This window comes from Pseudohalocynthiibacter sp. F2068 (assembly GCF_023015645.1).
Taxonomy (GTDB): domain Bacteria; phylum Pseudomonadota; class Alphaproteobacteria; order Rhodobacterales; family Rhodobacteraceae; genus Pseudohalocynthiibacter; species Pseudohalocynthiibacter aestuariivivens.
In genome coordinates, this window is the sequence record NZ_JALKAK010000020.1 from 1 (window position 1) to 57,671 (window position 57,671).

52 protein-coding genes and 1 pseudogene (1 of these 53 running past the window's edge) are annotated in these 57,671 nt (G+C 52.0%); 26 read left to right on the forward strand and 27 right to left on the reverse strand.

What is annotated here, in order from left to right; translation table 11 throughout:
* The 5 genes and pseudogenes from MWU63_RS17980 to MWU63_RS18000 all read right to left on the reverse strand — a co-directional run.
* Positions 1-535, reverse strand: a pseudogene (locus MWU63_RS17980) (ammonium transporter); the annotation flags it as partial.
* Positions 536-578: 43 nt separating this feature from the next.
* Positions 579-944, reverse strand: a complete 366-nt coding sequence (locus MWU63_RS17985; protein WP_247079154.1) for a response regulator — start codon at positions 942-944, stop codon at positions 579-581.
* A gap of 48 nt (positions 945-992) precedes the next feature.
* A complete protein-coding gene (locus MWU63_RS17990) occupies positions 993-2,477 on the reverse strand; it encodes a response regulator (RefSeq protein WP_247079157.1) in 1,485 nt (494 codons plus the stop codon).
* A gap of 8 nt (positions 2,478-2,485) precedes the next feature.
* The gene (locus tag MWU63_RS17995; protein WP_247079162.1) at positions 2,486-4,222 is read right to left on the reverse strand and encodes a hypothetical protein; all 1,737 of its coding nucleotides are present in this window, start codon (positions 4,220-4,222) and stop codon (positions 2,486-2,488) included.
* Positions 4,215-6,203, reverse strand: a complete 1,989-nt coding sequence (locus MWU63_RS18000) for a mechanosensitive ion channel family protein (protein WP_247079165.1) — start codon at positions 6,201-6,203, stop codon at positions 4,215-4,217. The genes MWU63_RS17995 and MWU63_RS18000 overlap by 8 nt, the downstream gene beginning before the upstream one ends.
* A gap of 80 nt (positions 6,204-6,283) precedes the next feature.
* Here MWU63_RS18000 and MWU63_RS18005 point away from each other — a divergent pair, with 80 nt between their 5' ends.
* Positions 6,284-6,541 carry a hypothetical protein gene (locus tag MWU63_RS18005; RefSeq protein ID WP_247079168.1) on the forward strand — a complete coding sequence of 86 codons (258 nt, stop codon included), beginning with the start codon at positions 6,284-6,286 and terminating at the stop codon, positions 6,539-6,541.
* A 155-nt stretch (positions 6,542-6,696) separates the two neighbouring features.
* Here the strand turns inward: MWU63_RS18005 and MWU63_RS18010 are convergent, their stop codons facing one another.
* From MWU63_RS18010 to MWU63_RS18050, 9 genes are all read right to left on the reverse strand, one after another.
* A complete protein-coding gene (locus MWU63_RS18010; RefSeq protein ID WP_247079171.1) occupies positions 6,697-7,692 on the reverse strand; it encodes a type II secretion system F family protein in 996 nt (331 codons plus the stop codon).
* Between the two features lie 16 nt (positions 7,693-7,708).
* Entirely contained in the window at positions 7,709-8,674 is a 966-nt protein-coding gene (locus MWU63_RS18015) for a type II secretion system F family protein (protein ID WP_247079174.1), read from the reverse strand.
* Between the two features lie 2 nt (positions 8,675-8,676).
* Positions 8,677-10,062 carry a CpaF family protein gene (locus tag MWU63_RS18020; RefSeq protein WP_247079176.1) on the reverse strand — a complete coding sequence of 462 codons (1,386 nt, stop codon included), beginning with the start codon at positions 10,060-10,062 and terminating at the stop codon, positions 8,677-8,679.
* 2 nt (positions 10,063-10,064) lie between these two features.
* Positions 10,065-11,282 carry an AAA family ATPase gene (locus MWU63_RS18025; protein WP_247079179.1) on the reverse strand — a complete coding sequence of 406 codons (1,218 nt, stop codon included), beginning with the start codon at positions 11,280-11,282 and terminating at the stop codon, positions 10,065-10,067.
* A 20-nt stretch (positions 11,283-11,302) separates the two neighbouring features.
* Positions 11,303-11,950, reverse strand: a complete 648-nt coding sequence (locus MWU63_RS18030) for a TadE/TadG family type IV pilus assembly protein (RefSeq protein WP_247079181.1) — start codon at positions 11,948-11,950, stop codon at positions 11,303-11,305.
* Positions 11,947-12,456, reverse strand: a complete 510-nt coding sequence (locus MWU63_RS18035) for a TadE/TadG family type IV pilus assembly protein (RefSeq protein ID WP_247079183.1) — start codon at positions 12,454-12,456, stop codon at positions 11,947-11,949. Before MWU63_RS18035 ends, MWU63_RS18030 begins: the two co-directional genes overlap by 4 nt.
* Before the next feature lie 6 nt (positions 12,457-12,462).
* Positions 12,463-13,992, reverse strand: coding sequence for a TadE/TadG family type IV pilus assembly protein (locus tag MWU63_RS18040; protein ID WP_247079185.1), 1,530 nt, complete (start codon positions 13,990-13,992; stop codon positions 12,463-12,465).
* Between the two features lie 54 nt (positions 13,993-14,046).
* On the reverse strand, positions 14,047-14,850 hold the full coding sequence (cpaB, locus tag MWU63_RS18045) for a Flp pilus assembly protein CpaB (protein WP_247079187.1): 804 nt from the start codon (positions 14,848-14,850) through the stop codon (positions 14,047-14,049).
* A gap of 97 nt (positions 14,851-14,947) precedes the next feature.
* Complete coding sequence (locus MWU63_RS18050; RefSeq protein ID WP_247079189.1) at positions 14,948-15,133, reverse strand: Flp family type IVb pilin; 186 nt, start codon at positions 15,131-15,133, stop codon at positions 14,948-14,950.
* A 1,168-nt stretch (positions 15,134-16,301) separates the two neighbouring features.
* Here MWU63_RS18050 and MWU63_RS18055 point away from each other — a divergent pair.
* The 3 genes from MWU63_RS18055 (at position 16,302) to MWU63_RS18065 (ending at position 18,049) form a co-directional block, all read left to right on the forward strand.
* Complete coding sequence (locus tag MWU63_RS18055; RefSeq protein WP_213889071.1) at positions 16,302-17,066, forward strand: helix-turn-helix domain-containing protein; 765 nt, start codon at positions 16,302-16,304, stop codon at positions 17,064-17,066.
* 199 nt (positions 17,067-17,265) lie between these two features.
* A complete protein-coding gene (locus MWU63_RS18060) occupies positions 17,266-17,709 on the forward strand; it encodes a DUF4440 domain-containing protein (RefSeq protein WP_213889067.1) in 444 nt (147 codons plus the stop codon).
* A gap of 67 nt (positions 17,710-17,776) precedes the next feature.
* On the forward strand, positions 17,777-18,049 hold the full coding sequence (locus tag MWU63_RS18065; RefSeq protein WP_213889065.1) for a hypothetical protein: 273 nt from the start codon (positions 17,777-17,779) through the stop codon (positions 18,047-18,049).
* 478 nt (positions 18,050-18,527) lie between these two features.
* Here MWU63_RS18065 and MWU63_RS18070 read toward each other — a convergent pair whose 3' ends face one another.
* Together MWU63_RS18070 and MWU63_RS18075 are read right to left on the reverse strand one after the other, a co-directional pair.
* Positions 18,528-18,794, reverse strand: a complete 267-nt coding sequence (locus MWU63_RS18070; RefSeq protein ID WP_213889064.1) for a hypothetical protein — start codon at positions 18,792-18,794, stop codon at positions 18,528-18,530.
* A 222-nt stretch (positions 18,795-19,016) separates the two neighbouring features.
* Positions 19,017-19,910, reverse strand: coding sequence for a LysR family transcriptional regulator (locus MWU63_RS18075; RefSeq protein WP_247079192.1), 894 nt, complete (start codon positions 19,908-19,910; stop codon positions 19,017-19,019).
* An 89-nt stretch (positions 19,911-19,999) separates the two neighbouring features.
* Here MWU63_RS18075 and MWU63_RS18080 point away from each other — a divergent pair, with 89 nt between their 5' ends.
* Together MWU63_RS18080 and MWU63_RS18085 are read left to right on the forward strand one after the other, a co-directional pair.
* Complete coding sequence (locus MWU63_RS18080) at positions 20,000-20,794, forward strand: 2OG-Fe(II) oxygenase (protein ID WP_246531690.1); 795 nt, start codon at positions 20,000-20,002, stop codon at positions 20,792-20,794.
* Between the two features lie 180 nt (positions 20,795-20,974).
* On the forward strand, positions 20,975-22,108 hold the full coding sequence (locus MWU63_RS18085) for a M24 family metallopeptidase (protein ID WP_247079200.1): 1,134 nt from the start codon (positions 20,975-20,977) through the stop codon (positions 22,106-22,108).
* Positions 22,109-22,165: 57 nt separating this feature from the next.
* On the opposite strand, the gene MWU63_RS18090 is transcribed toward MWU63_RS18085, so the two are convergent.
* The 6 genes from MWU63_RS18090 to MWU63_RS18115 form a co-directional block, all read right to left on the reverse strand.
* Positions 22,166-24,790, reverse strand: coding sequence for a TRAP transporter permease (locus MWU63_RS18090; protein WP_213889059.1), 2,625 nt, complete (start codon positions 24,788-24,790; stop codon positions 22,166-22,168).
* Positions 24,791-24,889: 99 nt separating this feature from the next.
* Positions 24,890-25,861, reverse strand: coding sequence for a TAXI family TRAP transporter solute-binding subunit (locus tag MWU63_RS18095; RefSeq protein WP_213889058.1), 972 nt, complete (start codon positions 25,859-25,861; stop codon positions 24,890-24,892).
* Positions 25,862-25,945: 84 nt separating this feature from the next.
* On the reverse strand, positions 25,946-26,833 hold the full coding sequence (locus MWU63_RS18100) for a MurR/RpiR family transcriptional regulator (protein WP_213889057.1): 888 nt from the start codon (positions 26,831-26,833) through the stop codon (positions 25,946-25,948).
* A gap of 283 nt (positions 26,834-27,116) precedes the next feature.
* Entirely contained in the window at positions 27,117-27,530 is a 414-nt protein-coding gene (locus MWU63_RS18105; protein WP_247079202.1) for a hypothetical protein, read from the reverse strand.
* 117 nt (positions 27,531-27,647) lie between these two features.
* Positions 27,648-27,983 (reverse strand): hypothetical protein, encoded by a 336-nt coding sequence (locus tag MWU63_RS18110; protein ID WP_247079204.1) that lies wholly within the window; start codon positions 27,981-27,983, stop codon positions 27,648-27,650.
* A gap of 852 nt (positions 27,984-28,835) precedes the next feature.
* On the reverse strand, positions 28,836-29,378 hold the full coding sequence (locus tag MWU63_RS18115; protein ID WP_246531689.1) for a CBS domain-containing protein: 543 nt from the start codon (positions 29,376-29,378) through the stop codon (positions 28,836-28,838).
* 111 nt (positions 29,379-29,489) lie between these two features.
* Between MWU63_RS18115 and acsA the strand changes: the two genes are divergently transcribed.
* The 6 genes from acsA to MWU63_RS18145 all read left to right on the forward strand — a co-directional run bounded on the left by acsA (position 29,490) and on the right by MWU63_RS18145 (position 36,468).
* Positions 29,490-31,235: an acetate--CoA ligase gene (gene acsA, locus MWU63_RS18120; protein WP_247079205.1), complete on the forward strand. Its 1,746-nt coding sequence runs from the start codon at positions 29,490-29,492 to the stop codon at positions 31,233-31,235.
* Entirely contained in the window at positions 31,232-33,235 is a 2,004-nt protein-coding gene (gene pdhA, locus MWU63_RS18125; protein WP_247079208.1) for a pyruvate dehydrogenase (acetyl-transferring) E1 component subunit alpha, read from the forward strand. Before acsA ends, pdhA begins: the two co-directional genes overlap by 4 nt.
* A complete protein-coding gene (locus MWU63_RS18130; RefSeq protein ID WP_213889048.1) occupies positions 33,232-34,413 on the forward strand; it encodes a dihydrolipoamide acetyltransferase family protein in 1,182 nt (393 codons plus the stop codon). Before pdhA ends, MWU63_RS18130 begins: the two co-directional genes overlap by 4 nt.
* Positions 34,410-34,658, forward strand: a complete 249-nt coding sequence (locus MWU63_RS18135; protein WP_213889046.1) for an acyl carrier protein — start codon at positions 34,410-34,412, stop codon at positions 34,656-34,658. The genes MWU63_RS18130 and MWU63_RS18135 overlap by 4 nt, the downstream gene beginning before the upstream one ends.
* A 253-nt stretch (positions 34,659-34,911) precedes the next feature.
* The gene (locus tag MWU63_RS18140) at positions 34,912-35,349 is read left to right on the forward strand and encodes a host attachment protein (protein WP_247079210.1); all 438 of its coding nucleotides are present in this window, start codon (positions 34,912-34,914) and stop codon (positions 35,347-35,349) included.
* Between the two features lie 462 nt (positions 35,350-35,811).
* Positions 35,812-36,468, forward strand: a complete 657-nt coding sequence (locus tag MWU63_RS18145; protein WP_213889042.1) for an alpha/beta family hydrolase — start codon at positions 35,812-35,814, stop codon at positions 36,466-36,468.
* A 32-nt stretch (positions 36,469-36,500) separates the two neighbouring features.
* Here the strand turns inward: MWU63_RS18145 and MWU63_RS18150 are convergent, their stop codons facing one another.
* Positions 36,501-37,496, reverse strand: coding sequence for a zinc-dependent alcohol dehydrogenase family protein (locus MWU63_RS18150; RefSeq protein ID WP_213889041.1), 996 nt, complete (start codon positions 37,494-37,496; stop codon positions 36,501-36,503).
* 253 nt (positions 37,497-37,749) lie between these two features.
* The gene (locus tag MWU63_RS18155; protein WP_247079211.1) at positions 37,750-38,820 is read right to left on the reverse strand and encodes a phosphotransferase; all 1,071 of its coding nucleotides are present in this window, start codon (positions 38,818-38,820) and stop codon (positions 37,750-37,752) included.
* A 341-nt stretch (positions 38,821-39,161) separates the two neighbouring features.
* Between MWU63_RS18155 and MWU63_RS18160 the strand changes: the two genes are divergently transcribed.
* The 5 genes from MWU63_RS18160 (at position 39,162) to MWU63_RS18175 (ending at position 44,263) form a co-directional block, all read left to right on the forward strand.
* Complete coding sequence (locus tag MWU63_RS18160; RefSeq protein ID WP_213889034.1) at positions 39,162-41,567, forward strand: FAD-dependent oxidoreductase; 2,406 nt, start codon at positions 39,162-39,164, stop codon at positions 41,565-41,567.
* Positions 41,564-43,111 carry a trimethylamine methyltransferase family protein gene (locus MWU63_RS18165; RefSeq protein ID WP_213889029.1) on the forward strand — a complete coding sequence of 516 codons (1,548 nt, stop codon included), beginning with the start codon at positions 41,564-41,566 and terminating at the stop codon, positions 43,109-43,111. The genes MWU63_RS18160 and MWU63_RS18165 overlap by 4 nt, the downstream gene beginning before the upstream one ends.
* Positions 43,112-43,114: 3 nt before the next feature.
* A complete protein-coding gene (locus MWU63_RS18170; RefSeq protein ID WP_247079213.1) occupies positions 43,115-43,798 on the forward strand; it encodes a TetR/AcrR family transcriptional regulator in 684 nt (227 codons plus the stop codon).
* A gap of 152 nt (positions 43,799-43,950) precedes the next feature.
* Positions 43,951-44,076: a hypothetical protein gene (locus MWU63_RS20410; RefSeq protein ID WP_281496596.1), complete on the forward strand. Its 126-nt coding sequence runs from the start codon at positions 43,951-43,953 to the stop codon at positions 44,074-44,076.
* On the forward strand, positions 44,039-44,263 hold the full coding sequence (locus MWU63_RS18175; protein ID WP_247079215.1) for a hypothetical protein: 225 nt from the start codon (positions 44,039-44,041) through the stop codon (positions 44,261-44,263). The genes MWU63_RS20410 and MWU63_RS18175 overlap by 38 nt, the downstream gene beginning before the upstream one ends.
* Positions 44,264-44,610: 347 nt before the next feature.
* Here MWU63_RS18175 and MWU63_RS18180 read toward each other — a convergent pair whose 3' ends face one another.
* Together MWU63_RS18180 and MWU63_RS18185 are read right to left on the reverse strand one after the other, a co-directional pair.
* A complete protein-coding gene (locus tag MWU63_RS18180; protein ID WP_247079217.1) occupies positions 44,611-45,036 on the reverse strand; it encodes a recombinase family protein in 426 nt (141 codons plus the stop codon).
* A gap of 363 nt (positions 45,037-45,399) precedes the next feature.
* Positions 45,400-46,269 carry a MurR/RpiR family transcriptional regulator gene (locus MWU63_RS18185; RefSeq protein WP_247079219.1) on the reverse strand — a complete coding sequence of 290 codons (870 nt, stop codon included), beginning with the start codon at positions 46,267-46,269 and terminating at the stop codon, positions 45,400-45,402.
* 109 nt (positions 46,270-46,378) lie between these two features.
* Here MWU63_RS18185 and MWU63_RS18190 point away from each other — a divergent pair, with 109 nt between their 5' ends.
* The 9 genes from MWU63_RS18190 to MWU63_RS18230 all read left to right on the forward strand — a co-directional run bounded on the left by MWU63_RS18190 (position 46,379) and on the right by MWU63_RS18230 (position 57,074).
* Complete coding sequence (locus MWU63_RS18190; RefSeq protein ID WP_247079221.1) at positions 46,379-46,909, forward strand: TRAP transporter small permease; 531 nt, start codon at positions 46,379-46,381, stop codon at positions 46,907-46,909.
* Positions 46,910-46,911: 2 nt separating this feature from the next.
* Positions 46,912-48,195 carry a TRAP transporter large permease gene (locus tag MWU63_RS18195; RefSeq protein ID WP_247079222.1) on the forward strand — a complete coding sequence of 428 codons (1,284 nt, stop codon included), beginning with the start codon at positions 46,912-46,914 and terminating at the stop codon, positions 48,193-48,195.
* A gap of 32 nt (positions 48,196-48,227) precedes the next feature.
* A complete protein-coding gene (locus MWU63_RS18200) occupies positions 48,228-49,265 on the forward strand; it encodes a DctP family TRAP transporter solute-binding subunit (protein ID WP_247079224.1) in 1,038 nt (345 codons plus the stop codon).
* Positions 49,266-49,342: 77 nt separating this feature from the next.
* Entirely contained in the window at positions 49,343-50,587 is a 1,245-nt protein-coding gene (locus MWU63_RS18205; protein WP_247079226.1) for a diaminopropionate ammonia-lyase, read from the forward strand.
* The gene (locus MWU63_RS18210) at positions 50,584-51,813 is read left to right on the forward strand and encodes a Zn-dependent hydrolase (protein WP_247079228.1); all 1,230 of its coding nucleotides are present in this window, start codon (positions 50,584-50,586) and stop codon (positions 51,811-51,813) included. The genes MWU63_RS18205 and MWU63_RS18210 overlap by 4 nt, the downstream gene beginning before the upstream one ends.
* A gap of 2 nt (positions 51,814-51,815) precedes the next feature.
* Positions 51,816-52,727, forward strand: a complete 912-nt coding sequence (locus MWU63_RS18215) for an N-carbamoyl-D-amino-acid hydrolase (protein ID WP_247079230.1) — start codon at positions 51,816-51,818, stop codon at positions 52,725-52,727.
* A gap of 420 nt (positions 52,728-53,147) precedes the next feature.
* Positions 53,148-53,780: a tyrosine-type recombinase/integrase gene (locus MWU63_RS18220; RefSeq protein ID WP_247079232.1), complete on the forward strand. Its 633-nt coding sequence runs from the start codon at positions 53,148-53,150 to the stop codon at positions 53,778-53,780.
* An 818-nt stretch (positions 53,781-54,598) separates the two neighbouring features.
* Positions 54,599-56,212: a hypothetical protein gene (locus tag MWU63_RS18225; protein WP_247079234.1), complete on the forward strand. Its 1,614-nt coding sequence runs from the start codon at positions 54,599-54,601 to the stop codon at positions 56,210-56,212.
* A 286-nt stretch (positions 56,213-56,498) separates the two neighbouring features.
* Complete coding sequence (locus MWU63_RS18230) at positions 56,499-57,074, forward strand: hypothetical protein (protein WP_247079236.1); 576 nt, start codon at positions 56,499-56,501, stop codon at positions 57,072-57,074.
* Positions 57,075-57,294: 220 nt separating this feature from the next.
* On the opposite strand, the gene MWU63_RS18235 is transcribed toward MWU63_RS18230, so the two are convergent.
* Positions 57,295-57,671, reverse strand: the end of a protein-coding gene (locus MWU63_RS18235; protein ID WP_247079238.1) for an IclR family transcriptional regulator C-terminal domain-containing protein. It continues 385 nt past the right edge of the window; 377 of the gene's 762 nt are visible here — the last part of the coding sequence; the start codon falls outside the window, past its right edge; it ends in the stop codon at positions 57,295-57,297.

Here is a 57,671-nt window from a genome sequence, read left to right on the forward strand (position 1 = left end):
TAATCAAGACAAGGGCGAGGCCTGCCCAGCCACCGACACTATGAACCACCGTCGATCCCGCAAAATCCACAAACCCCAACTCAGCAAGCCAGCCCGACCCACCAGAGCCGTCTATGCTGGCCCAACTCCAGTGACCCGCGATGGGGTAGAGGCCGCCCGCAACGACGAGGGCAACAAAGAGGTAGGCGCCAAACTTCATCCGCTCCGCGACGATCCCTGAGAGGATCGTCACCGCGGCTCCACAAAACATGACTTGGAACAAGAAGAAGACGGCGAGAAAGGGGGGGGCCTTCGCAAAGTCGAGAGCAAAGAGATCCAATCCGATCCAACCCTGAAAGCTCAGCCCGAACATGAGCCCAAATCCGAGCGCCCAGAACACCAGCGAAGACAGACAAAAGTCCGCGAGATTCTTGATCGCGACGTTGATGCTGTTTTTTGAGCGTGTCATTCCGCTCTCAAGGCACAAAAAGCCACCCTGCATCAGGAAGACGAGCGCACTGGCAAAGATGACCCATAGTAGATCAACCTCTGCCATCAAGCGAACCGCCGGAGATTGCCAATATCAGGGCATGTACTCATCAAACGTTCAGCCGCCCTTCAATCTTTTTTAGCAGTCGCTTAAGATCGACCGGTTTTGTGTCATAGTCGTCGCAGCCAGCGCCAAGGGCCTTTTCACGATCACCAGCCATTGCATGTGCGGTCAGCGCGATAACTGGAATGCTTTTTGTTTCGTCGCTAGCTTTGAGGTGCCGGGCTGCGTCCCAGCCATCCATGACCGGAAGGCTCATGTCCAGCAATATTATGTCGGGGCTTTCCTCTGACGCCATCTCGACACCGCGCTGGCCGTCAAACGCCATCACGACTTCGTAGCCCTTCTTCTTGAGCCTGCGAGACAACATATCCCGGTTCATTTCATTGTCTTCCACCAGAAGTATTTTCGCCATCTTGTCTTTCCTTCTATACCTTCTTTACCTGATCTTCGGCTCGAAGCTTCAGGCTTCGTCTGTTTCCACCGTTGTATCTTCAGTCAGCCGAGCCTCGACGAGTTTGCGCAAATGCATCTCGAGCATCGTATCGAGCTGTTCCTCGGCTTCAAACATATGAAAAGCTCCGATATAGGAGCCGTCTTCGCCAATCAGCCAGCGATCAAGATACCGGGTGAGTTTTTCTATCTGGTCTAGCCTGTCGAGAACAACGTCACGATCCTCGAGCGACAATGTCGGCGCCCCCTGCTTTCGGTAAAGAAGCATCTCCGGAGAGCCTTGTTGTTTAAAACCGTCTAGTGCGTCCTCGAATTCGAATGCCGTGCCAGACTCGTATCGGGTCCCGTCGGGTCTCAGGATCGTATCGGGTAGAGGCGAGCCGATGCGAGACCAAAGAATACCAACGTAGATTTCGGTTTCATGCGGTGGGTGGATCTGAGCTTGGAATGTCTCGGAAGCCAGCATTGGCTCTTCTTCCCAGAGGATGGGGATTAAATAGGCGCGGCCAAAGAATTCTTCGTTGAGGCGTCCAATAACGGTTTTAGCCACCCTACGCTCAGGGATGACGTCACCTGGTGAAGAGATGAATATTCTGAATTGCTTCGAGATGTTCTGACGAAGGCGCACCTTTTCGAGGCATGCGCTGATCCGCGCTTGAAGCAGAACGGGATTGTAAGGCTTGAAGATGTAGTCTTCGGCACCTTGCAGGATACAGTCGACCATCATTCCGATATCGTCAGAAGCAGATAACATGATGACTGGGATGGTACGCAGGCGAGAAGACGCCTTGAGTCGTTGTAGGGTCTCAAGGCCAGACAGGCCCGGCATCATGTAGTCAAGCAGGACGAGGTCAAATCGCTCGGTTTGAAGTAGAACAAGGGCCTCCTCACCACTGGAGACCACCCGTACAGAATAGCCCATGCGTTTAACGCGCCGCCTTAGCAATTCCCGATTTGATGGGTCATCGTCGACCACAAGAAGTTCGCCTCCTTGGCCGATTTGACTCGTGATAATCGAAGTGTTCCGTTCAGTAGAGGATTTGCCTTCTTTCTTTGGAGTAGGTTCTTTTTCGGCGTTTTTTGCGAGCAAACGCTGCGGGATTGCATCTACCAGTCTCAGAGCCCTTCGACCTGCTTCGGAAATGTTTTCCAAGTCAGAGATGAACTCGGCTTTATCGAGATCGGTCGCCTCCTCAAAGATCATCTCCGAGTAACCGGTTATGTGGTTGAGTTGCATCCGAAACTGAAACTGCGCCTCGCTAACATTGATTTCATCGGGCGATGCCGTCGTCGCGCCCAAGAAGTCCTCGATAAGAGCCAGCATTTTGTGGCCTGCATTCTGGATTGCCTGCAGGTCTCCGGAAAATGCCTTTAGAAGATCGGGGGACAGATCTTCCTCGACCATCTCGGCGTAGCCGATGATGTGTCCGACAGGTGTGCGAAGGTCGTGGCGCAACTTTGAAAGTTGTGCCTTGAAATCGCTGCTATCTTCCACTTTCTTCATCATCCGGCTGAAGGCGGTTCATGTTCGCGGTGGTAGCGGTGCGTGCTCCACTGGACCACGTCCATCAGCGAACGTTCGGCCAAATCTGAAATCACATCCTGGGCGTGGATAGGATCGGAAATCGCTCCGAGACGTCGCTCGGCAAGTTCGAACAGCTCTCCCTGATTTGCGTACTGCCAGAGCAACTCACGCGTCGCCATTTTCGTTTGGTAGATTTCCCATATTGCAAGCCAAAGCGGCAAAAGCCCCATGAGGAAGACGACCAGCGTTTTCCCATCAAGATCGCCGATATGGAAATCGTAGAGAGACTTCTTGAAAAAAAGTAGCGACACGGCACCGAGAAACGCAGCAAGAAACAGGAATTTTTTTACTGTTTCGAGACGCTCGTGCTCACCGTGTAACTGGTGATGTTTTCGTGAAAAATAAGCCGCTTGATCCTTGACCCACCTTTCCGATACCGACGCCACTCTTTCTTTTGCGGGCACAGTGCTTTCGTAGGTCAAGGGTTCTGTGCATCGGATTGCATCGCCAATCCATCCAAAGCCTTTAAAACGCTCAATACTGGTCAGCCGAAAAAGACGCCGCGTCTGGCCTGTTGCACCAGTTCCAGACAAAACAAGGAAGAATCGGATGCGGAGTGCCTCGGCCAGCGCGCGGAAAGCTAGGTGACGTCCAAACCATCCGCGCCTTGAGCCGATGCCGAAAAGTATGAAACCTCCCGCGAACAGAGCGACATAAGCGATGAGAAACAGTTTCAGTGCAGCAATCTTCGCATAAAGCAGAAATGTCAGCCCCATCAGGGCTGCCATAAGCCCGAAGAGCTTAAAGAGGCGATTCGATTGACGTTGATTTGCGAGGGCAAGTTGATCCGCACGTATGAAATCCACGTCGATCGTGGGAGCGACTTCTGAGATCTTGATATCATCGGGGGTGGCGATCGGATAAGCGGTCAGATCGGTGCCGGTTGCGGTGTCCCGTTCGAGGGCAAACTGGTCAAACTCGCGCCAGCGCTCCAGTACGAAATCAGGGATATGTGGCAGGCGGCAGATAAGGCCGGTAGCACCAGCTTGTACCAGATAGCTTGTCTGCACTTTGCCCCGCTCAACTTCGCCTGCCCGTCTAGGCGCTTCGATCCAAATCGCGAGGTCGGATCGATCATCGGCTAATCCTGCGTCACCAACTGCTTCGAGTTCGCGAGCCTGCCGTGCTTGTGGTTCTGAACCGGAGAGGTAGCGAACGACGACGTCGGATGATCCACCTGTAAGACCCGTCACCTCTCCATCCCAAAGCGCGACAAGGACATTTGAACGCCTGACCAGGTAATCCATGAGCCGCGCGTAGAGGGCATCACGAGACGTGCCAACTTTGTAATCACTATCCACAGTTCCGGATGGGAGAGGCAACTCCTGAACCGTGACTCGATCGTCATCCAAAAGTCGAATGAGGTCCGAATGTGCTTCGCCGTCGAAGTCAGCCTCGTACATTTCCCTTGGCATCGGAAGAACAGCTCGAACAGACATACCAATCTCAAGGGCAATCTCGGTGGCCAGCGTATCCGCTCCCTCAGCAAGTCCCGTTACGAGTTCGACCGGAAGCGATTTGAATCGTGCGCGAAGTGCTTCGAGTTCTTTGCGGAGGGCGGCGCGTACATCCACCTCGGCGTCCCGATGAATGTCCCTATGCCCTGTCAGGCCAATGGAGAATACAAACCCAGACTTCGTCTTTTCGTCACTCATTGTACTCTGCCTTCTTTTTGACAGCCCAAGCCGGGGCATCCAGTCCGAGTCGCGACGATATGTCGACAAGCGCCTCGCATTCTTTTTCCGATGGGACCCCATGCACGCCCGTCATTCCAGCCGAAATTGCATGGACGATTTGTGGACCTCCCCTAATCTCGCTTGCCCGGTCGAGCATCACGAAGACCGAACCGTTCTTGTCCAGAACGTCATCCGAGGTCGCAAACTCGCGAAAAAGTTCCAGCCCGTGATCAATATTCATATGTCTGAGCAAGTCCGCCTCTGCCATCGTTCGCCGGAGAAACAGTTCTTCATCTTCATCAATATCGCCTCGGCAAGCCGCAATGATTCCGGCACCTGCCATTGTTGCCTTCAAAATATCCTCGTGGCGAACTTTGGATGACATTAGGCTCATGAAATGGTGCAAAGTTGGACGTTCCAATAATTCGTCTACGTTTTGGCGCAGTTCTTCCGAAAGCTTTCGACGCTCTTCAGCATGGTGGGCCGCCAAGAGTTCTTTGCGAGCAACATGCGCATCCTTTTCGCGTTGCTGAGCCCGCGCTGCGAGTGCGTCTTGAAGTTTGCCCCAGATTTCAGGGTGTTCGGATATCAAGCTTCGTAACGCCTCATCGGGCAGGTGTGCGACCGCGGAATATTGTTCCGCCTGCGCCAGGTATTTCCGAGGCGTCGCATCCAAGAAACTTTGTAGACCAAAGATCTCGCCGCTTGTGCAGTCCTCGACCTTTATTTCGTTCATCCCTTCTTTGTTAATGGGCAGATAAAGAGCGACATTTCCGCTAAGGACGAAATAGAGCCCATCCGAGGGCTCACCTGGCTCATAGAAGCACGCCGGTGGGTTTAGCGATTCAACACTAGCCACCGAGGCCAAACCAGATAGTTCTTCTTCAGAGCATTCCGAAAAGATTTCTGATTTCCTGAGTTGTTCAGCGATCTTTTTGTGTCCAAAGTCGGTTTTCCGCCTTTCATCGACTTCCCGCCACTCTTCGCCTGCACCCAGCCAATGACGGTTGATCGCGATGCGCAGCCGGTGCTTCTTCATTGCGCTCCAGATTGCCATGATGACTTCGTTCTGGGCATCCCACCAAGGGTCGTCGCCATCAAAGAAATAGCGTATGCGAATATCAATACCTTCCTTGCTGTACCCAAGCATGTTGAAATCCGGCTTGGGATCGCGGCGCACATACCTGGAATGCTTGAGCTCCTCGGCGATTGCTCGGATCGCAAGCTCCGGAGGCGCAGAAATCTCCAAGGTGAAATGGACAAAGTATTTGAAACGCCCTGTGGGCTCGCTGAAATTAAGGATGGTTCGATCAGCAACGCCACTATTGGGAAAGATATAGAGCGAGTCAGTGTGTGGGTTCTTCACCGAGATCGAACGCCAATTGATCTCGTAGACTTGACCATACACGCCGTCGATCTCAACGTAGTCCCCAATCCGCAACGCCTGTGTGGCGTTGAGTGCCACGCCGGAGAAGACTTCCTTGAGCGTCGATTGCGCTGCGAACCCAAGGACTAGGGCGGCCACACCAGACGTGGCAAGTAGACCCCCAATAGATTCATCGTACACGAAGTGCATCACGAGAAGGATGGCGATCAGATAAATCGTGAGGCCGACTCCTTCCGTGACAATGACAGGAACTTTCCTTTGCCCGTGATCGGAGAGCAGCCCGCCCCAAAGGACGACGCGAACTACGCCGTTCAGAAGGAACGCGACGGAGATAGCAATGGCCGTAAGAGCCATTCTCTCAGTCGGCTCTACGAGGGTTTCAGCTCCGGCAAAGCGAAGCGCAGGGCCGGTCGAAATGTAGAGGACTGTCAGAAATCCGATGATTTCTGCCGATGCCCGGACACGATGAACCCGCCCGGATACGTAAGCCGTCGCGGTTCTCACCAGCAAGAAAGCCGCGCATGCGAGGATGGCAAACATGCCTAGCGCAGGTATGATACTCTGGATTTCCAAAATTTCTCGCCCCCCCCCACCGGCCTGTGCGTCTATTCTTTTTGTTGCATATATAGTGCTTCCCGAGCGAGGGTGAGTCAATGGAAGGCGGATGGATCCATGCCGGTACGCTTTTCGCTCTTGCTGAGATAACTGGTGCCGCTGGCCTTTCGCACCCTTCAGAGTTTCTACCTCACCACCTGATCATGCGCGAAAGCGACCGCGATATGGTAACTGGCGAAGAGGTTTATCCTTATTTGCCGGAAGGATTCCTTTTACGCGACGAGGAAGATAAATTTGGTTATCTTGATCGATGGAAACGATCACGCGCCAACGACTTTGCGCCCTTTGACGTGTGAATTGATCAATCTCGACAGCGCACCATCAACCGCCGGACGTTCTGAAATTTGTGCTATTAGAGACTGGTTCGCATTGGTCTCCCAGCACCGCCACCCACCCCAGTCTCATTCCCTAGAGTATGTATCGCCTCGATTTTCTCCCGTTGTTCCGGGGGTTACCCTTCAGTCATCACACGCAACCAGCGGATCAAAACCGGGCTGAGGCAAATCATCAACAGCACCGGCATCATCAGAGCAGCCATTACAGCTGACATCTTAACCGGCAATTTGTTCGCCTTTTCCTGTGCACGCAGTTCCCGATTCAATCGCATATCCAGAGCGTAACCGGATAAAGCTTCAGAAACGCTCGTGCCGAACCGCATAGATTGCAGAACCACATTTGCAAAAGAAGTCATTTCCTCGACGCCGCTGCGTTCTGCCATATCCATGAAGGCGCGATCTCTGTCCTTACCTGCCTGAATTTCTAGCTGGAGAATTGAGAACTCTTCTGAAATAGGTGTCGATGCATTTTTTAATTCATATGCGACACGCGTCATTGCAGCGTCAAACCCGAGACCGGCTTCTATGGAAACCTGCAGCAGATCGAGCGCATTTGGCATGCCGTGCTCAACGCTTCTCCTGCGTTTTGTGATGCTTGTTTTAACGTAAGCTGTCGGGCCAAAAAAACCTACTAAGCTAAGGCCTGTTAGAATCTGAAAGGACTGCGCCCAGGACAGGTTTGATACGCTGGTCAGAAAGCGATTTGAGATATCAAATTGGTCTGGCACGAAAAGCAATGCGATAAAAAATGACGGCAATAGCAACCCCAGGAGGGTTCGCAGAATGTAGAAATTAAAAACCGCATTCTCACCGTGAATACCTGCCTGACGCAGCCGTTTTGCGACAACTGATCGTTCCTTTTCCGTTTTAGGAACAAGCGCCTTAAGTATCCCTTTTGGGTCATTGTCCTGAACCCGAATGACATTAAAATTCCCACTTTCTGAAGCCGAATTGCCAGCAACGCGCATGCGCCTGCTCTCGGCGCTGGGGGACGCAAGGGCACCGTTAAGCCCCCAGACAACAATCATGATCCCAAGTCCGACCCCGGTCAGCGAAAGCAGCTCGAACGAAACGCCAAAGTTTTCTGATAACTCTATAAAATTGGTGTACATAAGTTCACCCCTTTCGTCAGAACTTGAAATTTACAAGGCGAATAAGAATGATCGCCTGTAAAACAACGAGTGATACAATTGCGATCATGAACGGTGCAAAGAGAGGGTCAGACTGCACATCTCCATAGAACGATGGGGTCGTCACGCTGATGATCCCGAAAATAGCGAAGGGAAGCACAGACAGGATAAAGGCGCTCAATCTGCCTTCTGCTGAGATTGCGTGGATTTTCTTTCGCATTGTTGCACGGTCCCTGATTACCTTTGAGAGAACCTTGAGCACTCGGGCAAGATTTCCGCCCGTTCCGTGCTGGATGCTGACACTAACTGCCAGGTAATTCAGGTCTTCGATTTCATATCGATTTGCCAGATCCTGAAAAGCAGTGGCAACTTCATCGCCGTAACTGACCTGGTCCTGGATCAAGCCAAACTCGGTCCCTATCGGATCGGGCATTTCGCTCGCGACACTGCCGACCGTTACATTGATCGGGTGCCCCACCTGCAAACCGCGTGCCATCAGATCCAGCGCGTCGGGCAATTGTGTCGTAAGTTTTTCAATGCGTTTGGTTCGGATGTGAGAAACGACCATTGCTGGAAACACCAATGCCGAAAATATGGATGTCCCTAGCGCAAACACCGGTGCAAAAAATAGCGTCGTGAAAAAGAAAATCACGGCGCCTAAAGCGAAAAAGGCCAGTCCGAATTTGAGTAGAGAGATTTGAATTCCTGCTTGCCGCAAAAAACGTGAAAAATCTGGAAGTATTTTTAACGTGTGATTGCCACGTGATCGGTCGTCGAGAAACAGATTGAGGACATCACCGCTAGAGGCGCCAGCCTGAAGCATGCGCATACGCCGGTTTCGTGCTTGGGCGCCTTGTTCTTCTCTTGAGAGGAGTTGGCGCAAACCGTCAAAAACAAGAAGCGCCCCAATGAAAATGGCGACATAGGTGAAAAACATTATTTCGGTGGACTCGAAACTAAACATAACTACACCTCATCCCGATGAAAAGTATTGGCATCAAGATCAACACCTGCCGCAACAAGTAACTCTGCGTTTTTTGGACGGAGTCCGGTTGATACAAAATCGCCGAGGATTTCGCCTTCCTCGCCTTTTCCAAGTCGACGGAAAACAAACAGATCCTGCATGGTAATAATATCATTCTCCATTCCGGTGATCTCCGAAATGCTCATAACCCGGCGACGCCCGTCACTCATGCGGCTTAGCTGCACAACGACATGAATCCCGGCGGCAATCTGAGATCTGATCGTCCGGATTGGCAGATCGCTTCCCAGCATCGTGACCATTTGTTCAAGGCGCCCCAAAGCGTCGCGGGCTGTGTTGGCGTGCACTGTGGTCATCGACCCGTCGTGGCCTGTGTTCATCGCCTGCAACATGTCAAAGCATTCGGGGCCACGCACCTCACCAACAATAATCCGGTCTGGACGCATTCGCAGCGCATTTCTAACCAAGTCGCGTTGTGAAATCGCACCCGTGCCTTCGGTGTTGGAAGGCCGTGTTTCAAGCCTCACAACATGGTCCTGCTGCAACTGAAGTTCAGCGGCGTCTTCAATTGTTACAATGCGCTGACTTTCATCGATAAAGGATGACATAGCGTTTAAGAGCGTTGTCTTACCCGACCCGGTCCCACCGGAAATAAGTACGTTAAGCCGTGCCTCTACCAAACCACGTAATACACTCGCGGCCTTTTCGGTAAGCGACCCTTGATCAACCAGACGCTCAAGTGTAAGCGCGTTGCGTGAAAACTTGCGGATAGACAGCGCAGGTCCATCGACAGAGCATGGTCGAATAATCGCATTAACACGGCTGCCGTCTTCAAGGCGCGCATCTACCCATGGCTGAGATTCATCAATTCGCCGTCCGACGTTTGAAACAATTTTGTCAATAATTCTGAGCAGGTGGCGTTCGTTCCGAAACCGTACTGCGGTTTTTTCCAGTATGCCAAAACGCTCAACAAAAACCTGTTCATGCGAATTTACAAGAATATCATTGATGGTTGGATCTGCCAACAAAGGCTCCAACGGGCCAAGCCCCATCACTTCGTAAATCAATTCGTCAACAAGTTCCGTAAATGCCTCTGACCGAATGGGAACACCTTCGTCCTCGAGCAGCCGTGTCACCAGACCGGCAATTTGTCTGCGCAACTCTGATTTTTCGATTTTGTCGATCGCTGAAAGGTTCAACCGCTCAAGTAGCTCATCGTGAAGCCGGCTTTTCAGTTCAAGATGTGCCTGAAGTTTCTCATCAATTTCTGGCATCGAAGCGTTGCCGAAACTTGGCGTATTTGCGCTTGTTTCCAGCTTGATAACGTTTGCGGCGGAGCTTTTTGTACGGGCCTTGAATTCTTTAAACATTATTATTTTGCTCCCCTAACGAATATTGCTTTTGCGACAGGCATTTCGGTCCGCACAGATCGTGCGATCATCTCAAAACCTTTGCCAAGATTGGAACTCGGAGCGATTTCAGAAACCGGTTTTCCGAGGTCGATTGCGCGGCGTGCCAGTTTTGGATTGTACGGCAGCCAGTGTGCGAATTTGCTGTCTAAGGCTGCTTCAGCATCTTTGTGATGAGCTGATTTAACCATTGGTTTCTTTTCGCGGTTTACGACCAGTTCAACAGGAAGCCCGATGTGAATCTCACTGTAAAAGTCTTTCATCCGCCGCGCCTGACGCACACAAGGAACTGATGTATCAGTGACCAGCAGCAACTGATTTGATCGTTGCAGCACAGGTTCAACCCAGTCCACCATAGCGCGAGGAAGGTCGATTATAACGTAATCAAAGTCAGCCTTAAGATGACCAATGATCTTTGTAACAAGAAGTGGGGTTAACGAGTTCAGAGGAACTAAAGCGGCAGGCGCGTTAAGAACTTCCAAACCCGACGGATGCTTTTGCAGCATTCCGTGAATGTAGTTAGCGTCAGGGGTATCGCCGGTTTCAAGCAAGTGCTGAAAACTGCCATTGTCTTCGAGGTCCAGATAGACGTGCGCGTTTCCAAACTGGAGATCAAAATCAATCAGGGCAACACGGTTTCCCTTTGCCTTTTTCAAAAAGCTTTTCTTTCCGGTCAAACAAAGTGCAAGATTTACCGCGAGCGTTGTTGCGCCCACGCCTCCGCGCGTTTGTGATATCGCGATTACATGACCTTCTTCTACCCGATCGGCCTGATCTAGGTTGAGCACCCCATTTTTCCTAAGAGATCCGGTAACAATTTCATTCAAGTCGCTGCCAGTAATCGATTTAGGAAGAACTTCATCAATGCCGATGTTTTGCAACTTACGAGCCTTGACAAGAGAGATGTCATCTTCCGTCAATGCAAGAAAAACCGCTTTTTTCTTATCTCCTGAAAGAATGTGAGAAATTGCTTTGGTTTCTTCCGCGTCGTCTGGATCAGCGTCAAAAATGACGACATCATTCTCTGATGCAAGACGTGTCCCTTTCCCATTCATTTTTGAAAATGTTGCAGCCTCTGTTGTAACATTCATGTTCAGATCAGCGCGAAAGATGTCCGCGATTGATCGCGAAAAATCCGTATTTTCTGATACGACTAGAATGGATTTTTTTTCTTGTTCCATTGGTATCTCCATTGATCTGTTCATCCGGAATCCCCCAAGGCAAGATCTTCGCCTGGCAGGGAAACACCAAAATTCTGATAGGTAATATTCGCACCAAGTTGGCCTGCACTTGCAGCGCCTGCGGCAGTCGCAAGTGTGCCGAGCGGGGACGCAAACTGGAATTGCGGTAAATTTAGATCGACGCTCACCATCGGTGTGTAGGGGCCGCCAAGAAATCCAAGATTAGAATCAAAGCTGTATGAGAACTGAAGGCTCGCGATCGTTGCGTTCGCGGGCAGCAGATTCTGAACCCGGTTCCAGATTTCCAAAGCAGTTGGGTTGGCTGCGTCGCCTTGGCACGTGATTGTCGCGACTGCTTCGCATGTTCCCGATACTGCCTTGCAGGATGTCCCAAAACGCGGTGTTGGCGTGGCTGTCCCGCGTGCGTGCCGTTCAGGAACACCTGGGCAGGCAGGTGGGCGAACAACTGCGGTACGAATAGCGATACCTGCTGCGTTTTCCGCCAATACGACTGAAAAGGCGAGCCGGCCTATGTCAACCACAGTGAAAAACAGGAAGAAGAAGACGGTGACGACCACCGCAAATTCAACCATCACACCGCCGTGCTCGTCACGTACGAGTTGTCCGAGTTGGTTGCGAGAACCGAATATGTTGCTACGGATTCTCATTGCCCGAAAATCCGTGATTGGTCGGTGATCGTCGTGGTCGTTGACGTCAGGCCGCTACCAAAGAGACCAAGAATGCTTCCAAATGGAAACTGGATCGTCATGTTTGCAGTGACAGTGGCTATAGGAGCCGGATTTACCCGGTAGCTTCCTGTGACGCAGGTCAGGCTTGGGGTGACTGAATTTATCGTGATTGTTGATGGGAGAAGGGTTGTTCCACCAATATCCTTTTCCACGATTTGCTTCAGGCTGCCGGCATAGCCAGCTAGTGATCCGCCGGATAGGCAGATATCGACCGGTGCTACGCGTGCAAGGTAACGTCCGGCATCTCTGACGCCCGATATTGCTGTCTGATAACTCCAGAACATACGCGTTGATTCAACGGCAACGGCAAAGAAGAGCAACATAACCGGTAGCACGAGCGAAAACTCTACCAGAATTGCCCCGGTTTCAGCATCGAGAAAGCGCCGAAGCCGACTTGGGAAAATGATAAGTGTGCGTTTACTCATGCCATATCACCTGTAAAGCTGCACAACATCGCGGAAGATTCCGCCCGTACCAGCCGAGCCATAACCGTCACCGCCGGCAGAGCCGAGGATTTCAACCCAAAGATCAAGCGTTGGAGGAGAGGCGCCATCGTCACCAACGGGTTCTGTCAGGAAGAGCTCAAAATACTCTTCAACCGGAACATTTGTTTCTTTGCCGTTGATTGGATTTCCTGCAGCAGCAAGGGCGGCGCAATCGATACCTGCGGCAATAATCACCCGTCGCTCCGGACGCGAAGACATGTTGCTTGAGCATTGTGGGCGGCCGGTTTCTGACAATCCGCTTAGAATGTCGCCTCCAGGCAAGGCGCCTGAATTTCCATAGGCAATTTCGCGCAGGTACAACTCATAACGGGTACCCGAGCCTGCAAACCGGGACCCTACCGGCAGTTGTGGCAGATGGCTATCGCTGCCAACGCCGTCGCCGTCTAAGTCATGATTAACGTCCAAATAACTTTGCTGGTCCCAGACACTGTCACCGACACGCGCATAGGGGCAAGTGCCAGAAGCAAAGCATGTGTCACGTGGGATGGCGATTGTATCAGGAGATGGATTTTCATTTTGACCGATACAGGACCCGCCTTGCGGTACAAGTCCGGAAATAACATTCGGTGCTGGTGGGTAATCCGGATCGTTCTTTTCGCCGTTCATGATTGATTTGTAGATGTCGAAACGCACGTTAAAGATCGCGTCTTCGATGCCCACTTTTTGACCCGGTTCGGTATCTACACCCCGTTGCGTGAAACATTGGGTAACGCCGAGTTCTGCACCAACAAGGCAGGCCAGCAGGTTTACCCCAGACAGGTTTTTACAGGTTGCGCCAAGGTCACTTTTTGTTGGGTCAAGAAAACCAAAGTCACCGGGCCCCCACGCAGCGCCTTGCCCACCACTACGCAGTTGGATCATGGTACCAATGTTGTTGTTCGCCTTGAACCCAGATGATGGCAGGCAGAACATCAGCGGGGTAATGTCACAAGCTTCCTGAGTAAACCCGGCAACGGCTTCGGCTTCTACCAGAGCGTTAACCGCGTTTGTATTGGTGCCAAGAAGGCTGTTCACCACGCGCAGGAAAGTCATCGAAACCGTACTTGGTTGTGCTTCTACTCTGGCGAAAACAGCCAATGCAGGATCAGTCGTAACGTCAGCACCAAGTGCTGCGGTGTCTGATGAAGGGAGATCAGAGTGAAACGTCAAAGTGTAATCCGCTGAACCGGAAAGCACGGTTCCACCACTCCCGAAGGTGCGAGTATCGCTGATAAGTGCGTTTGCTGCACCAGTAGCGCGGGTTATCGCGTCATTCTTCCCATCAAGTTCGCCCGCAGCAGCCAATGCCACGTTATCTGCATAAGACTGTAATTCGCTTTGCGTCGTACCGATACGACCGATGTCGAAAGAAACCGCTACCAATCCGAAAAAGACGACCAGGCCCATCGCCCACAGGATGGCGACCGTTCCGTCTTCCTGCCGAAGAAAGCAAAATATGCTGAAAGGTTTGCGCACTTTGTTTCTCCTCTTTTGTGGGTTTCAGGTCCGTCAAATTTCTGCAGGCGGGTCTTACTTGACTTCTACTTCTTCAGTAGTCGTCCCACGGCGCACCGTTATCGTTGGCGCCCGTTCTCTTTCCTCGACCGGAGATTCCCCGGTGAAAAGATCGCGCAGTTCTATCTGCGCGAGCGGTTCGTCAACAACACCATCAAGCGTCCTGAGCGTTAAGCTCAGAGTTCCGGCTTGCTGCGCCAGTGCCAGTCGCTGACCTTGGTCGGGCGTAACTTCAACAGTGATGGTACGCGCGATTTCAGGTTGGTCGTTTGTTTCTTCGGACTGCTGGTCAATGCCAATCACACGGATATTCTGAAGAACAGTAACAGCACGTAGATCTAGCGCCCTGCCTTGTGTCAGCAAAATATCAACGAAGTCTCCTGGAGTGACAAAACCACCAACTGCGGTCGCGGCATCAACTTCAACCGCCATTGCGCGGGTGTTTTCGCCAAGTTTCTGGACAATCGTTACACGTTCTCCGAACCCGGCAAGTTTTGCGTCGAGCAAAATCTCTCCTTGATACAAATGCCCGGTTGCACGCCGCGGAGAGATACCATCACGTGCAACTACTTTGTCTGCATCCAGAAAAGCGCCACTTGGCACAGCATCGCGCGGCCAGGATTGCGTTGTAATAAGATGCGTTTCAATTGCCTGACCAAAGGCGATATCTGTTCGGGCGACAATGACTTCAACCATATCCGATGGCGCAGCGGCAATCGCCGCACCATTTGAATCTCGCAGGTATTCCTTTGCCATGAACACCGACCCACCAGCGATGGTGACCCCGACAAGCGTGACGATAAGAGATTTGATACGCATAGTTGTCTCCTTTGGATGGGGAACAAATGTTCAGTATTCGATGATAGAACCCGCACCGCTGATCACTGCTAGCGGTGCAGATTGATGGTGTGTTGTCTTAGCAAGTCACGCCAATTGCAGTGCATGCTGTGGTGACGTTCGCTGAAACACCGCCACCCAGGGTGGTCATAGCGGTTACGCCGATAGCGGATACAACAAGCAGGGCTACGCCATACTCGACCATGGATGCGCCTGACTCGTCTTTGCAGAAGCTCTTTACTGTTTCGATAAACTTGATCTTCATAATATAACCCTCCGTTAGGGATTTGTTTTGAGATCAGCCTTGGGCGTCATGCCTCGACTGGATTCGGAAAAGACATCCCCCGAAATCAATTTTAGGTTACTTTGGGAAATTAATGCGGCGCATCCGTCAAAAGACTGAGTAATGCAACATAGAGTAGTTTAGATTTATTTATTAGACACGCTAAGGGAGTGGATTACATCAAACCTAGACGGGAACACATAAGAAAATCGAATCACTTATCCACAGGGTAGATTTACCGTTTGAGGTAAAAATACGGCACGGATTTGGCCATTACTTTAATAAGGCGGAAAAATACGAGTCTCCAGAAAAAGTTAGAATCTGAGTAATCGCGTAATTTTTATTTGTTTTGTTTTAATTACTTAAGGGTCTTTCGGGCTCTGTTTGCTATTCTTGCTGCTTAACAAAGGCGGCAAATTCAGCGTTGGCAAAACCAAACCCCTGCCAAGAGAGTTGGGTCTTAGCAACAATGCTTGGAACAACAAGCTGACTAAAAAAGAAAAGCCCGCACACGATCGGAAGTGATCTTGCAAGGTGAGCCCCTGCCTTTCTGCGCTTGCTTCACGGCCCTCTCCAAAAGAGAGGGCAAATCCCGGGCCTTGCCTGCATTTGCCGCAAACGTTTTGGGCTCTAAGCGGTGATCTGACAGTCGGTCGAGCGCCAAAAGATGCCAACGCCCTTGATTGGCCACTTGGCGAACGGGGCAAACCAGACCCAGCCTACCAATTTCCTGATCTGATCTGAGCTCTAATGCCGAGATCCGTAACCGCTTCTTGCGAAAGAGATGCAGAGTTGGCTGCATTGACGTCGTCCGGAATGAGGCCAATATCACGCAAATGTCGCGAGGAGAGATTTCCAAGCGACTTATTGATGTTTCTGCGCGTACGCATTTCTGCTACTGCCGCTCGGCAACTGCCAATGAGGCGAACAAAGAGTATCCGAAGATACACGCGGCTGGGTTGGTCGAATTGAGTTTGTGTCATTTTGAACCTCCAGTTTACAGAGTTCTGGTTGCTTCTATTTGTGCAGATAGGTTCGCAGAATGTGACTATGGCTGGGTAGTGTAGGGACTGAATTAACTCCGGTACTGTTTCTGAACTAGATCGATTTGCAAAGAAACGTTACCTTGTCCTTAGGAGGAGGGAGGCTGATGCCTAGTAAACGATACGGTGCTATTTGCCCGATTTCGCATGCCTGTAAAGTTGTGGAGCCGCGATGGACAATCCATGTACTGACCGAAATGTGGGCAGGTTCGACGCGGTTTAACGACATCCGCCGAGGAGTCGGCAACATCTCTCCGGGGCTACTGTCAAAACGACTGAAGGAGTTGGAAGTTGCTGGTATGGTGGATCGCGTCGAGAACAAGGCGACCGGAACAGTAGATTATTTTCGCACACAAAAAGCGATTGATCTGGAACCCGCGCTGAATGCGTTAGGGGTCTGGGCACAACAAAATATCGCTGCCGAAATCGCCCTTTGTGACACAGACGTATCTGCGCTGATGTGGAAGCTACGCCGAGAAATTCATACAGAGAAATTTCCGGCACAGCGTGTCATTTTTCAGTTTCACTTTAATGATGAGAACTTGGCACGCGATACATTTTGGATAGTGTTCTATCCCGGCGGAGAGCGTGATCTTTGCGTCACAAAACCAAGTTATGACATCAATCTTTATATAGAAACCGACCTTGTCTCCTTGGGAGGTATACTGACGGGGCGGACGAACATCGGACGCGAACTTGAAAATGGCTCTTTGTTTCTCAGCGGAGACACAAGGTTGGCGCAGACGATGAACCAATGGCTCCCATTTTCTTACTATATTGACGTTGAAGGGATAGTGCCGCTTCGCGCTAATAATGGGCCCCATGCAGAACGCTTCAGCGATAAACAAGAAAACGTCTGTATGACCGAGTGAATGTCACTTCGGGCCTGCTTATTTACGTCTATTCACGGTTTGGAGTGGAGCGTGAATTTATCAAATGTGCAGCTGAGCAACGGAGAGCTTCCGCGCGCGGAAGCCGAATTTTCTGGGGCAAAGTACCTCCGGGTACATTCTCAATCAGGCAAATTCTAGAGAGCAGTCGTGATTGGCACCTAATAAGGAAGGAAGATTTATGGGACATTTTGTCAAAACCATATTTGCGGTAATCGCAACATCGACAGTTTCTTTTGCATATGCAGGAACGGCCGAAGACATTGCTGCGCGCGTTGAAACATTTGAAGCGGCGTTCAACAGCGGTGATGCTGCTGCTGTTGCGTCGCACTATACGACCGACTCCGCACTTCTTGCTCCTGATACAGCCCGCATCGATGGGCGCGAAGCCATTCAAGGATTGTGGCAAGCTTATGTAGATGCCGGAGTGGTTGACCTGAAGTTGACGACAGTTGATCTTGATGATTTAGGCGGTATTGCAAATGAAATAGGCACATACACCCTCACAGCGCCCGATGGTAACGGTGGAATGGTCCAAGCAGGAGGAAAATACATTGTTGTCTGGAAAGCGGATGACAGCGGTGTTTGGCATCTGCATTGGGATATCTGGAACAGCACTCCTTAAGCTTAGCATATAAGGCGTTTTTAGTTGGCAATTTCAACCGTTTGGTCACGGTCGGCCATTGGTTGAAATGTCAGACGGCAAAGGGGACGTTCTTTGCCATCAAGTGAATGGCGGCTTTAGGCGTGCGTTCTGGATTTCTGAGGGTCGTAAACCAGGCTTTGAACAACGACCGCTGTGGTGTCGACCCCCTCGCCAGAAATTTGGAGAACAGTTACCTGCTCAAACTCGCAAGGACACTTTGATCATCCCTGATCCGAATGTCAGGGTGCAGGCCGTTGTTGATGGCCAGGGCATTGCATTAAATGATGCGATGGTTGTGCGTGAACTCGAGGACGGGTAACTGGTCCGCCTCTCGGATGTCGAACTTACTTCTACGGCTGTTTTCTGGCCAGACCGCGCTCTGTAAATCGCACCAAAAGAGTTGATGCCCTTATCAATTGGCTGCAGCATTTGTGAGGCTTTTGCTTTCACGTCTGATTGGCCCCAGACGCCGAAAGCCTACATACGTTGCAAAGAAGAATTCGGTCAACTTGGCTCAGAGCAGAAATTCGCTGCAATCTGATCAAACGACCGCCATGCGGAACGAACCCGCCGTTTCATTGCGGCCAGGCAGCGACAGAGTTTAGTTCAATGATCAAAACCCACGCACGTGGAAACGACAACCAAGTGGTTTCTCAACATGGCCGTAGGCGAAGTGGTTCAAGAATGAAGAAAACTGAATGGTCTGCCGTCCCAGCCAACTCTAAGCCAGCCCCGTTTTGCCAGATTCTTCCAATGCAGACGAGGCCAAGTGTATGCCCAAAACTGGCGTACTGCGCTCAGCCTCCGGGACCACGCCTAATCGAATACCAGAAGTACCCGCCAACGAATACAACGATAGCAAACCCAACTAGGATAGGAACAGGATAGTGTATACGTATGCCCCACAGGATTACGTAGACGCCACCGCCAAAGACACACAGAAAAACGACATTTCCGAACAGCCAACCCAGCCATTCACTAGCTTCGTAGCCAGCCCTCTTCGAAATAAGGCTACCGATCAAAGCGGCAACTAACAATACAGCAATCGCTGCTAGCGCGATCAACAAAGCTTCCATAATTCGAAACTACATACAATTGACGGTCAAGGAAACAGTGTTCGACACGTATGTATGCGGCGCAGAATTGGTAAGATTGGGCTCACAACAGTCGTTCTCTGCGTGATCATCCAATGACTGTAGCGCGGGACAAGGTTACCACTCACTAGCGACGGACGGTCGGCTGGATTTTTTTCTTATAGCGGAAAAGGATACACCAAGTTTTCTTAGTCAGTTCAGGCCCAAGAAATTCAGGAACATCTTGAATGTCGGGCTTTCTGCCCGAGCATTTGGAAAAACGCAGGCATAATCCTTTTTCATTGGAAGGTTTATTGCGGAAGGTGAGACCAATGAACCGGAGCTGATGTCAGAACTGACAAGAATGGAGGGGATAAGGGCGACCCCGGCTTCTTGTCTTGCTGCTGATACTGCAAGTGACAAATCGCTGACGATTAAACCCGGGTCGGAAGGATCTGAAGTCCTGTTTCCGGCCTTAAGTCGCCAATCCGACCAGTGAGGTTCGCTCGAAAAACTTGGACCCCATTTATTATGAATTAATTTAGCATCGGGAACGTTGACCAGCAATCCCTCTGGGTCCGAATACTGTTCCCAGAAGGCCGGTGCGCAGACCGGAATTGCGATACCACTGAACAAGGGAATTTGGCGGTATTCCGTGTAAAATGTTGAGCCATATGTAAGACGCAAATCGACAGCTTCCCGCTCGAAATCAATAGGATCTTCCTGAACCCGGATATCCAGAGAGACCCCAGTTTGCTCACTGAAGCGCAGCGCTTTTGGAAGCAACCATAACTCTGACAATGCTGGAAGTGTACTGACGACCAGTTGCCGGGTACGCTTGTTTCTGCGCACGATCTGGGCGGCTTCTGAAAGCTCACCAAAAGCGCGCGCAAGCTTTGGATAAATCTCCTCTCCAGCATCTGTCAGGGAAATACGGTTCCCCTTGCGAACAAAAAGTTTCTTGCCCAGATGGTCTTCGAGACTTTTTACCTGAAGGCTTACGGCAGCAGAACTGACGCCCAGTTCCTGTCCAGCCAACACGAAACTTCCGCAACGCGCAGCGACCTCGAAAGCTCTTAGTCCATTCAGAGAAGGGAGAATATGCATGGAGATCCTAGTTTTTCTTATGCTACCTAATAATTGAACTGGTTGTGATCGTCCAGCATTTGCGTTCAATTAGGGGCAATGGAGGACCCATGATGAATCATCTGCTTGATCTCGAAAAATACCCGCTGGACCGCCCGGACAGCCCAGAATACGTCGCAATGGTTAAAAAATGCCGGGCCGATCTTGCTTCCAAAGGCATGTTCAACTTGCCGGGTTTTTTCAAACCGGGTGTGGCTCAGGCCGCCGCGGACATGGCAAAACCCGCAATGAATACGGCCTCGTTTAGACATGCGCGGCGCCATAATGTCTACTTTAAGGATGCAATGCCCGGAGTTGATGACAACCACCCCGCAATGGTCAAGTCCGACACCATCAATCACACACTCTGTGCAGATCAACTGAACGGCAATCCGGTGATTGATGTTTACGAGTGGGAACCCCTTGCCGATTTCTTGGCCGCAACGATGGGCAAGGGCAAGTTGTACCCGATGGATGACAAAATGGCATGCGTGAACATGCAGGCGACACGTGCAGGCGAAGGGTTGAATTGGCACTTCGACCGTTCAGAGTTCACCACGACAATCCTGCTGCAGGCCCCTGAAACGGGTGGCCAGCTTGAATATCGCAAAGACCTGCGAACTGCAGATGACCAGAATTACGACGGGGTTGCCGCTGTGCTGGCTGGGAAAGATCCGGAAATCAAGCAAATCATGCCCGAACCGGGTGCCTTGAACGTGTTTCGCGGTGTCAACACTCCACATCGCGTTGTTCCGGTAGAAGGACGGAAGGATCGTGTGATTGCCATCTTTTGCTACTATGAACAGCCCGGTGTTGCTTTCACAGCTGATGAGCAGATGGGATTTTACGGGCGAACCGTAGCCTAGAGTAACCATGCTTTTTCCGAAGGCACCTCTGGAATGATTCCCTTCTAAACTTTCGGCGCTTTCGCAATCGTTTGCTTATGACATGCATTTCCATATCGGGGCGCAGAATGACCCAGACGCAGAACGCCTTTAAAGACGACCGAAAACTGACCTATCTGAATAGTGAAGGGTCGGAAGCCTTTGATCAGCCCGGTCAGTCAGATCACATTGGACAAAGCCAGGGCCTATCGTCTGGGGCGGTTTCGCGAACAGATTGAATTGCACGATGTGGCGGGCCTTCTGCTCTACGATCCGATTAACATCCGCTATGCGTTCGACAGTTCTAACATGCAGGTCTGGACCAGCCACAACCCGGTACGCTACGCGATGATCCTGGCCAATGGCCCGGCGATCCTGTGGGAATTTAAAGGGTGTGAGCACCTGAATGGCGGGCTTCCTGGCATTGATGAAATCCGCACGGCCGTATCCTGGATGTTCATGACGAAGGGCGACAAGGCCGTTGAAGGGGTTGAAACCTGGGCCGATGAAATTGCCGATCTTATGCTCCAGCACGGTGGCGGTAATAAACGCATTGCCGTCGACAAACTGGGCGGCCCGGGCCTGCATGCATTGGAAACACGCGGTTTCACCTATGTTGAAGGAACCGAGCTGACCGAACGCGCCAGATCGATCAAGTCACCCGAAGAAATTGAGCTGATGCGCTGGACGATCCAGGTCTGCGAGGCGGGGATGGCGAGGATCTATGAACACTCAGTCCCCGGTGCGACCGAGCGTGAGCTTTGGGCGCATCTTCATTTCGAAAATGCACGGTCTGGCGGAGACTGGCTGGAGACCAAGTTGCTGACTTGCGGGCCAAACACCAACCCATGGTACATGGAATGCTCGAATCGAGCGTGTCGCGAAGGCGAGATGATCTCATTTGATACGGATATGACAGGCCCTTACGGTTATTGCGCCGACCTCTCCCGCAGTTGGATCTGTGGCTATAGGCCGATGACCAACAATCAGCGGCGGGTTTACGGCACTGCGCTTGACCAGATCAATCACAATCTTGATATTCTGAAACCAAGCTTGAGCTTTGCTGAGTTCAACGAAAAGAGCTGGCGCATCCCGATCAGCACGTCGACTATCGCTATTCAGTGGCCGCCCACGGCGTCGGCATGGCGGATGAATGGCCTGTCATTCCGCTTCACGTTGATTTCGATGAGAGTGCAATGTCGGGCCGGGTTGAACAAGGCATGGTCATCTGTGTCGAAAGCCTTGTCGCGGAACAAGGCTCTGAAAGCGTCAAGCTTGAAACGCAGGTTCTGGTAACGGAAACCGGCACCGAGCGGCTGGACAATTTTCCTTGGGAAGACGTTTGATCTCTCCTCAAAACGCTGGTTGAGTGGCACGTGGTCGCTGAATGGTAACGATCATCAGCAACAACAACAACGCTGGAATGAAAAATATCTCTTTTGCCATTCGGTCATTTTCTATCGCTACCGCTTCGATCTGGGCTGGTTCTTCACCGTAAAAATCATAGTCATTCGCCAGGATGTCATAGTAGGGCGTTCCGGGGAAGGGTTCGTCCAGCGTCAAAATACCGTTGTCTTCGACTACGGAGAGTCCAACCGCTTCCAACCGCTCAGCTCCAGTCCCCTCTGCGTCGGGGGTAAAGCTGACCGTTGTAGATCCAACAACGCTGGTGTCAAAGTCAGGAGCCGAAATTCGCAAACGTGCCGAAGAGCCCACAGGCAATGCTTCTAGCGCAGTGAGTGCTTCTGAACCCGTCTTTTCAGTATACTTGTCTTGCCATTGATCAAGGAAGAAATCGGGGCGGAACAGCATAAATACGACCAATAGCATGACCGCACCTTCCCACTTTCGGGATTTGGCGATGAAGTAGCCTTGGGTCACTGCCGCGAATACCAGCATCGCGACGAGTGAGACAAAGAAAACCATGACCGCTTTTGCCGGTCCAACATTGATTAACAAAAGGTCAGTGTTGAAAATGAACATGAATGGCAGAAGGGCCGTACGAATGTCATAGCTGAATCCAACAAGACCTGTCTTGATCGGATCCCCGCGCGATATCGCTGCTGCAGCGTAAGCGGCAAGACCAACAGGTGGCGTATCATCTGCAAGAATGCCGAAGTAGAAGACGAACATATGCACAGCGATAAGTGGTACAATCAAACCTGATTGTGCGCCCACGGATACGATCACTGGTGCCATTAGTGACGACACAACGATGTAGTTGGCAGTAGTGGGAAGTCCCATTCCAAGGATCAAAGACAAGACTGCAACCAGTACCAAGAGAATAATCAGGTTCCCGCCCGAGATGACCTCGATCACTTGTCCGATGATCTGATGTGCACCAGTGAGCGAGATCGTCCCAACAATGATGCCGGCTGCGCCTGTTGCGACGCCTATTCCGATCATATTCCTTGCGCCGCCTTCGAGACCCGCCACAAATTCGCGGAAGCCTTCCATAAATTGGTTTACCAAATCAGACTCACCTCGAAATACCGCCTTTATGGGGCGGTGCGTCAAAGCGACAATGATCATGGTAACAGTCGCCCAGAATGCTGACAGGGCAGGCGAAAGCCGATCAAGGTATTCGGTGCGAACCATCAAGTTCCAAACCAGAACGAAGATCGGGAGCGCAAAATAGGCACCACCCAGAAATGTAGGCGTCAGACGTGGTGCTGACACAGCTTTCGCATTTGGATCATCGACCTCAATGTCTGGAAATTTGGAAGCAACGTAAAGCAGACCCAGATAGGCAAGAGCGAGCAACGCAAGCGCGGGGTACACGGTGGCTCCGGGCATCATGGGTTCCAACATGGCACGGAAACCAACAACCAGAAATGTGATCGCGGCCATGCCAAGGAATCCCGTTATGAACAATATCAGAATCATCAGAACGCCAATTTGACGTCCTGGTTTCTTTAAACCTTCAAGGCCCATCTTTAGGCTTTCCAGATGCACGATGTATAACAGTGCGATGTAGGAAATTATTGCTGGCAGGAAGGCGTGCTTGACGACTTCGATGTAGGGAATATTCACGTACTCGACCATCAAGAACGCTGCTGCACCCATAACAGGCGGTGTTAATTGCCCGTTGGTCGATGATGCGACCTCGACAGCGCCGGCCTTTTCAGGCGAGAATCCGATCCGCTTCATCAGAGGGATCGTGAACGTCCCGGTCGTTACGGTATTTGCGATGGATGAGCCAGATATCATTCCGGTCATCATAGAAGACAATACAGCAGCCTTTGCCGGACCGCCGCGAAGCGCACCAAGCAATGATATGGCAACCTTGATGAACCAGTTGCCGCCGCCGGCTTTTTCCAAAAACGCACCGAACAACACGAAAAGGAAGATCATCGATGTTGAGACGCCTAAGGCGACACCAAAGACGCCCTCGGTTTGCATCCAATAGTGCCCCATCGCTTTACTGAATGACGAACCGCCATAGTTTGTAATGCTTCCTATCCATTCAGAATAACCACCAAAGAAAGCTAGCGCGAGGAACAGAGAGCCAATGATGACAAGTGGCAACCCAAGCGAACGAAAAACAGCAACCATCAGGGCAGCCATCCCGATACCAGACATTACAATGTCAGAGGTCGACCAAAGACCAGGTCGGTCAGCGATCTGAAACCGAAAAACAACAAGGTACAGGCACGCCGCAGAACCAAGCGCCACTAAAACCCAATCATACCAAGGCACCTTGTTTCGATGGCCAAAAATCGGAAATGCCAAAGTCGCCAGTACAAGAGCAAAAGCAAGGTGCACGTAGCGCGCTTGTGCTACGATATTTGCCATCATGCTGATGCCTGTTGCTTGGGCCAGAACACCCGGCAATTTCGACGCGATGTAGAGCTGAAACAACGACCATATGATGCAAAGACTAAAGATCAATTTTGTTACGAAGGGACCTGCGTTACGCGCGCCGGTGTCGGCTTCGGCCACCATATCTTCTGCGGTTCTGGTTGCACTATCGGTCATTCACTAACCCCCGTCGAATTACGTTTACATTATGCAAAACGCCAGCGCACCGAGGCGATGCGCTGGCGTTAGGTTTTACAAGACATCAACAGTTGTCCGCTACTGCATCAGGCCCAGTTCTCTATAGGCGCGTTCAGCCCCTGGGTGCAGAGGTGCGGACAAGCCATCACTAATCATCTGTGCAGCATCAAGGTTTGCGAAAGCAGGATGAAGACCGCGAAAATCGTCCAGATTCGAAAGAACCGCCATTGCTACAACGTATGCAACATCGTCAGAAACATTGGCAGAGGTCACGAACGTCGCACCAACGCCGAATGTTGTGGTGTCGTCATCTGTGCCAGCATACATGCCGCCTGGAATAGTCGCCGTACGGTAATATGGGTTGTCAGCGATCAGCGCATCAATTGGCGCTCCCGATACAGACAACAAATTTACATCGCAAGTTGTCGTTGCTTCCTTGATCGCGGCAGCTGGGTGACCGATGGTGTAGATCATCGCGTCGATGTTACCGTCGCAGATCTCTTTGGCCATCTCTGATCCTTTGTATTCCGTTGCAAGCGCGAAATCATCCATGCCGATACCGAACGCCGCCATGACAGCTTCCATTGTTGCACGTTGTCCGGAACCTGGGTTGCCGACATTCACGCGCTTACCAGCGAGTTCCTCAAAAGAAGTAATACCGCTATCAGCTCGTACGATCAAAGTGAACGGCTCTGGGTGAACAGAAAACATTGCCCGGATTTCAGGAAAGGGATTGTCCTCGAACTTGGATGTGCCGTTATATGCGTGATATTGCCAGTCTGACTGAGCAACGCCGAACTCAAGCTCGCCTGCTTTGATGGTGTTGATATTGTAAACCGAACCACCTGTGGATTCCACTGCACAGCGGATTCCGTGCTCTTTGCGGTCGCGGTTCACCAGACGGCAAATTGCTCCACCAGTTGGGTAGTAAACGCCAGTAACGCCACCTGTTCCGATTGAGATGAATTGCTGGTCTTGTGCAGACACGGCACCACCAAATGCAATCGAAGCTGCGGCCACAAGACCGCAAAATAATTTGCTGTGTATCATGAAATTCTCCCTGAGTGAGACGTTGAAACGCACGTCTTTTACACGGGGAGGGTCCTAAATGTGTTCGAGGATGTCACGAAAAAACTAATGTTTTTTTTGTGCGAACCAATAGGCGTTATTCTCTAATCGAAGTTTTTCATAAGATTTGATCCTGTCGTTGGCCCCAAGACCACCGCGATGCATCAGCAGGGCTAACAGTATCTCTACCACTGCGATCATACCCGAAAAACATCCGAAGTTATGCGTGCTCAGCATTGATGCGATCAATGTGTGGTCAGGATTCAGCTGAGGCGAAACAAACTCAGAATCTGTGATTAACAGGAGTTTTACGCCTTTTTTCTTGGCGAAAGCACAGGCCTCGATCGTTTCCCTGGAATAGGGAGTTACCGTGATTGCAATTAAAACATCCCCTGACTTGGCTTCATTCAAATCGTCGATAGCGCTGTTGCGATGTTGTGGAATGAGTTGCAGAGATGGCAGCGCCATCCGACCAACATAGTGTAAGTAATAGGCGACCGCATAACTTGACCTAACGGCAGTTAAATACACCGTTTTTGCAGAGAAAAGTGTATCTGCAATCAATTCTAGCTCATCTAATTGCTGACGTTCCAATGAATGTGTGACAATTGAAAGCGCATTTTTTGCGGCGTCTGCAAAGACTGGTCCCAATTCCGACTGCACACGAATATCGGTGAGCCAATCAGGGTTATTTCGCAGAGTTGCGCCAGCCACAAGCGCGTGACGAAACGGTTGACGAAATGTATCATAGCTTCGAAACCCGAGTGTTTTAGCCATATTTACAAGGGTGTATGTGCTGACGCGTGCTTTGCGCGCGGTGTCGCGAATTGGATCCAAACCGAAATCCGAGGGATGATCCAGGACATATTTTGCCGCAATTTTCATCTGAGGTGAAAACTGCATAATCCCCTCTTTCAATGCTGCAATAGTCTTGATTCTTAACGTCGGATCCATGCGATTCGTCTTGCTGCTTAGAATATAACATATGTTATATTAGTTAGGGATTGATCAGCAACGTAATTCCTAATTCCAGTGATGTCGCTGGATGTTACTGCTTTCCAACTCAGGAATAACAAAACGCGCGTCCATCGTGCCAGTTCCTAACCACATGTAAAGACGTCCCAAAGCAGCCTTTTACACCCCTCTTAGGGCCGCTGCAGCGCGGTCACGTCATCTCGGTAAATCTGGTAAAACCTCGTTCATACGGCGTGATAGGAAAGCTGTTGCATGTAGGTGTTCATTTGAGTTGCGCGTCGCGCACAAGCGAGGTGGGGCGATAAAACCCGTGCACCATCTTGGAAAATGGCATTAGCAGGAAGAAGGCCAGAATAGCACCAAGATGCAGCGTCAGGAGTGCGGGCATCAAAACTGAGCCTCCAACAGCGTAGAGCATTAGCCCGGTCACCGCGACGGCCAGCAGCAACAGGATGAAGACCATTTCACCCCCCCAGACCCGAACATCGCCAAGGGTCTTGTCTCCTTTGGGTTTGAGCCAAGCAAGCTTAGCTGCTCCAAAAGTCAACAGAACTCCACCCGAGACTCCAAGAAGTTTGGGCAGCGTCAACAGGCCATAAGGCGCGGGCATGTCAAAGGCATAGTGCAGGATCGTGCCTGAAGCAGTGGCTGCAAAGCACAGCAGAAACCCCCACATGGTCAACTGGTGACTGATACGGCGCAGTTGCGTAAAGCGGTCTTCGGCCTCGAAATTGCAGCCCTTGTCTAGCCCCCAATTTCAGTACCAGTAATTTTCGTTTTCTCTAATAAGGTTTCAAGCACTGGCGGGCGCAGGTTTTGATGTTTGCGGGATAAGCATGCGCTCCAGTTCGCCTGCAGCCAGCCTGTCGCCAAACAAGAAATACTGAATGAGTGCGCGCGGACGAGTCACACCAATTCTCAGCAGGATCAGGGCCAGATGAAAAATTGCACGCAGCCATTCAGGTCTGCCAATCGTTGATAGTTGAGCTACTTCTTTCCATCGACCGGCCGAAAAGTACTGAACTTCCAACTCTGGCCCAAAAGGCATGTCAACTGTAAAGCCTGCCGCCTGAAAATTGTGATGTTCTGGTATATCTTTTAGATCTCCACGATGTAGATCAGGTGTCACGATTCTCTGCAGCCCGGCACACCTGAAACGCAAAGTTTTCGTGTTTGCCCAACCCTCGATCTGGATGCGGCTATTGCAGACCTTAACCACTTCCAAGAAACCTTTGGCGCTAACCAAATCACTCTTAAAAGGGATCATTTCTTTCCGTTTGTGAAGTTGGTTTACCAGAGCAGCAAAAATTGTCTTTCGCGCGGCATGAATGGATTTTTTCAGCTTTGTTGCTACCATTTAACTTTCCTATCGGAAGGTAGTTTCTTTAGTGCGGATTTTGATGTTTAGCCTTTACTGATTTTCTTCAGTAAATTCGATATTTTGGCACGAAATGTTAGGATGTCGGCCAACTGCATCCAGGGCATAGGTAGTTGAAATGAAATAACAACCTTCGATAGAAAAAAGAAACATGAAAACCCCCAGGTAGATTTTCGGAGTTGGTATCCGATTGGGTTGAGCGTGTCACCCTTATAAATACAATTTTAAAGAAACTATAAACCAGTAATTCTATCTAAAATAGAATTTAGTATTTGTCTTGGTGCGCTGTCTGAAGGAAATACAATTTAACATGATCGCCTGGTTAAAGGGTTCACATAATTTCGATAATCGCCGGCTTTGAATGGGCGTTACGAAGCACAAGTAAGAAAAGATTACGAGAATTGGCATCGCCAAAAAGTGCCGCATGATTTTGAATCGATACCAGTGCTATAGTGCATTTATCAACCTCGCGCGTGACAAGGACAGTCCTGGTGACCCTCGGCAAAATCATCGTCTAAAGCTCGCGTAAGATCATCCTGATAGTACTAAGTTTTTTTACTTTCCAGAGCGTAGTATTGCAGAACCTCGATCAAATCCCAGGCTTCACGAGTGGTGATCAGAAACAGCGTGCATCAATTCCCCAACCAGTTCACGGCTTACCGAATGTGAAATGTCGCCCACAGAAAGCATTCCAACAACTTGTTTTTTTTCATCCAAAACAGGTAGGCGGCGGATCTTTTTCTGGTCCATCAGATGAATTGCATCTTCTACAGTCTGGTGCGTTTCGCAGTAGATGACATTCTGGCTCATCACCTCTTTGGCACTTGTCTTCTCCGGGTCACGACCCTCAGCAGTTACGCGAAGAACCAAGTCCCGGTCAGTGATTATTCCAACCAACTTATCATTTTCCTGCACCGGAACTGCACCTATGTCGTTCTTCTTTAGTAATTTAGCGATATCGGCTACTGAAGTTTCGGTGCTGACCCAATCAGCATTTCTGTGCATAGCTTTTGAGATTTCCACGACAATTCTCCATCGAAAAACTGCTGCATTATGAACGACAGCAGGGGTTTTGTTATTGACGATGGTCAATTCGTCACTGCGTTCTTTGCCAAATTGATACCTGATTGCAGTGCCAATAGGCATTGGATTCAAAATCTTAGAAATAACGATTTGGCCCGAAATTGACTGATATCATTCACGAAGCTTTCCGATCACGTACACTTCTGCTGACTTGGTAAATTCGAGCCTTCAGCAATGGATAAAAACAAAATCATAAAATCGGAAAATATTCGCCGCTCAGCAAACTTGCCTGACTATGAAACCGCGCTCGCGACATTTTCCTGGTCGGCAGCACACGACGTGTTGGATTTTATGCCGGGTGGCGCGCTGAATATAGCGCATGAAGCGATCGACAAACATCTCATATTGGGCCAAGGCGAGAAAATTGCTTTAAGGTGGATCGCCAAAACCGGAGAGCGGACAGAGTTTACTTATGAAGAACTCGCACACCTGACAAACAAATTTGCCAATGTGCTTCAAGCGCAAGGCATAAAGAAAGGTGATCGCGTCTATTCGCTTCTCGGGCGAAAACCAGAGCTTTTTATCGCAGCCCTAGGAACACTCAAGGCTGGTTGTGTTTTCTGCCCACTGTTTTCAGCTTTTGGGCCAGAACCTATCAAAGCACGTATGGAGATTGGTGGTGCGAACGCTTTGATAACTTCAGCCAGCCTTTACAGACGAAAGGTAAAGGGGATCAGGGCCGAATTGCCAAGCCTCCGCAATGTCTTTCTGATTGACGGGGAAGCGGAAGGCACGAACCTGCTGACCGACCTGATGGACACCGCATCTGATGAGTTTTCCACTGTGCCGATGAAGCCAGAGGATATGGCGCTTTTGCATTTTACATCGGGCACCACGGGTCGGCCGAAAGGCGTTGTGCATGTGCACGAGGCGGTCGTGGCGCACCACGTGACCGGGCGGTTCGCGCTCGATCTGAGGCCGACAGACACATATTGGTGCACGGCAGATCCCGGATGGGTGACCGGTACGTCTTACGGGATCATCGCGCCCCTCGTGATCGGGGTCACGATGATTGTTGACGAAGCCGATTTTGATCCCGCGCGTTGGTATAGCATTCTGGAAACAGAGGGGGTCAATGTCTGGTACACGGCGCCCACAGCAATCAGGATGCTGATGAAGGCTGGGCGTGATATGCCAACGGGACATGAGTTCCCGCATCTGCGGTTTATGGCAAGTGTAGGAGAGCCGCTCAACCCCGAGGCAGTCGTCTGGGGTAACGAGGTTTTTGGACAGCCCTTCCACGACAATTGGTGGCAAACAGAAACCGGCGGAATCATGATTGCCAACTACGCTTCCATGGATGTGAAGCCAGGTTCCATGGGAAAACCACTACCCGGAATTACGGCTGGAATTCTGAATGTGACACCTACGGACGTGCAGGAACTTACAGAACCGCTTGCGATCGGCGAACTCGCGTTGCGCCCAGGGTGGCCTTCGATGATGCGGGCCTATCTGCACGAGGAAGCACGCTACAACAAATGCTTCCGCGGCGGGTGGTATCTGAGCGGTGATCTCGCGATGCGTGACAGTGATGGCTACTACTGGTTCGTTGGACGTAGTGACGATGTTATTAAAAGCGCCGGGCACTTGATTGGACCATTTGAGGTCGAAAGCGCGCTTTTGGAACACCCGGCCGTCGCGGAAGTTGCGGTGATAGGTTTGCCTGATGAAACTGCGGGCGAAATCGTCAAAGCCTATGTTGCGTTAAAGCCGGGCTATCAAGCGAAGGATGGCTTGCGGCTTGATCTGCTGGGGCACGCTAGAAAAAGGCTTGGCCCCGCTGTCGCACCCAAAGAGATCGTATTTCGGAAAAACCTGCCAAAGACCCGCAGTGGCAAGATCATGCGGCGCCTTTTGAAAGCCCGCGAGCTTGGCCTGCCGGAAGGTGACATTTCAACACTTGAAAGCGATGAACAATGACTGTGACAGATGTTAAGCCACGCCTTGATCACGCACATGTTCGCGGCTTGTTAAAGGGTATGATCCGTATTCGGCGTTTTGAGGATAAGTGTGCCGAGTTGTATACGCAGCAGAAAATCCGCGGATTTCTGCACCTTTATGATGGTGAAGAGGCAATCGCCGCTGGCATCATTCCGTTACTCGAAACGAAGGATCGGGTGGTAGCAACCTACCGCGAACATGGTCATGCACTCGCACGGGGTGTTTCGATGGCAGAGATCTTGGCTGAAATGTATGGCAAGTCTGAAGGTTGTGCAGGGGGGCGAGGCGGCTCGATGCACCTGTTCAGTCGTGACACCAATTTCTGCGGAGGTAACGCGATTGTTGGCGGCGGTTTGCCGTTGGCCGTTGGTTTGGGTTTGGCCGACAAGATGCAAGAGAGCGGCGCGGTCACCGCGTGTTTCTTCGGCGAAGGTGCTGTGGCCGAAGGCGAATTTCATGAAAGCATGAACCTTGCAGCCCTTTGGAAGTTGCCGGTCTTGTTTGTTTGCGAAAACAATGGCTACGCAATGGGGACAGCGCTGGGAAGATCTGAAGCAACAACTGATATCAGCGCTAAGGCAAGAAGCTACGATGTCACAGTAGAAGCTGTTGACGGCATGGATGTCGTCGCTGTTGAGGTGGCTGCCCGCCGCGCACTCAAATCAATCTTGGAAACTGGGGAACCTTATTTTCTCGAATGTCGCACCTATCGATTCCGGGCGCATTCAATGTTTGATGCGCAGCTTTACAGACCGAAGGAGGAAGTCGCTGAATGGCGCGCAAAGGGACCTATTGTTCGATTCCAGGGATGGTTAGAACAAAACGGGCTTATCAAAGCTGAAGAGGTCAAAACAATAGAGGCGGAGATTGATGCCGAGATAGAAGAGGCGGTAAATTTTGCCGAAGCGGGCACCGATGAACCGCTCTCGTCTTTGACAAAATATGTCATGGCTGAAGAACGGCCCGCACCACCCGTCGGCGTCGTGCCTGACGAGACCGCGGAAACGACCTATCGGGACGCTGTAAAGGCCGGAATTGTGGATGCAATGACCCGCGATGATCGTGTGTTTTTGATGGGTGAAGACGTCGGTGAATACGGTGGATGCTACGCGGTTAGCAAAGGTTTGCTGGATCAATTCGGGCCAGAAAGGATTCGTGATACACCCTTGTCGGAATCGGGTTTTACGGGTGCAGGGATAGGCGCTGCGATTGCCGGAATGCGACCGATTGTCGAATTGATGACCGTCAACTTCTCGCTATTGGCGCTTGACCAAATCCTCAACACCGCCGCGACACTGCGCCATATGTCAAACAACCAGTTTGGTGTTCCGGTCGTGATCCGCATGGCGACCGGTGCGGGCAAGCAATTGGCGGCACAGCATTCGCACAGTCTTGAGGGTTGGTACGCCCATATTCCTGGCCTGCGTGTTCTGGCTCCGGCAACGTTGGAAGATGCACGCGGAATGCTTTGGACAGCCCTGGAAGACCCTGACCCTGTTCTGATCTTTGAAAATGTCATGCTCTACAACCGAACGGGTCAGCTCGCGGCAAATGCCGGCCCGGTAGACATTGACCGGGCAATGGTCAGGCGTGAGGGAACGGACATCACTCTGATCACCTATGGTGGATCGCTTTTTAAAACGCTTGATGCAGCCGAAGAACTCGCAAAAGGCGGCATCGCTGCCGAGGTTGTTGACCTTCGCAGTCTTCGTCCGCTGGATATGAAAACAATTTTTGCTTCGGTTGCCAAAACTCACCGGGCATTGGTGGTTGACGAAGGCTGGAAAACCGGCAGCCTTGCCGCCGAAATCGGGATGCGATTGGCCGAAGAAGCATTCTTTGATCTTGATGCGCCCCTCGCGCGGGTCTGCAGCGAAGAAGTTCCGATCCCTTATGCAGAACATCTGGAAAGGGCCGCGATCCCGCAATCCGAAAAAATTGTTACGGCTGTTAAAGCACTAATCCGGATAACCCCATGAGCGATTTCCTCATGCCCTCTCTCGGCGCCGATATGGAGGCCGGCACGCTGGTGGAATGGCTTAAGGAACCGGGTGAAACGGTCAAACGCGGCGATATCGTTGCTGTGGTGGAAACCCAAAAAGGCGCGATAGAAATTGAAATTTTTGAGAATGGAGTGCTTGAGTCTTATCTGGTTGAGATTGGCAATAAAGTGCCCGTGGGAACGCCGCTTGCAATAATCCGAGGCAAAGACGCAACGATTGAAGAAGCGAAGCCAGAACGAAAAGCTGAGGCGGCTAAAACCGCTGAAGCAGCCGCACCACAGCCGCCGGAATGCGTTGAAAAAGCTCCAGACGCGCCAGCCAAGTCTTCTAAAACTCCTCGTATAGAAGGCGAAAGGCTACGTATTACGCCCGCAGCGCGACGTCTGGCGGCACAGTCCGGTATCTCTCTGGAGATGCTCTCGAACGCGTCGAATGATATTATCTCGCTCTCCGATGTCGAGGAACGGATTGGTGGCACAGTGGCTTCTGAAAAATTCTCGATGCGCGATGCGATTGCGGCAGCAATGTCCCGATCAAAGCGTGAAATCCCACATTACTATCTCTCACATACGACCGATATATCGGTCGCAGTAAATTTCGTTGCAGAAACAAACAAGAACCGGGCGCCTGAAGAGCGTTTACTGCTGGGTGCCTTATATCTGAAGGCGGTTGCAAAGGCCCTGTCGAAGTACCCGGAATTCAACGGCCATTTCACTGATAATGTGTATCATGAAAGCTCTGCGGTTCATGCTGGCATGGCGATCAATATTCGTGGTGGTGGCCTTGTTGCACCGGCAATCCATGACACAGAAAGCCGTGATCTGAATGAACTGATGACCGCGATGCGTGACTTGATCATCCGTGTACGCGCTGGGCGATTTCGCGCGCGAGAGCTTTCGGATGCGACGATTACGATAACCAGCCTGGGCGACCGAGGCGTCGACCAACTGTTTGGTATCATATACCCGCCCCAAGTCGCGATAATTGGAATTGGGACGCCCGCTCGCCGACCATGGGTGCACGACGGGATATTGGTACCGCGCGAGGTTGCAACACTCACACTTGCTGCCGACCACCGGGTCAGCGACGGACACCGAGGTGCTCTGTTCCTCAGGGCTATTGATAAACAACTTCAATCTCCGGAGGCGCTATGAAACCCGCAGAAATTCAAATTGCTTTGAAAGAAGAACTGCACCGTATCGCGCCAGACATTGAGGTGACAGAGATCGACCCTGCTGCTGATTTGCGAGAGGAATTTGATATTGATTCAATCGATTTCCTGACACTCGTTACCGCACTTGGAAAACGTTTTGATCTTGCAATGCCGGAAGCAGATTATGCGCATATGGGTACATTCAATGATTTACTGACCTATCTTGTCGGCAGTCTGCACAAGTGAATCCGGCGCACAAAACATCTACGAGAAAACAAAAAAACCGCCATTTGTGTCTTCTGTCCCGGCCCACAGGTTCAGTTTGCGACTGTATTACACTTTAGAACACCTCCTGCACTGTATAGAATTTGAATGGCTCAAATCGCTGGTTCAATACTGGGGGTGCAGCAAGTTTTTCGAGGACAATTGATCTAAATCAGCACCGCCTTCGTTGAGTTGGCGCATTTTGTAGCTGCGAGACAACGTTAGGAGAAAGACTATGAAACCGACTGTGACGTGGGTCATTCTTGCAAATGCGGGCGTTGCACGAGTGGTTGTGAACGAAGGGCCGGGCAAGGGGTTTGCAGCACTCGAAGGCATGACTTTTGAAAGCGAACCTCCCGCCGAGTACTCTGATGAACCCGGCATGGGACACAGCCGTTTTGGGCACGGAAAGTCAGCTGTTGCTCAGCCAGACCCGAAACGACAGGCGGAAGCCAGTTTTGCTGCGACGCTCATCGGGCGACTGGAAGATGGCTTGCGCAAGTCCGCGTTTGATCGGCTGATACTCGTTGCTGCACCGCATATGCTCGGAACGTTGCGTGCAGCCATCAAAGGTTCTCTAAAAGACAAAGTGTTTGCTGAAGTCGCCAAAGACTTGACGCATATCCCGATTGAGGACCTCTCGGATCATCTTGAAGACGTTATTGCTGCCTGAACATCAAACAGGAGAACCATAAGAGGGTGGTGAAATGGAAAGGCAATTTGCGAACATGTTAGAATTTGGACAAGATCAAACGGTGGCGTTTGTCGTTGCGCCATCTCGAATAGCTGATGCACACCACATCCTTTTAGAAGCCCAGGAAACGCCGGAGCCTCCTACACCTGAGGCCCCCCAACCGGTAGACCCTGTTCCCGAACCTCAACCTAATGAAGATCCTTCACCTACGGAGCCTTACCCGCAGCCACCAACGCCGGAGATCCCGCAACCAGTGGATCCTCCGCCTGAATTTCGAGAGGTTTGATAAAAGTCAGACCTTGATCGGACGCAGCCAGTAACTTTGTATGCGATTAATTTTTGGCAGGGCGCTGTTCTGAACGCCAATAATTCGCCCGCCGTATCGGAGTAAGCAGAAATAAGTTTCGCAGCTTCATCTGGCCGAGTTAGGAGTAAATCACCTTGAACAATGTAAAAATTGAAAAACGTAATGTTATCCTTGGGAGTAAATCACAGGAAGGCATTCTTAGATTGCCCGATGACGCACTCGGTCTTGTTGTTTTTGCACATGGTGCTGGCAGCAGCCGCCTGAGTCCGCGCAACAATTATGTTGCGGATCGTTTGGCCGAACGCAACATTGCGACTTTGCTTTTCGATTTACTGACTGAAGCGGAGGCGGCTGATCGAGAGAAGGTATTCGATATCCCGCTGCTCAGCGGACGCTTGTTAGAAGCAATTGAATGGGTCCGCGATCAACCCGAGCTTTCACAGTTAAAGATGGGTTTGTTTGGCGCGAGCACTGGTGCTGCAGCCGCGCTTGTCGCGGCGTCTTGGCAAAAGGAGTTGATTGTCACTGTTGTCTCGCGCGGAGGTCGTCCTGATCTTGCTGGTGCGGAGCTTTCTAAAGTCACGGCACCCACATTTCTTATAGTCGGGGGGGCGGACTATCAGGTGATAAAGCTGAATGAAGATGCTGCGCATCAGTTTACTTGTGACCACAAGATGACCCTCGTCCCGCACGCGACTCATTTATTCGAAGAACCGGGAACTCTGGACTCAGTGGTAGATTTGGCTGCCGATTGGTTTGTAAGAAGTTTTGCAAAATCTACGGCAGAATAGTGATTGTTCGTCGTCTGGCAGAATGCATGGATTCATGTGCCAAAGTTCGGGACTAGTACCGCTGCTCCCTGTAATCGACCGTGCTTCAGATCATCGAGTGCACGATTTGCGTCTTCCAGCGGATACGCTTGTGTCACTGTTTGCACACATGCCTTTTCAGCCAGGGGAAAGAACTCTTCACCGTCCTGCCGCGTTAGATTCGCAACAGACATTATATGCCTCTCGTTCCACAAGTCCGTATAGGGAAACGCAGGAATATCGCTCATGTGAATGCCACCACAGACGACGCGCCCGCCCTTGCACAGCGCTTTAAGCGCTTTGGGCACAAGCGCCCCGACCGGGGCGAAGATCAGTGCAGCATCGAGCAATGTGGGCGGTGCTTCGTCTGAGCCTCCAGCCCAGACAGCGCCGATCTGTCTAGCAAAATCCTGCGCAGCAATGTCACCTGGCCGTGTCAGCGCATAGATTTCACGCCCCTGCCAAACAGCTACCTGCGCTATTATGTGCGCTGCTGCCCCAAAGCCATAAATCCCGAGCCGCTTCGCATCGCCTGCCAGCCTGAGGCTGCGATATCCAATCAAGCCCGCACAAAGCAATGGTGCCAGCGCTACAGGGTCCGCATTTTCCGGCAGCGGGAAAACAAACCGCGCATCTGCTATGCATTCTTCGGCGAACCCTCCGTTTAATGTGTACCCCGTAAAACCCGGGTTATCGCAGAGGTTTTCCTTATCGCTAATGCAATAGTTGCAGGTTCCGCACGTGTGGCCAAGCCAGGGAACACCGACGCGCTGGCCAACGCGAACACCGGATGCTTCTTTGCCTATCGCAACAACCCGTCCGACAATTTCATGGCCGGGGATCAGGGGCAGGGTGGGCTTGGTCAATTCACCATCAACAATATGAAGATCGGTTCTGCAAACGCCGCAGGCTTCAACCTTGATTTGAACCTGATTGGGTCTGAGGGATGGACGTGCGACGTGTTCAAGCCGGAGCTTTGAATTTGCAGCGTGTAAAACCATTGCGCGCATAAGTGTTCCCCTAAATCTACCCGGAAACAGATTACATGCTACGCCCTTGCACAAAATTGACGGGGATCAAAATAAACCTAAACCGTTCTTTCTTTCCAAAAGATCGCGTCGGTCGCGCTGGGTACTAATTTGATGTCTGATGTTTTTGATGTAAGTAAGTATATTTCCTGGGCTCTGAAGCGTTAGCGATAGTCGTCCATCTGCAGGCTAAGATCGGCAGTGCGAGGTAAGATTTCGGCTTGGAATTCTGAGATCAGGAATTAATCGTACCCTTTGGGTTTGGCGCCGGTTTGAAATCGCGCCATCCCGGCAGAGAAGTATCCAGAAACTCTTTCAATTCATCCAGACCTGCGGCGTGTAATGCACGGTCAAGCAACCGTAAAACCCGCGGAATATGTCTAAGGTAAGTATCTTTCCCGTCGCGTCGACTAAGCCTCAAAAATATTCCGGCGACTTTTGCGTGCCTCTGTGCTGCCAAAATGTAAAAGTCTTGCAGGAACGATTTCTGATCCAGTTCGGGTCGAAGATTGAAGTAGCGTTGAAGCAGATGGCTTTCCAGCCCGTCTGACAAGTCGCGCCGGGCATCCTGCGCCAGTGACATGACATCATAAGCAAATGACCCGATTAATCCGTCCTGAAAATCGAGCAACCCGCAACATGCCGCACCAGAGCGGTCGTTAAGAAGTATCAGGTTGTCCACATGAAAATCACGAAGAACGAGCGTGTCTTGCCGCGCGGCCACATCGCTGAGGGCATCGCGCCATAGCGCCTCGTATTGCGCACCAAACGTAACGAGATTGGCGTCGCGCTGAGCCTCCGGCGCGAACCATTCTGACAGCAGGTTTGCTTCTTTGATCAGGGGTTCCATATCGTAGAAGGGCACTACAACACCGGTTGCTTTGGGGTGCTCGTGCAACGTCGCAAGCACATCGATCGCCAGTTCATAGAGCGCTGCTTCGTCCCAACCGTCATTTAAAAGCTTTGTGTAAGTTTGGTCGCTAAAGTCTTCGATTAACGCCAGTCCGAGCGAGGCGTCTTCAGCATAAATTTGGGGCGCGGACAGCCCAAGATTTTCAAGGTGTCGGCCAATTTGGACATAGGCCTTGAATTCAGGAGCCTCGGCGCCTGTCACCATCAAAAGCGCTGGGCCAAACGGCGTTTCCGAGTTTCGGTAATACCGGCGCGAGGATGCATCAGCCGGTAACTGACGCCAGCCCTCTGCTTTAACACCCATGTTTGCGAGGAATGCAGCGTTTTGCCCAGACAAAGTGATCATCGGATCGTGTAGACCTTCTTGAGAGTTTCGTTGCGCGTGCAAACCCACATCCAAGCCCCTGGAAATTATACTTCTGAATCTGAAGTAGTCTCAACACACTTGCCGCGACCCATTCACAAATACAGCGCCCTTTCTGAAAGACCAAGGCGCAAATGAGGCTTTGAAATGTGAAATTGAAAACCCAAAAGTATCGGTTTCAACCGACGAGTAGTGTCATTTCTAGAATAGTGATTTCAGTCAACTCTCGGGATCATGTGTACTTTGGGACAGTCATAAGAGCGTCTGCGATCAGTTCGTTATCTAAAATTTTGTTGACGAATCTCCAAAATTGACACCCTATCACTTAGAATTGGACACAATTGTCCAGAGTGTTCGACAGGGAGAAAAAAATGAAATCACATTATCGGGTTGTGGTTATCGGCGGTGGGGTGGTTGGGTCTTCCATTCTTTATCATCTGGCGAAAATGGGCTGGTCGGATGTTTGCCTGATCGAACGTTCTGTTCTGACGGCCGGGTCGTCCTGGCACGCGGCGGGTGGTATTCATGCACTGAACGCCGACCCGAATATTGCTGCGCTTCAGGCCTATACGATCGACCTGCTACCAAAAATCGAAGAAGAGAGCGGCCAGAACATCGGCCTGCACATGACAGGCGGCCTAACCATGGCAGGAACGCCTGATCGTTGGGAATGGCTGCAATCAGCTTATCGCGTGTTTCAATCCATCGGTATCGACGACTGCCGCCTTGTTACACCAAAAGAGGCGGGGGAACTGAACCCAATTATGTCGACCGAAGGCTTGCTGGGCGGTATGTGGGCCGACCGCGAAGGTTACATCGACACCACTGGTACCGTGCATGCCTATGCCGGCGCCGCCAAAAAGAACGGCGCCGAAGTGATCGAACACAACCGTGTTCTGGAACTGAACCAGACGCTGGAAGGCTGGGAAGTTGTGACTGAAAAGGGCACGATTTCTTGCGAACATGTGGTCAACGCCGGCGGCCTCTGGGCCAAACAGATTGGGCGCATGGCAGGGGTTGAATTGCCAGTCTCGCCGTTAAAGCACCATTACCTCGTATCCGACACTATACCGGCGCTCGAAGAACTGGACTTCGAAGTGCCGATGACCGTGGATCTCGAAGGTTTCACCTATATGCGTCAGGATCAAAAGGGTTTGCTGCTTGGCATATACGAAATCAACCACGAACATTGGGCGATGGACGGTGCGCCTTGGGATTACGGCATGGAGCTGTTTCAGGAAGATACGGACCGGATAGAAAAAGAATTGATCATGGGGTTTGAACGCTACCCCTGTTTGCAGGATGTCGGCGTTAAAACATGGGTCAACGGTGCCTTCACCTTCTCGCCTGACGGCAATCCATTGGTTGGTCCGGTCCCCGGCAAGCGCGGATACTGGAGCGCCTGCGCCGTGATGGCTGGTTTCCTGCAAGGTGGTGGCGTTGGCAAAAGCCTTGCGGAATGGATGATCCACGGCGAACCCGAAGCGGATGTTTATGGCATGGACGTTGCGCGCTACGGCGTGTTTGCGGAAAACAAGCAGTACATCAAGGAAACCACCGGGCAGTTTTATACCCGTCGCTTCGTGATGACCTATCCTAACGAACAACTTCCTGCGGGCCGTCCGCTGAAGATGACCCCGGCACATTCCGAGATGACAGAAGCGGGCTGCAAGTGGGGGGCAAGCTGGGATCTCGAAGTACCACTTTATTTTGCGGAAAAGGGGTTTGAAGAAACCCCCTCACTGAAACGGTCTAACGCATTCGATATTGTCGCGAAGGAATGCAAAGCAGTGCGCAATGGTGTGGGCCTATTGGACATCTCCGGATTTTCCCGGTTTGAGGTCAGCGGGCCAAACGCCGAAAGCTGGCTGAACCGGATGTTTTCAACGAAATTACCGAAACCGGGGCGCGCAAGACTTGCCGTCATGCTGGGTCATGATGGTCGGCTGAAGGGTGACCTGACCCTGTTCAACTGGGGTGGCGGAACATGGTGGATCATGGGGTCATACTACCTTCGAGCATGGCACATGCGCTGGTTCACCGACCACATGGAAGACGGTGTGACTTTACGTGATTTGGGGGAAGATACCGCCGGGTTCTCGCTGGCGGGGCCAAAATCACGCGCGGTGATTGAAAAACTGACAGAAGGCTCTATCGGCAATCTGGCGTTCATGGGGTGCGGTGCCTTTGACATCGGTTTGATCCGCGCAAAGGTGGCCCGCATGTCCGTTGCGGGCGAACTTGGCTTTGAGATCAACTGCCGGATGGGTGATCATATCGCCCTGCGTCGGGCGCTTTTGCAGGCTGGCGCTGAAGAAAGCATTCGCGAATACGGGTTTAATGCGTTGCTTAGTCTGCGCCTTGAAAAAAGCTTTGGCATCTGGTCGGCTGAATTCACGCAAGGCTACACCCCCGGCATGACAGCGATGGATCGCTGGATCGACTGGGAAAAAGAAGCGTTCATTGGACGGGACGCTGCAATAGCAGAACGCGACGGCAAAGGACCTGCCCAAGTTCAGGTCACTTTGGAAGTTGATACCGGTGATGCTGACGCGAGCGGGTATGAGCCGATATGGAACGATGGTGTCCAAGCCGGTTTTGTAACCTCGGGCGGCTATGGTCATACGGTTGGCAAATCATTGGCCATGGCGCTGGTGAACTCGGATGTCGCCGCTGAAGGTTCAGAGTTATCAGTTCACGTGGTCGGGGTTGAACGCAAGGCACGCGTCATACCTGCTTCGCCCTTTGACCCTGAAGGAAAGGCCATGCGGGGATGACTGAGAGCGCCGCCTTGCCCCCAAAAACGAGACGAAGGCGCAGCCGCCAAGATGGCGCAACACCGCGTCGCAAAGTTAACTATCGCAACCTGCGCAATCCCTTCCCGCCGATGGATATATTTTCGGCGGACCGGATCGCTGCAATGCACGAAGCAGCATTGGAGGTTTTGGAGACTCTCGGTCTCAAAGTGCTGCTGCCAGAAGCCCGGGTGATTTATCGCGGGGGTGGCGCTATTGTGGACGAGAGCACTGAAATGGTGCGCATCGGACGCGACATGGTTTTCGCCGCGCTGGAATCTGCCCCCAGATCCATTCCAATGTCCGGAGGTGCCCCGACACGTGATATAAAGCTGGAAATAGGAAATCTGGTTTTTCAGCCCGGCGCAGGTGCCCCGCATGCGACAGATCTGGAACGGGGGCGTCGCCCCGGCACAGAGCGTGACTTTCGCGAACTAACAAAGCTAACCCAGCATTTTGATGTGTTCCACATGGTTCCGCCGCTTATAGAGCCGCAAGATGTTCCGATGAACCTTCGTCACTATGCGACGATGGACGCGCAGCTAACGCTTTCAGATAAAGTGCCATTTATCTTTTCCCGCGGGACCCCGCAGGTCTTGGAATGCTTTGAAATGCTCCGCGATTTTCGCGGACTTTCTGACGACGCGTTTCACGATGGGGCCCATAGCTATACGATCATCAACACGAACTCCCCGCGCCAGATAGACGTTCCGATGGCACAAGGGATTATCGATTTTGCCCGTGGCGGGCAGGTCTCAATTATAACACCCTTTACATTGATGGGTGCCATGGCGCCGATCACTGTGGCCGGGGCAATTACGCTTAGCCATGCAGAGGCGTTGGCCGCGATTACCCTTGCGCAACTGGCAAGGCCCGGAGCCCCGGTTTGCTATGGTACCTTTACGTCAAATGTCGATATGAAATCTGGTGCACCTGCGTTTGGCACACCCGAACACTTCAAAGCCTCGTTAGCTGCGGGGCAGCTTGCGCGTATGTTGGGGCTGCCCTGGCGCTGCGCCAGCGGAAGTGCGGCAAACCTAAGCGATGTGCAGGCCGCCAATGAAACTCAGTTCGGTATCTGGGGATGTCTTTTGGCAGGTGCCACCGTCGTCATTCATTCAGCAGGTTGGCTTGAAGGAGGGCTAACCGTTTCTTACGAAAAGCTCATTACGGATGTGGAAGTTTTGCAAATGGTAGCAGAGCTTTGCGCAGACACTGGTGCAGATGCGAGCGACATTGCGCTGGAAGCACTAGCAGAGGTGCAACCCGGAGGGCATTTCTTTGGGGTTGCCCACACGCGCGCGCGATACAAGACTGAATTTTATGAACCTCTGGTCAGTGACCTTTCGAATTTTGGCACCTGGACCGAACGTGGCGCTGTTGACACAACAACAAGGGCAACGGGTATTTGGAAAAACATTCTTGAGCATGGAGCAGGCCCCGATGTTGACCTTAGCCGTGCAGAGGCGTTGCGAAACTATATCGAAAAGCGGACGAAAGAAGGCGGCGCACTGCCAGAAAGCTGAACCATGACCAATTCAAAAGTGACGACACTCTTGCATCGGGATGACCCCGGAAAAAAGCCCCTGGTCGGCAATATCAAAGTCACCCGGCAAGATTGGCTGAACGTCGCAATGGATATTCTGGTCAGTGATGGGGTTGAACAGGTTAAGGTGCTAACACTCGGCGAAAGGCTGGGTGTCTCCAGATCAAGTTTTTACTGGTATTTCAAAAGCCGGCAAGATCTGCTTGATGCGTTGCTTGACCATTGGCAACAAACCAACACTGCAGCCATGATTAATCAGGCCGAAAGCCCGGCTGAAACGATTACGGGGGCGGTCTGCAACGTCTTCAAGTGCTTTGTAAATCCAAAGCTTTTTGATCCGCAGCTTGATTTTGCTATTCGGGAATGGTCCCGCAGATCAGGAAAGGTTCGCCGTCTGCTCGACCAATCTGATCAGCGGCGGTTAGCCGTCTTGTCGGAAATGTACGCGCGCTACGGTTACGAAACGAAAGAAGCAACCACGCGTGCGCGTATCCTCTACTACATGCAAATCGGTTACTACGCCGCCGATTTACAGGAAACGATGGAAGAACGGTCCGATCGCATTGCGGAATATCTGCTTGGTTTCACCGGGCGCGTGCCGCTGCAGTCTGAAATTGAAGGCGCGGTGGCCTATGCGATGGCCGCCAGCAAGGGAGAATTGTCATGAAAGATAGCTATGATGCTCTCATCATCGGGACAGGTGTGATAGGCACTGCCATTGCGTTTGAAATGGCCAAAGCGGGTTGGAAGACCTTGTCGCTCGATTGAAATTCACAGATTGGCCATGGCTCGACCGCTGGATCCTGCGCAATCATCAGAATGCATTATTCAACCTTCGACGGAACGGCCTTCGCCTGGGAAGGCTATCATTACTGGCAGGACTGGGCCGATTATCTGGGGCTTCCGAATGACGCAGATCTGGCTAAGTTCAAAGAATGCGGCTGAACACGCCTGCTTTGCTTTGAGTAAGCGCCTTGCAGAAGATTGGACTGCTGACGATTTGGATCGAGCAACTACTCCAGAATCCTTGTCAATGGCTGCTGATGACTACAAACAAAGCTTGAGAGCCGCAAAAAAATTCGCCCGCGACTTAGTAAAAGGAGCTGTTGTTGAAGGTTACGACGCGGCTTGATCTTAACCCCAGACTCTATAGCTTGATCGGAAACGGCGCTTAGTTTCTTCAACTACTGTCGTGGTATAGTTTGCTGATTTTTGTATAATATTTTTGGCGGCGATTCACGATTGGAACACGGGCAGATGTTTAGGTTCAGTTTTTCGATTCAGTGGTAGGCTCTCAGCTACCAACCCGAATACAGCCTATGCGGGTACCCCTTAGATGGGTCCCAGTAAACTTTAGTTTTTAAATATTTATTCCCGCTGACGCGGGCGGTAAGTCAGCCTGTTATCGTTTTCATTGAGATTGTGTGTCTGCTGAGGTGGTGTGCCGGGTGCAAGGGATGGACGGCGTTAGCCGTGATCCTACATTGACTGCCCGTCACGATGATCTTTCAAAATACGGTAGACTGAAGCACGCGACACTTTGGCCAGCGTGGCGATTTCGTCGGGTTTGAAGCCTCGTTTGTAGAAATCCAATACTTCAGGAGCTTTCCGCTGTGCGGTCGGCACACGGCCTTTGTATCGCCCCTCAGCCTTCGCCTTCGCTATCCCCACTGAGCGACGCTCTGTTAATCTGTCACGCTCGAACTGAGCGATTGCACTGGTTATGTGGAACAACAGTACCTGCGAGCAAACAGGGGACAATCTGGCAGTGTCCAAAGACCGGATTGACAGGGAGAACGGACCTTGTGTGCGATAGGCTCTAACCGTCGCTGTGTGGACGAAACCGCCGTTCGTTTTCTGTGGCGAAGTGGGAAAGACGGCCCATTCCTGCCATTCATCGCGCAATTACGATGCTGCGGTGCAGCCTGCCGAACCGGCCATTCACTGCGCCAGCACAATTCTTCTTAAACCTAGGGCCCGGATCGCGGATTTTCCAGACTTTCACTTCATGCTCATTAGCGTCAGGATGTCTTGCTTTTCGGGTGTTGAAACCAAACGATTCCGGAACAAACTACCGACATTTCTAAGTCTCTATATATGTTAAAATCATTGAGCTAGTGACACAGTCGAGTGTAACAATTTGCGGCAAGTACGCACGCTCAAGGTCACCTAATTGTCATGAACCTTTTGTTCGACTTCACAGGCCGTACGATCCGGATCATCTTGCCTGTTTTCTAAGGATATTGTAGGGTTGCAGCAAATCCATTGCTACCTGTCCAATTCGCCCAAAGACTCGTGGATCGCCTCAATCTTTTCTAGATGTCGGCGTGCTTCCGCATCGAGATGTTTCATTGAGGCGAGTGCAAGCAGCCGCAAAACAGAAATTGCACCGGCATAGGAATCAAGTGATTGGGACGTTTCAACCAGGCAAGTGAGGTTCCATCTCGCCATCGCGGGAGCCTCACGGATGCTGGGATCGGATAGCAAGGCAACATCGGCATTGGTTGCACTCACAGCCTTCACGAACTTCTCAAAATCAGCAGGGCGTCTGCGCAGCCCGACAATGACAACAATGTCACCAGCAGATACGTTGGCAATCCCCTCCGCGAGAGTTTGGCCGGGGGCATTCAGCATCTCGACGCCAGTCCGGAACTGCGCCACGAGCGAACGACCATACTCAGCCGCAACAAAGCTGTTCCGGAACCCGGCAAATCGCACGCGACGTGCTTTGGCAAGATGCGCCGCTATGTCGTCTAGTACGCTGGGGTCGATAAGAGAATAGGACGATTTCAACAGCGACGTTTCCGTCGAAACTATTTCGTGCAATCCTCCCGGCTTGTCTGCGAGGTCCGGTCGTTCCGCCAGATAGAGCGGTGATCCGACGGCACGCATTGCCCGAGCATCACGTCGTGCTTCTTCATAAGTCTGATATCCAAGCCGTCTTACGAATCGGGAGATCGTGGCGTTGGAAACCTTGGCCTGTTTTGCCAATTCCGATGCTGACCAGATGGCAAGCTCGCCCGGCATGTCGAGGACTTTGTCTGCTGCCCGGCGCTCTCCGTTTGGAAGCTCGCCATACACTTTATGAATGCGTTGTGTCAGCGATGGGCTGGCGGGGGAAGATGTTGCATCAGACATTCAGACCTCGTGTGCAAATAAATTTTAGTTTTGTTTGACATGATGAAAAAACAATTTCATCATAACATCAATAGAAAGGATTCGTTCTTTCCTTGGGGGCATGCCACAAATGATCGACATTGCACAGTCAGCCAAGCTTTGGAGCATGCGCGTCAACTGGATTGTTGAGCGTGTTTGTGTGGCTTTGCTTGTGGTGCTGGTGCTTGATGTTTGGTTGGGCGTGTTGGTTCGCTATGTGATCCCGCTGCCGCTGACCTTTACCGAAGAACTGGCTCGATATCTGATGATATGGATGGCATTGCTGGCTGTCTCAAGCGGTATTGCTTATCGCGAGCACATCGGCGTTGCCTTCATCTTCGAGCGGATGCCATCTTCGATGCGAAGATGGATGGCGGTGGCATTTGATGTCATGGGATTTGCATTTTTTTTCGTTCTATTCTGGTACGGGTTGGGTTTTGTCGAACGCGGTTTCTCGCGATTGACGATGATCTACGCAATCCCAAAGGGATATGTTTTTGTTGGCGTTCCATTGGCTGCCGCCATCGCGTGTCTGCAGCTTGCGCTGATGGGCCTGCATGATTTTTTTGCCAAAACCAGCCCCGAAACTCTGGTTGCAACAACCCCTGACCTAAAGGATTGACCGTGGGCGTATATCTTGTCGCAATCGCTTTCTTTGGCTTGATGGCCCTTGGCATGCCGGTGGGAATTTCCATTGGTGTTGCGGGTGTCGTCGGAATTCTGGACATGGGGCCTCGGTTTATGACGATGGCACCGGATCGCGTTTTTGCCGGTCTGGATTTATTTCCGTTCCTGGCCATGCCGTTCTTCATTCTGGCAGGCGAAATCATGAACCGTTCGGGTATCACTGCGGGGCTGGTTAAACTGGCTGATGCGTTGGTTGGCTGGCTACGGGGCGGAATGGCGCATTCCAACATGGTGGCGTCAGTGATGTTTGCAGGGATCACCGGGTCGGCCACCGCCGACGCAGCGGCTTTTGGCAACACACTGGTGCCTGCGATGGAAAAGGCCGGGTACACGCGGTCTTACGCCTGTGCAGTGACCGCTGCGGGATCAATCATCGGGCCGACCATACCGCCATCAACCCTGGCGATTATCTATGGCTCGATCATGGGGGTTTCGATCGCCGGACTGTTCGCCGCAGGCATATTACCAGGGCTGTTGATTTGCGTTGTTTGCATGACTTTGATCGCGCTAACCGCAAAGCGCAAGAACCTGCCTAAGGGTGAAGGTCGGCCCTCGCTCTGTGCCGTGGCCGCGGCCTTACGCGAAGGGTTTCTTGCTGCACTGCTACCTGTCTTTATCCTGGGATCAATCCTGTTCGGATTTGCGACGCCTACAGAGGCCGCCGCCATCGCCGTGGCATATTCTTTGTTCGTTGGCGGCGTTCTTTACCGCGCACTCTCGTGGCAGGATCTGTATCAGATTGCGGTTCGCACGACGCGCATCACCGGGATTATCTTTTTGATTATTGCCTCGGCCACGATTCTGGGCTGGTGGATGACGTTCAATAGAATTCCACAGTCCATTGCTGCTGGCCTGCTTGCCGTGTCCGACAATCCGCAGATCGTTATCGGGTTGATCATTTTGCTATTGCTTGTGATCGGTCTGGTGATGGATATCAATGCGACGCTGATCATTCTGGCTCCGGTTCTGGCACCTCTGACGGTTCAGCTTGGCATGGAACCGGTTCACGCCGGGATCATGATTATTCTCGCGCTTAATATCTCGTTGATGACGCCACCAGTCGGCGCTTGTCTGTTCGTCTTATCTTCGGTTACCGGCGAAAAGGTTGAATCCATCACGCGTGAGCTGTGGCCCTTTATTCTGGCGGAAGTCGCGATCCTGTTCCTGATCGCCTTCTGGCCGGACCTGACCCTCTTCATTCCACGGCTGTTCGGTCTCTGAACAGCATCAAACCACCAAACAGGGAGTATGAAATGAAACTATTCAAAACAATGAGCTTCGGGCTTGCTGCGGCCGTTCTGGCCACTCAGGCACTTGCCGCGGATGTGACCATTCGTTTGGCACATCTAAATCCAGATGACCCGTTCCAAAGCCATTCCGGTACGATGGCAGCGGTTTTCAAAAGCCTGGTCGAGTCAAACTCGAACGGCGAGATCGAAGTGCAGCTGTTCCCCAACGGCCAGCTGGGCAAAGACAACGAAGTGATCGAGCAGGTCCGCGCTGGCATCGTTGAAAGCACGATTTCCTCATCGGGTGGTATCGCTCAGCACTACAATTTGGTCGGCGTGTTCGACATTCCTTTCGCCTTCCCGAATATCGGTGTGGCCAGCCGGGTCATGTCCAAGGATTCGACATTTGGTCAGAAATTTATCGGCGATCTTGAAGGTGCCACTGGTCTCAAAGTACTGGGCCTGCTGGACTCGGGAGGGTTCTTCGCTTTCACCAACTCCAAAAACCCGATCACCAGCGTTGAAGACATGGAAGGCCTTCGCATCCGCACCATGACCTTGCCGACGCATGAGGCGATCGTGTCCTCGCTGGGCGGCCAGCCGACACCCCTGCCTTGGGCCGAGGTCTATACCGCTTTGCAAACTGGTGTTGCAGACGGTCAGATGAACCCGATTCCGGTCATTGCATTTGCCAAGTTCGACGAGGTACAAAAATACCTGTCGATCACCAACCACGTGATCACGCCCTATATCTGGTCGATGAATGCCGACTTTTATGCTGGTTTGTCGGACGAGCACAAAAACCTGGTAAACTGGGCCGCCGAAGTGGCCACGGAATCCGGTCGCGCCATGAGCCGCGTCATCGAGGCGTCTGATCGTGGTCTACCCGCATTGGCCGAAAGAATGGAAGTGAACGTTGTTCCGCCTGCCGAGCAAGCCAAGTTCGCCGAGGCAGCTCAGCCCGCAGTCCGTGCCCTGATCGAAGAGCAATACGGCGCCGCTGGTGTCGAAATGCTGGATGCACTTCTGGCGTCGGTTGAAGAAGAGAAAGCCGCGTTCTGATCGCTTCCCCGGCGCCCGCGGCAGCGTCACCAAAACCCGGAGGTGTCCTGCCTCCGGGCAATCACTTGAGGTAACGAATGACACGTGAATTTGTGCGGCGCGAAACCGCTGTAGAATGTCCCTTTACTCTGGTGCTCAATTCCGGTGCGTCTTCTGAGGCTGACTGGACGGAAGTGCAGGATGCGATTCTGAACGACAATGCGTTCGACGCCGCGCGCCAGACGATTTCAACCTGGCCCGGTTATACGGAAACGCCGCTCCACGAATTGCCAGCACTCGCGCAAGCGGCAGGCGTTGCTTCGATTTCTTATAAGGACGAATCCGAACGGTTCGGTCTGGGCAGTTTCAAGGCTCTGGGTGGGGCCTATGCCGTCGCGCGTCAGCTCCAACGTGAAGTGTCCACGCGTCTCGGACAGGACGTTGTGATGGCCGACATTGTTGGCCGCAAACACGACGATGTCACAAGCGAGATCACCGTTTGCTGCGCAACTGACGGCAACCATGGCCGCTCCGTCGCCTGGGGCGCGCAGACCTTTGGGTGCAATTGCGTGATCTTCATCCATGCCACGGTTTCCGACGGGCGCAAGACGGCCATCGAGCACTTCGGTGCCGAAGTGCGCCGCTGTGCCGGAAACTATGATGACTCTGTGCGTGAGGCTCAGGAAACCGCTAGCAGAGAAGGTTGGTTCGTAGTCTCAGACACGTCGTATCCGGGTTACATGGAAGTGCCCAAAGATGTGATGCAGGGTTATGAGCTGATGGCTAGTGAGGCGTTCGATCAGGTCGCTCAGCCCCCCACGCACATTTTCCTGCAAACCGGTGTTGGCGGAATGGCCGCAGCAGTAACAGCTCAGGCAAAGCGGCGCTGGGGAGGCTCAAGGCCAAAAATTGTTCTTGCAGACCCTGATGAATCCGCCTGCTGGGTTGACAGTTACCGAGCCGGAGAGCCGACTGCCGTAACCGGCGACCTCGATACGCTTATGGCCGGTCTGGCCTGCGGAGAAGTTTCAGCACTGGCCTGGCAAATCCTGTCCACTCATGGTGATGCCGCCATTTCGGTTCCCGATGACGCTGCAGTTAAAATGATGCGCAGTCTGGCACGCCCTGAAGGGGGTGATCCTGCGGTTGTGGCGGGTGAGTCCGCTGTTGCGGGATTGGCCGCGCTGTTTGCAGTTTCGGTGGATGACGATGCGTGTTCAGAGCTTAGAATCGACACCCAATCCCGCATCATGGTGTTCGGCACAGAGGGCGACACCGATGCCGACCTGTACCGTGAACTCATCGGTGCGGACGCTCAGACCGTTCGAAAGGGTCAGGCATGAACAAACCGGTCTTCAATGGGGAACGCCTTCTAGACCGGTTGAAACGGTTGGGCGAAAAGGGCGCTCTGCACGGAGGCGGCGTTTGCCGTCTTGCACTAACCGATGCTGACAAGGCCGGGCGCGACCTGCTGGTCCGCTGGATGAAGGAATTGGGCCTAGAGGTTTCAATCGACAAGATTGGTAACATCTGGGGTATCCGCGAAGGCATCGAAGACGGCCCGCCAGTGATGATCGGCTCACACATTGACAGTGTGGCAACCGGCGGTCTTTACGATGGCGTACTTGGCGTAATGGCTGGGTTAGAGGTTGTTGCGGCGCTGAACGACGCAGATCTCCGAACCCAAAAACCACTAGCGGTTGGCGCCTTCACCAACGAGGAAGGCGCGCGGTTCGCGCCGGACATGCTGGGGTCAGGCGTCCATCAAGGTGCTTTGGATTTGGACGAATGCCTTGCGACTGTTGGTATCGACGGAACGGTTCTGGGCGAAGAGCTGGAGCGCATCGGGTATGCGGGCAATGTGTCGGTCAAAAACCTGACACCGGCTGCCTTCCTGGAATATCATGTCGAACAGGGCCCGGTTCTGGAGCAGGAAGGCATCCAGATCGGCGCCGTGACCGGCGTACAGGGCATTTCCTGGACAGAATATACTGTGACTGGACAGTCAAACCATGCGGGCACGACCCCGATGGCGATGCGTCATGACGCCGGTGTCGTCGCAGCCAGAATTGCTTGCGAAGCGCGCGCAATTGCCGATGAGTTTGGTCCCCCCCAGGTATCTACGGTTGGTACGTTTGAACTCAATCCGAACTTGGTGAATGTGGTCCCTCTTGAGGCAAAGCTGACTGTCGATCTGCGCAACACTGACAACGACAAGCTGATTGCCGCCGAAACACGCCTGGCCGAAGCCGCGGCCCGATTTGCCAGAGACGAAGGATGCAAGGTCGAGGCGCGCACCCTTGCCCGGTTCGATCCGGTTGAATTTGATGATGCACTTGTTTCGCGGATTGAGCAGGCCGCTCGAGATCTCGGCCACAGCGTGCGACGCATGCCGTCCGGGGCTGGTCACGATGCGCAGATGTTCGCTCCCAACTGTCCGACGGCAATGGTGTTCGTCCCTTCCGCCGGCGGGCTAAGCCATAACATAGCAGAACATACAGAGCCTGATGATCTAACCGCTGGTGGTCGTATTCTTCTGAATGTTGCCCTCGAACTTTTGGGAGAGTAGAAATGACCCGACAATTTATCGCTGCTGCCGCACAGATGGGACCTATCGCAGCGGATGAGCCACGCAGTTCCGCTGTCGCCCGCATGATCGATATGATGCGGGAGGCGCACGCCCGCGGGGCGACGCTTGTGGTTTTCCCAGAACTGGCACTGACCACGTTTTTCCCGCGCTGGTACATTGAGGATGAAGCAGAACTGGCCAAGTGGTTCGAAACCGAAATGCCGTCGACCGAGACGCAGCCGCTCTTTGCTGAGGCCGCTCACCTGGGGATCGGCTTCTATCTTGGCTATGGCGAACTGACGCCAGAAGGGCGGTTTTTCAACACGTCGATCCTTGTGGGCGACACGGGTGAAATTATCGGAAAATACCGTAAGATTCATCTCCCCGGGCATAGCGAAAACGAAGAGTGGCGCCCCTTCCAACATCTTGAAAAGCGGTACTTCGAAAAAGGTGACATAGGCTTTCCCGTATATGACGCATTTGGCGGCAAGGTCGGCATGTGTCTGTGCAATGACCGTCGTTGGCCCGAAACCTGGCGGGTTCTTGGCCTGAAAGGCGCCGAACTGGTTGTACTGGGCTACAACACGCCCTTGCACTATCCGCCAGCACCGGAACACGATCATCTGCAGTATTTCCATAACGAGTTATCTGCTCAGGCAGGCGCCTACCAGAATGGCTTGTGGGCGATCTCTGTTGCCAAGGCCGGCCGCGAAGAGAATTGCGACCTGATTGGGGGCAGCATCATCGTGGCACCCACCGGAGAAATCTTAGCTAAGACCGCGACCGTCGGCGACGAAGTAATCACAGCAACAATCGATCTGGATCGCTGCGCCGAAATCCGGCGCAACGTGTTCGACTTTGCACTGCATCGTCAGCCGGAAGAGTACGCAGAAATCGTCCGGAAGACCAATTGACGCCTTGAAATGCTAACACCGTGTGCATCGCAAACCGGTTAAGCGATTTTATCACTGACTGGGGTAAATGTCAGCGATCGCGGATTAAACGGGACATAGGTTCTCCTGCAAACACCATTGTGATTGTTCACTTGTCGTTTGGTGCAGATTGGGAGCGTTTCGTCTACTCAAGGTAAACATAAAATGCGTCAGGTGGGATTTAGTTTTCCGTTCGCGGCAGCGGAAAAAAACTGCAACCGCGGCGTATACGCGGGATAGAGTATCCGCTCTGAGCGGACTGCCGCTAATGAGGCGTATTGCAACATTCCGAGGTTTGGGCTCTCACCCAACCTTCTCCGCGACGGCATCTCAACATGCTATCCTGAATTGCCAACGTCGGGTTGGCGTTGAGGCGGGGTGTGGTGGACCGGAGGAACTATCATGCATATATCAAATTTACCTGCCGTTCGTGCTTGCCATCCCGCATGGAACAAGGGTCGCATCGTCGGTCAAAAGAGACCGCTGCTCCCTAAGCATGTCTGGGCAATTCGAGTCCGGCTTGAAATCGCGAACAATCACCGCGAACTGGCGCTGTTCAATCTGGCCATCGACAGCAAGCTCCGTGGCTGCGATCTGGTCAAGTTGAAGGTGGCAGATGTCTTTGTCGCTGGGCAGATCAAAGAACGTACATCCATCATTCAAAGCAAGACGCAGAAACCCGTTTGTTTCGAAATCACCGAAGGAACTCGAAAATCGCTCCAGCGATGGATGGGTGAGTCCTTGATGATCGGTTCCGAATTTCTTTGGCCAGGTCGGTTCCATGAACGCCTGCATATTTCAACGCGCCAATATGCGCGCTTGGTTCGCGGATGGGTGAAGTCGATCGGCTTGGAGCCGAGTTCATATGGCACACATTCGATGCGACGCACTAAAGTTTCACAAATATACAAGAAGACCGGCAACCTGCGCGCTGTCCAACTATTACTTGGGCACACCAAAATGGACAGCACAGTCAGATATCTTGGCGTCGAATTGGAAGATGCGTTGGTGATAGCGGAAGCTGTTGAAATCTAGATCGAAGGGTCGTCTTCACAGGCGGCCCCTTGTGGCGAGAGCTAGGCGCATGAAAATTAGATAGCTTTGAAGGTCTGCTCTTGTGGAACCACGCATCGGCCTCGCTCTTGCAGCGAATTTCCGCTTTCCGCCCTCCCTACAAATTGTTGCGAGTGCGGCATCAGTCACCAAGGACACTCATCAGGCTTTCACCGCAGGTGGCCTGTATGTCAGCTTTGATTGTTTGCTGCCGATTGGCCGTTTCCCAAATGTTGACCGTGGTACTCGAAATCGTTCGATCTATAGAGATAGCTCGGCCGACCGACTGCAACGTAAGTGCTAAGTCTAGTTTATCAGAGCGCACTCTAGAAATTGCACCTCTCAATACGGACAATGATAGGTATTTTAAGAAACAGGGTTTTTCGAACTCCTGCGTCTTTTGGGTGCTGGTGTGGGGGGGCCTGCTAATCTGAAGCAGTTATGTCCAATACCGGGTCCAATAAGGGGTCCAATAAGATGATTCGCGAACCGTTTAAATTATTGAAACTAATTAATAAAACGGTTGGCGGAGGAGGTGTCCGTCGAACAAACGTTCACTTTCGTTCATGTATGTGCCTAATTATTTGCTTTATAACCAATTTTTATAGAAATCCATCCTTGAATGTCTATTACTGTCCACTAATATCCCTAACTTAGGTTAGGGAAAATGTTAGGGAAAGCACAGTGGCACGCGCAATACACAAGCTCACAGATCGGACCTGCAAGGCTGCAAAAAGATCAGGCCTTCTGAGCGATGGCGGCGGTCTCTATCTCAACGTTGGGAATTCGAACTCCCGCTCTTGGAGCTTCATCTGGCGGAAAGGTGGGAAACGAAACGAGATGGGGTTGGGTGGCTAACAGAAGAAAAATGGGAACGGTTAGCTCCCCGCCTTGATGCCAACAAGCGCATGGTAACCATCCGGACAGTTATCCATTGGGCAAGAGAACAGAGTTGGGACCCAGAACCATGGAAACACACCGCGATCTCCAATCAGTATGAACAAGCTGCTGAAAAGCTGGCCAAGCTTTCAACTCAAGTCCCGGCTGAGCCTCGGCAGGAGGGTTTGGAGGCTATTGGTGATGCGGATGAGACAGCTAAAACACCGCGCGACCTAACTCGTCCTGGAGGGCTGGTAGAAATTTTAGCGGATTTTGGGGAGTGCCGCAGCAGCCGGAAAACAAGAATTCCAGCAATCGCTGGTGCCATCGCAGCGGTGAGTGCTCTTACTCAGAGGCAATATATCATCTCAACACCAGGGTATCTGACATCCCCAGGACTGCAAGTCGTGTTGGTCTGTGAGACGGGTGTAGGAAAAGAGGCTGCCCGTGATGTTGTTGATGCGGTCTGCAGTTTGAACGATGAAATCGGGCATGCTGAAAGTTATGCTAGTGGCCAAGCAGTCCACCGTGCTTTGACAGATCGGCCAACTCAGCTTTGGGCTAATGACGAGTATGGGCGTTATTTGAAAATTGCTGCTCAAGCGAAAACCGGTGCCAATGAATTTGGCGTTATTACGATGTCTGTAAAACTCCATACTATGTTTGGAAAAAACCTTCCACGGCGGGTGTATGCATCGTCTGCCGCCATGGCCCGGGTTGACCATCCGTTGCTGGTCACAATGCACACAACAACCCCAAAGGCGCTCTATGACGCCATGGATGTTGATACGGTAGTTGATGGCGTGCTCGGGCGGCAACTGGTTATTCAGCTTGAAGGTCGACCCGCTCTTAAACCTCTGGGAGAGCTGAGCGCCGAGGGCTTGTCAGAGAGTATAAGGAAAATGATCGGTGAGGTGCTGACCAAGCTGAGAGACGCAAAGGCGAAACGAGTAAATCATAACGCCGCGTTTGTAGACCGCGACGGCCTAGTACCTGGTCTGCAGGGCCATTTCTTTTTTCCAATTTCTGCGAGTGACGATGCTGAACGCCACTTCGAAATCATTCGCGAGGATTGCGACGCTCGGGTAACGGGAGGGGTTGCAGCGGCCCTTTGGTCAAGAGCGTATGAACAAATCTTGCGCGTCTCCGGTGTCGTAGCTTTTGGCCATGCAGTGACTGACGACAATCTAACCAGTCCCAAGATCACTATGGATATTTTGTTTTGGGCTCGTGACTTTGTTTATCACTGCCTGGAAGAACTCATCCCAGAGGCTGAAGAACACGCAAGTGACGGCGATCGAGACAAGCTGCAGCGTGCAATAATGCGCAATCTTAAGAAACTAGAAGGAGAGCAGGCTGATCCAGATAGGTGGGTAAGGAAGCAGTCACTACAGCAGAATATTAAAGGGCGGGGACGCAGTAGCCGCGATGTCAAAGATGAAATCGAAACACTTATCGAATGTGGGGACATCGAAGTTGAAAAAGGGGACGACAGTGCGCCCGCATCCCCAGCAAGGCTACGAACAAGTTTGTAAAATTGGGGACGCTTCCAATTATGGGACGCTCGTGTCCCACAATACCAGGGGTCTTAATCATTGTATTTTATATATATTTATTCTCTTAGGGGACATATTATTACTACCCTTCCCCCCTGGATTTTACAGTGTTTCTCGACTTTAACCATGGACTTGGTATCGCCGATTTGTCCCCTAAATTACTTTGCAGATTAGCTTTTACCGACTAAACTAATTGACAATGTTAATAATTTCGAGGACGCCCGCTATCCATACACACTCCTCCAAACGCCTCTGCGACAACACGATGCAGTTGCGCATCAAGCAGGTCACTGATGCTGGACTGGATACAGGCAGCGGCACGTTACCCATCGCTGATATTAAACCCGGTCTGACCTTCAACGCATGGGTCGAGGGGCATAGTGACTACCTCATCATCACTGTCCACGCTGGTTGGGGCGACACGGTTCAGGGCGTGGCACTCACAGAGACGCCCTGCCACTACGGCGGCACTAGGCAGTGGTTCGTTTGCCCAGACTGTCGACGTCGCTGTGGGGTTCTCTACATCAACCGGTGTATCGGCTGTCGGTCGTGCCACAATCTCGCCTACGCCAGTCAATACGAGGCGCCACGGGAACGCATGCGTCGGCAGCTTTTGAAAATCCGCAAGGTCATCGGCGCCGGTTTGGAAATTGGCAACCCATTCAACCCGCCACCTAAGGGCATGTCGACGAAACGGCATTTGGCCCTAGTTGAAGAGTACAAGACATTACGGGAAAAGTACTGGCGGGAATGTGAGAACTCGAGGCGTTGGCGGGACAACCGACCGAAGACGATAGACTGGAAGCTTGGCGTGAGAGTGCCCTCGTCACGGTTAAATTGAACAGTTCAGGCAATAGCTGCCGTTGATGTAAGCTGCAGCGAATGGCCGGATTGAGCCCACTGTACCTGATTTCTGCAGCGTGTCTAAAGTCTGCTATTGGACGCGAATGTATATTTTGGGAGCGCTCAGGTACGAGTAAACTCCAACATAACACGGCTGCGGAGCCGACTGTTCCACATGAGCCGGTGGCTGAATGGTGCGGTTGAAGGTCGCCCCAAAATTAGCCTGATGTTTTGGCAACCATTGCTGCGTCCCAGCCCAAGTTTGCCGATACGTTGCGCGCAACATGGGTGATCTGGGGCCCGAGTTTTTCGCGGAACGCTGGCGTAAAGACCCGTACCGATCCGGTTGCACCGATGGACATCGTGGCTCCTGGCCCGCTTGGCGCAAGGGGGGCTGCCACCGAACACATGCCGCGCTCAATCTCTTCCACGCATTCCGCGAAGCCGCGCTTGCGGATGGTGTCGAACTCGGCTTCCAGATCATCCACATTTGTCAGCGTGAATTCGGTGTAGGCGCGCAGCCGGCCCTCCATATCACTCGTCAAAAACAAGCCGGGCGAGAACGCTGCGACAGCCTTTGAGCAGGAACAGGCAT

What these genes read in the sequence shown, in the direction of transcription:
- MWU63_RS17985 (WP_247079154.1), bottom strand. Translation starts at nt 944, where the DNA reads ATGGCGAAAATACTTCTGGTGGAAGACAATGAAATGAACCGGGATATG.
- MWU63_RS17995 (WP_247079162.1), bottom strand. Translation starts at nt 4,222, where the DNA reads ATGAGTGACGAAAAGACGAAGTCTGGGTTTGTATTCTCCATTGGCCTG.
- MWU63_RS18005 (WP_247079168.1), top strand. Translation starts at nt 6,284, where the DNA reads ATGGAAGGCGGATGGATCCATGCCGGTACGCTTTTCGCTCTTGCTGAG.
- MWU63_RS18010 (WP_247079171.1), bottom strand. Translation starts at nt 7,692, where the DNA reads ATGTACACCAATTTTATAGAGTTATCAGAAAACTTTGGCGTTTCGTTC.
- MWU63_RS18015 (WP_247079174.1), bottom strand. Translation starts at nt 8,674, where the DNA reads ATGTTTAGTTTCGAGTCCACCGAAATAATGTTTTTCACCTATGTCGCC.
- MWU63_RS18020 (WP_247079176.1), bottom strand. Translation starts at nt 10,062, where the DNA reads ATGTTTAAAGAATTCAAGGCCCGTACAAAAAGCTCCGCCGCAAACGTT.
- MWU63_RS18025 (WP_247079179.1), bottom strand. Translation starts at nt 11,282, where the DNA reads ATGGAACAAGAAAAAAAATCCATTCTAGTCGTATCAGAAAATACGGAT.
- MWU63_RS18030 (WP_247079181.1), bottom strand. Translation starts at nt 11,950, where the DNA reads ATGAGAATCCGTAGCAACATATTCGGTTCTCGCAACCAACTCGGACAA.
- MWU63_RS18035 (WP_247079183.1), bottom strand. Translation starts at nt 12,456, where the DNA reads ATGAGTAAACGCACACTTATCATTTTCCCAAGTCGGCTTCGGCGCTTT.
- cpaB (WP_247079187.1), bottom strand. Translation starts at nt 14,850, where the DNA reads ATGCGTATCAAATCTCTTATCGTCACGCTTGTCGGGGTCACCATCGCT.
- MWU63_RS18050 (WP_247079189.1), bottom strand. Translation starts at nt 15,133, where the DNA reads ATGAAGATCAAGTTTATCGAAACAGTAAAGAGCTTCTGCAAAGACGAG.
- MWU63_RS18055 (WP_213889071.1), top strand. Translation starts at nt 16,302, where the DNA reads ATGCCTAGTAAACGATACGGTGCTATTTGCCCGATTTCGCATGCCTGT.
- MWU63_RS18060 (WP_213889067.1), top strand. Translation starts at nt 17,266, where the DNA reads ATGGGACATTTTGTCAAAACCATATTTGCGGTAATCGCAACATCGACA.
- MWU63_RS18065 (WP_213889065.1), top strand. Translation starts at nt 17,777, where the DNA reads ATGTCAGACGGCAAAGGGGACGTTCTTTGCCATCAAGTGAATGGCGGC.
- MWU63_RS18075 (WP_247079192.1), bottom strand. Translation starts at nt 19,910, where the DNA reads ATGCATATTCTCCCTTCTCTGAATGGACTAAGAGCTTTCGAGGTCGCT.
- MWU63_RS18080 (WP_246531690.1), top strand. Translation starts at nt 20,000, where the DNA reads ATGATGAATCATCTGCTTGATCTCGAAAAATACCCGCTGGACCGCCCG.
- MWU63_RS18090 (WP_213889059.1), bottom strand. Translation starts at nt 24,790, where the DNA reads ATGACCGATAGTGCAACCAGAACCGCAGAAGATATGGTGGCCGAAGCC.
- MWU63_RS18095 (WP_213889058.1), bottom strand. Translation starts at nt 25,861, where the DNA reads ATGATACACAGCAAATTATTTTGCGGTCTTGTGGCCGCAGCTTCGATT.
- MWU63_RS18100 (WP_213889057.1), bottom strand. Translation starts at nt 26,833, where the DNA reads ATGGATCCGACGTTAAGAATCAAGACTATTGCAGCATTGAAAGAGGGG.
- MWU63_RS18105 (WP_247079202.1), bottom strand. Translation starts at nt 27,530, where the DNA reads ATGTGGGGGTTTCTGCTGTGCTTTGCAGCCACTGCTTCAGGCACGATC.
- MWU63_RS18115 (WP_246531689.1), bottom strand. Translation starts at nt 29,378, where the DNA reads ATGCCTATTGGCACTGCAATCAGGTATCAATTTGGCAAAGAACGCAGT.
- acsA (WP_247079205.1), top strand. Translation starts at nt 29,490, where the DNA reads ATGGATAAAAACAAAATCATAAAATCGGAAAATATTCGCCGCTCAGCA.
- pdhA (WP_247079208.1), top strand. Translation starts at nt 31,232, where the DNA reads ATGACTGTGACAGATGTTAAGCCACGCCTTGATCACGCACATGTTCGC.
- MWU63_RS18130 (WP_213889048.1), top strand. Translation starts at nt 33,232, where the DNA reads ATGAGCGATTTCCTCATGCCCTCTCTCGGCGCCGATATGGAGGCCGGC.
- MWU63_RS18135 (WP_213889046.1), top strand. Translation starts at nt 34,410, where the DNA reads ATGAAACCCGCAGAAATTCAAATTGCTTTGAAAGAAGAACTGCACCGT.
- MWU63_RS18140 (WP_247079210.1), top strand. Translation starts at nt 34,912, where the DNA reads ATGAAACCGACTGTGACGTGGGTCATTCTTGCAAATGCGGGCGTTGCA.
- MWU63_RS18150 (WP_213889041.1), bottom strand. Translation starts at nt 37,496, where the DNA reads ATGCGCGCAATGGTTTTACACGCTGCAAATTCAAAGCTCCGGCTTGAA.
- MWU63_RS18160 (WP_213889034.1), top strand. Translation starts at nt 39,162, where the DNA reads ATGAAATCACATTATCGGGTTGTGGTTATCGGCGGTGGGGTGGTTGGG.
- MWU63_RS18165 (WP_213889029.1), top strand. Translation starts at nt 41,564, where the DNA reads ATGACTGAGAGCGCCGCCTTGCCCCCAAAAACGAGACGAAGGCGCAGC.
- MWU63_RS18170 (WP_247079213.1), top strand. Translation starts at nt 43,115, where the DNA reads ATGACCAATTCAAAAGTGACGACACTCTTGCATCGGGATGACCCCGGA.
- MWU63_RS20410 (WP_281496596.1), top strand. Translation starts at nt 43,951, where the DNA reads ATGCATTATTCAACCTTCGACGGAACGGCCTTCGCCTGGGAAGGCTAT.
- MWU63_RS18175 (WP_247079215.1), top strand. Translation starts at nt 44,039, where the DNA reads ATGACGCAGATCTGGCTAAGTTCAAAGAATGCGGCTGAACACGCCTGC.
- MWU63_RS18185 (WP_247079219.1), bottom strand. Translation starts at nt 46,269, where the DNA reads ATGTCTGATGCAACATCTTCCCCCGCCAGCCCATCGCTGACACAACGC.
- MWU63_RS18190 (WP_247079221.1), top strand. Translation starts at nt 46,379, where the DNA reads ATGATCGACATTGCACAGTCAGCCAAGCTTTGGAGCATGCGCGTCAAC.
- MWU63_RS18200 (WP_247079224.1), top strand. Translation starts at nt 48,228, where the DNA reads ATGAAACTATTCAAAACAATGAGCTTCGGGCTTGCTGCGGCCGTTCTG.
- MWU63_RS18205 (WP_247079226.1), top strand. Translation starts at nt 49,343, where the DNA reads ATGACACGTGAATTTGTGCGGCGCGAAACCGCTGTAGAATGTCCCTTT.
- MWU63_RS18210 (WP_247079228.1), top strand. Translation starts at nt 50,584, where the DNA reads ATGAACAAACCGGTCTTCAATGGGGAACGCCTTCTAGACCGGTTGAAA.
- MWU63_RS18215 (WP_247079230.1), top strand. Translation starts at nt 51,816, where the DNA reads ATGACCCGACAATTTATCGCTGCTGCCGCACAGATGGGACCTATCGCA.
- MWU63_RS18220 (WP_247079232.1), top strand. Translation starts at nt 53,148, where the DNA reads ATGCATATATCAAATTTACCTGCCGTTCGTGCTTGCCATCCCGCATGG.
- MWU63_RS18230 (WP_247079236.1), top strand. Translation starts at nt 56,499, where the DNA reads ATGCAGTTGCGCATCAAGCAGGTCACTGATGCTGGACTGGATACAGGC.